This is a genomic window from Streptomyces sp. NPDC085524 (assembly GCF_044541755.1).
Taxonomy (GTDB): domain Bacteria; phylum Actinomycetota; class Actinomycetes; order Streptomycetales; family Streptomycetaceae; genus Streptomyces.
Window position 1 is genome coordinate 27326 of record NZ_JBITTH010000004.1, and the last position, 56472, is coordinate 83797.

49 protein-coding genes, 8 tRNA genes and 1 other RNA gene (1 of these 58 running past the window's edge) are annotated in these 56472 nt (G+C 71.8%); 28 read left to right on the forward strand and 30 right to left on the reverse strand.

What is annotated here, in order from left to right:
- The 4 genes from ACIGFK_RS06905 to ACIGFK_RS06920 all read right to left on the reverse strand — a co-directional run.
- The coding region (locus tag ACIGFK_RS06905) for a DEAD/DEAH box helicase (RefSeq protein WP_400050854.1) at positions 1 to 2063 on the reverse strand (2063 nt) is incomplete at its 3' end.
- Between the two features lie 922 nt (positions 2064 to 2985).
- Positions 2986 to 3360 carry a fluoride efflux transporter CrcB gene (gene crcB, locus ACIGFK_RS06910; RefSeq protein WP_376657958.1) on the reverse strand — a complete coding sequence of 125 codons (375 nt, stop codon included), beginning with the start codon at positions 3358 to 3360 and terminating at the stop codon, positions 2986 to 2988.
- Positions 3357 to 3845 carry a CrcB family protein gene (locus tag ACIGFK_RS06915; RefSeq protein WP_376657959.1) on the reverse strand — a complete coding sequence of 163 codons (489 nt, stop codon included), beginning with the start codon at positions 3843 to 3845 and terminating at the stop codon, positions 3357 to 3359. Before ACIGFK_RS06915 ends, crcB begins: the two co-directional genes overlap by 4 nt.
- Entirely contained in the window at positions 3842 to 4192 is a 351-nt protein-coding gene (locus ACIGFK_RS06920; RefSeq protein WP_376657960.1) for a metallopeptidase family protein, read from the reverse strand. Before ACIGFK_RS06920 ends, ACIGFK_RS06915 begins: the two co-directional genes overlap by 4 nt.
- A 103-nt stretch (positions 4193 to 4295) precedes the next feature.
- Between ACIGFK_RS06920 and ACIGFK_RS06925 the strand changes: the two genes are divergently transcribed.
- The 3 genes from ACIGFK_RS06925 to ACIGFK_RS06935 all read left to right on the forward strand — a co-directional run bounded on the left by ACIGFK_RS06925 (position 4296) and on the right by ACIGFK_RS06935 (position 4576).
- Positions 4296 to 4368 (forward strand) — tRNA-Glu (locus ACIGFK_RS06925).
- Positions 4369 to 4406: 38 nt separating this feature from the next.
- A tRNA-Asp gene (locus ACIGFK_RS06930) sits at positions 4407 to 4480 on the forward strand.
- Positions 4481 to 4502: 22 nt separating this feature from the next.
- Positions 4503 to 4576: transfer RNA gene (locus ACIGFK_RS06935), tRNA-Phe, on the forward strand.
- Positions 4577 to 4613: 37 nt separating this feature from the next.
- Here ACIGFK_RS06935 and ACIGFK_RS06940 read toward each other — a convergent pair.
- Both ACIGFK_RS06940 and ACIGFK_RS06945 read right to left on the reverse strand, forming a co-directional pair.
- Complete coding sequence (locus tag ACIGFK_RS06940; RefSeq protein WP_376657961.1) at positions 4614 to 5435, reverse strand: cytochrome c biogenesis CcdA family protein; 822 nt, start codon at positions 5433 to 5435, stop codon at positions 4614 to 4616.
- Positions 5432 to 6151: a DsbA family protein gene (locus ACIGFK_RS06945; protein WP_386472781.1), complete on the reverse strand. Its 720-nt coding sequence runs from the start codon at positions 6149 to 6151 to the stop codon at positions 5432 to 5434. The genes ACIGFK_RS06940 and ACIGFK_RS06945 overlap by 4 nt, the downstream gene beginning before the upstream one ends.
- A 653-nt stretch (positions 6152 to 6804) precedes the next feature.
- On the opposite strand from ACIGFK_RS06945, the gene hrpA reads away from it, so the two are divergent.
- Positions 6805 to 10728 (forward strand): ATP-dependent RNA helicase HrpA, encoded by a 3924-nt coding sequence (gene hrpA / locus ACIGFK_RS06950; RefSeq protein ID WP_386469775.1) that lies wholly within the window; start codon positions 6805 to 6807, stop codon positions 10726 to 10728.
- Between the two features lie 71 nt (positions 10729 to 10799).
- Positions 10800 to 10873 (forward strand) — tRNA-Asp (locus tag ACIGFK_RS06955).
- Between the two features lie 657 nt (positions 10874 to 11530).
- On the opposite strand, the gene bldC is transcribed toward ACIGFK_RS06955, so the two are convergent.
- On the reverse strand, positions 11531 to 11737 hold the full coding sequence (gene bldC / locus ACIGFK_RS06960) for a developmental transcriptional regulator BldC (protein ID WP_003949541.1): 207 nt from the start codon (positions 11735 to 11737) through the stop codon (positions 11531 to 11533).
- A 569-nt stretch (positions 11738 to 12306) separates the two neighbouring features.
- Positions 12307 to 13167 (reverse strand): hypothetical protein, encoded by an 861-nt coding sequence (locus ACIGFK_RS06965; RefSeq protein WP_376657964.1) that lies wholly within the window; start codon positions 13165 to 13167, stop codon positions 12307 to 12309.
- 185 nt (positions 13168 to 13352) lie between these two features.
- On the opposite strand from ACIGFK_RS06965, the gene ACIGFK_RS06970 reads away from it, so the two are divergent.
- Together ACIGFK_RS06970 and ACIGFK_RS06975 are read left to right on the forward strand one after the other, a co-directional pair.
- On the forward strand, positions 13353 to 14447 hold the full coding sequence (locus tag ACIGFK_RS06970; protein ID WP_400050857.1) for a Leu/Phe/Val dehydrogenase: 1095 nt from the start codon (positions 13353 to 13355) through the stop codon (positions 14445 to 14447).
- A gap of 289 nt (positions 14448 to 14736) precedes the next feature.
- The gene (locus ACIGFK_RS06975) at positions 14737 to 15000 is read left to right on the forward strand and encodes a DUF3073 domain-containing protein (RefSeq protein ID WP_376657966.1); all 264 of its coding nucleotides are present in this window, start codon (positions 14737 to 14739) and stop codon (positions 14998 to 15000) included.
- A gap of 81 nt (positions 15001 to 15081) precedes the next feature.
- Here ACIGFK_RS06975 and purM read toward each other — a convergent pair whose 3' ends face one another.
- On the reverse strand, positions 15082 to 16152 hold the full coding sequence (gene purM / locus ACIGFK_RS06980; RefSeq protein ID WP_384750241.1) for a phosphoribosylformylglycinamidine cyclo-ligase: 1071 nt from the start codon (positions 16150 to 16152) through the stop codon (positions 15082 to 15084).
- A gap of 117 nt (positions 16153 to 16269) precedes the next feature.
- Complete coding sequence (gene purF / locus ACIGFK_RS06985; RefSeq protein WP_376657968.1) at positions 16270 to 17787, reverse strand: amidophosphoribosyltransferase; 1518 nt, start codon at positions 17785 to 17787, stop codon at positions 16270 to 16272.
- A 147-nt stretch (positions 17788 to 17934) separates the two neighbouring features.
- On the opposite strand from purF, the gene ACIGFK_RS06990 reads away from it, so the two are divergent.
- The gene (locus ACIGFK_RS06990) at positions 17935 to 18024 is read left to right on the forward strand and encodes a putative leader peptide (protein WP_376657969.1); all 90 of its coding nucleotides are present in this window, start codon (positions 17935 to 17937) and stop codon (positions 18022 to 18024) included.
- A gap of 161 nt (positions 18025 to 18185) precedes the next feature.
- Complete coding sequence (locus ACIGFK_RS06995; protein ID WP_376657970.1) at positions 18186 to 19667, forward strand: sulfatase-like hydrolase/transferase; 1482 nt, start codon at positions 18186 to 18188, stop codon at positions 19665 to 19667.
- 202 nt (positions 19668 to 19869) lie between these two features.
- Here the strand turns inward: ACIGFK_RS06995 and ACIGFK_RS07000 are convergent, their stop codons facing one another.
- From ACIGFK_RS07000 to purS, 6 genes are all read right to left on the reverse strand, one after another.
- Positions 19870 to 20670: an META domain-containing protein gene (locus ACIGFK_RS07000; RefSeq protein WP_386469768.1), complete on the reverse strand. Its 801-nt coding sequence runs from the start codon at positions 20668 to 20670 to the stop codon at positions 19870 to 19872.
- Positions 20671 to 20729: 59 nt separating this feature from the next.
- Positions 20730 to 21521, reverse strand: a complete 792-nt coding sequence (locus ACIGFK_RS07005) for a sterol carrier family protein (protein ID WP_400050860.1) — start codon at positions 21519 to 21521, stop codon at positions 20730 to 20732.
- A gap of 9 nt (positions 21522 to 21530) precedes the next feature.
- Positions 21531 to 22787, reverse strand: a complete 1257-nt coding sequence (locus ACIGFK_RS07010) for a hypothetical protein (protein ID WP_400050862.1) — start codon at positions 22785 to 22787, stop codon at positions 21531 to 21533.
- A 106-nt stretch (positions 22788 to 22893) separates the two neighbouring features.
- Positions 22894 to 25143 (reverse strand): phosphoribosylformylglycinamidine synthase subunit PurL, encoded by a 2250-nt coding sequence (gene purL / locus ACIGFK_RS07015; protein ID WP_400050864.1) that lies wholly within the window; start codon positions 25141 to 25143, stop codon positions 22894 to 22896.
- Entirely contained in the window at positions 25140 to 25820 is a 681-nt protein-coding gene (gene purQ, locus ACIGFK_RS07020) for a phosphoribosylformylglycinamidine synthase subunit PurQ (RefSeq protein ID WP_361753490.1), read from the reverse strand. Before purQ ends, purL begins: the two co-directional genes overlap by 4 nt.
- Before the next feature lie 2 nt (positions 25821 to 25822).
- Entirely contained in the window at positions 25823 to 26068 is a 246-nt protein-coding gene (gene purS / locus ACIGFK_RS07025) for a phosphoribosylformylglycinamidine synthase subunit PurS (RefSeq protein WP_365172338.1), read from the reverse strand.
- 326 nt (positions 26069 to 26394) lie between these two features.
- Between purS and ACIGFK_RS07030 the strand changes: the two genes are divergently transcribed.
- The 6 genes from ACIGFK_RS07030 (at position 26395) to ACIGFK_RS07055 (ending at position 29184) form a co-directional block, all read left to right on the forward strand.
- Positions 26395 to 26712: an Lsr2 family protein gene (locus ACIGFK_RS07030; RefSeq protein WP_376657975.1), complete on the forward strand. Its 318-nt coding sequence runs from the start codon at positions 26395 to 26397 to the stop codon at positions 26710 to 26712.
- 88 nt (positions 26713 to 26800) lie between these two features.
- Positions 26801 to 26872 (forward strand) — tRNA-Gly (locus ACIGFK_RS07035).
- A 72-nt stretch (positions 26873 to 26944) separates the two neighbouring features.
- Positions 26945 to 27017, forward strand: a tRNA-Gly gene (locus tag ACIGFK_RS07040).
- A 227-nt stretch (positions 27018 to 27244) separates the two neighbouring features.
- A complete protein-coding gene (locus ACIGFK_RS07045) occupies positions 27245 to 28480 on the forward strand; it encodes a sensor histidine kinase (RefSeq protein ID WP_386469759.1) in 1236 nt (411 codons plus the stop codon).
- Positions 28477 to 29088 carry a response regulator gene (locus tag ACIGFK_RS07050; protein ID WP_376657977.1) on the forward strand — a complete coding sequence of 204 codons (612 nt, stop codon included), beginning with the start codon at positions 28477 to 28479 and terminating at the stop codon, positions 29086 to 29088. The genes ACIGFK_RS07045 and ACIGFK_RS07050 overlap by 4 nt, the downstream gene beginning before the upstream one ends.
- Before the next feature lie 23 nt (positions 29089 to 29111).
- Positions 29112 to 29184: transfer RNA gene (locus ACIGFK_RS07055), tRNA-Gly, on the forward strand.
- A gap of 45 nt (positions 29185 to 29229) precedes the next feature.
- Here ACIGFK_RS07055 and ACIGFK_RS07060 read toward each other — a convergent pair.
- The 6 genes from ACIGFK_RS07060 to ffs all read right to left on the reverse strand — a co-directional run bounded on the left by ACIGFK_RS07060 (position 29230) and on the right by ffs (position 37630).
- Complete coding sequence (locus ACIGFK_RS07060) at positions 29230 to 30135, reverse strand: phosphoribosylaminoimidazolesuccinocarboxamide synthase (protein WP_376657978.1); 906 nt, start codon at positions 30133 to 30135, stop codon at positions 29230 to 29232.
- A gap of 87 nt (positions 30136 to 30222) precedes the next feature.
- A complete protein-coding gene (locus ACIGFK_RS07065; protein WP_386469756.1) occupies positions 30223 to 31722 on the reverse strand; it encodes a N,N-dimethylformamidase beta subunit family domain-containing protein in 1500 nt (499 codons plus the stop codon).
- Positions 31723 to 31907: 185 nt separating this feature from the next.
- On the reverse strand, positions 31908 to 33608 hold the full coding sequence (locus tag ACIGFK_RS07070; RefSeq protein ID WP_386469753.1) for a hypothetical protein: 1701 nt from the start codon (positions 33606 to 33608) through the stop codon (positions 31908 to 31910).
- Between the two features lie 298 nt (positions 33609 to 33906).
- Positions 33907 to 35160, reverse strand: a complete 1254-nt coding sequence (purD, locus tag ACIGFK_RS07075; RefSeq protein WP_386469750.1) for a phosphoribosylamine--glycine ligase — start codon at positions 35158 to 35160, stop codon at positions 33907 to 33909.
- 60 nt (positions 35161 to 35220) lie between these two features.
- Positions 35221 to 37467, reverse strand: a complete 2247-nt coding sequence (locus ACIGFK_RS07080; RefSeq protein WP_400050866.1) for a DNA polymerase III subunit gamma and tau — start codon at positions 37465 to 37467, stop codon at positions 35221 to 35223.
- 64 nt (positions 37468 to 37531) lie between these two features.
- An RNA gene (gene ffs / locus ACIGFK_RS07085) (signal recognition particle sRNA small type) lies at positions 37532 to 37630 on the reverse strand.
- A gap of 130 nt (positions 37631 to 37760) precedes the next feature.
- Here ffs and ACIGFK_RS07090 point away from each other — a divergent pair.
- From ACIGFK_RS07090 to ACIGFK_RS07100, 3 genes are all read left to right on the forward strand, one after another.
- A tRNA-Ser gene (locus ACIGFK_RS07090) sits at positions 37761 to 37845 on the forward strand.
- Positions 37846 to 38202: 357 nt separating this feature from the next.
- Positions 38203 to 40638, forward strand: a complete 2436-nt coding sequence (locus tag ACIGFK_RS07095) for a helicase C-terminal domain-containing protein (protein ID WP_400050868.1) — start codon at positions 38203 to 38205, stop codon at positions 40636 to 40638.
- A gap of 60 nt (positions 40639 to 40698) precedes the next feature.
- Positions 40699 to 42120 carry an ATP-binding protein gene (locus ACIGFK_RS07100; RefSeq protein ID WP_400050870.1) on the forward strand — a complete coding sequence of 474 codons (1422 nt, stop codon included), beginning with the start codon at positions 40699 to 40701 and terminating at the stop codon, positions 42118 to 42120.
- 387 nt (positions 42121 to 42507) lie between these two features.
- Here ACIGFK_RS07100 and ACIGFK_RS07105 read toward each other — a convergent pair whose 3' ends face one another.
- Positions 42508 to 42996, reverse strand: a complete 489-nt coding sequence (locus ACIGFK_RS07105) for a MarR family winged helix-turn-helix transcriptional regulator (protein ID WP_376660022.1) — start codon at positions 42994 to 42996, stop codon at positions 42508 to 42510.
- A gap of 105 nt (positions 42997 to 43101) precedes the next feature.
- Here ACIGFK_RS07105 and ACIGFK_RS07110 point away from each other — a divergent pair, with 105 nt between their 5' ends.
- The 3 genes from ACIGFK_RS07110 (at position 43102) to ACIGFK_RS07120 (ending at position 45411) form a co-directional block, all read left to right on the forward strand.
- A complete protein-coding gene (locus ACIGFK_RS07110; protein WP_376660021.1) occupies positions 43102 to 43953 on the forward strand; it encodes an NAD(P)H-binding protein in 852 nt (283 codons plus the stop codon).
- 216 nt (positions 43954 to 44169) lie between these two features.
- Positions 44170 to 44574 carry a MarR family winged helix-turn-helix transcriptional regulator gene (locus ACIGFK_RS07115; protein ID WP_386469738.1) on the forward strand — a complete coding sequence of 135 codons (405 nt, stop codon included), beginning with the start codon at positions 44170 to 44172 and terminating at the stop codon, positions 44572 to 44574.
- A gap of 138 nt (positions 44575 to 44712) precedes the next feature.
- A complete protein-coding gene (locus ACIGFK_RS07120) occupies positions 44713 to 45411 on the forward strand; it encodes a hypothetical protein (RefSeq protein ID WP_376660019.1) in 699 nt (232 codons plus the stop codon).
- Here the strand turns inward: ACIGFK_RS07120 and ACIGFK_RS07125 are convergent.
- From ACIGFK_RS07125 to ACIGFK_RS07135, 3 genes are all read right to left on the reverse strand, one after another.
- A complete protein-coding gene (locus ACIGFK_RS07125) occupies positions 45401 to 45748 on the reverse strand; it encodes a DoxX family protein (RefSeq protein WP_376660018.1) in 348 nt (115 codons plus the stop codon). The two genes, ACIGFK_RS07120 and ACIGFK_RS07125, sit on opposite strands and share 11 nt — an antisense overlap.
- Positions 45749 to 45948: 200 nt before the next feature.
- Positions 45949 to 46683, reverse strand: coding sequence for a hypothetical protein (locus ACIGFK_RS07130; protein WP_400050873.1), 735 nt, complete (start codon positions 46681 to 46683; stop codon positions 45949 to 45951).
- Between the two features lie 110 nt (positions 46684 to 46793).
- Complete coding sequence (locus ACIGFK_RS07135; RefSeq protein ID WP_376660016.1) at positions 46794 to 47267, reverse strand: carboxymuconolactone decarboxylase family protein; 474 nt, start codon at positions 47265 to 47267, stop codon at positions 46794 to 46796.
- Positions 47268 to 47639: 372 nt separating this feature from the next.
- Between ACIGFK_RS07135 and ACIGFK_RS07140 the strand changes: the two genes are divergently transcribed.
- Both ACIGFK_RS07140 and ACIGFK_RS07145 read left to right on the forward strand, forming a co-directional pair.
- Entirely contained in the window at positions 47640 to 48584 is a 945-nt protein-coding gene (locus ACIGFK_RS07140) for a helix-turn-helix domain-containing protein (RefSeq protein ID WP_376660015.1), read from the forward strand.
- A 27-nt stretch (positions 48585 to 48611) separates the two neighbouring features.
- Positions 48612 to 49412: an inositol monophosphatase family protein gene (locus ACIGFK_RS07145; RefSeq protein ID WP_400050875.1), complete on the forward strand. Its 801-nt coding sequence runs from the start codon at positions 48612 to 48614 to the stop codon at positions 49410 to 49412.
- A gap of 182 nt (positions 49413 to 49594) precedes the next feature.
- On the opposite strand, the gene ACIGFK_RS07150 is transcribed toward ACIGFK_RS07145, so the two are convergent.
- Positions 49595 to 50395: a VOC family protein gene (locus ACIGFK_RS07150; RefSeq protein ID WP_376660013.1), complete on the reverse strand. Its 801-nt coding sequence runs from the start codon at positions 50393 to 50395 to the stop codon at positions 49595 to 49597.
- A 117-nt stretch (positions 50396 to 50512) separates the two neighbouring features.
- Here ACIGFK_RS07150 and ACIGFK_RS07155 point away from each other — a divergent pair, with 117 nt between their 5' ends.
- Both ACIGFK_RS07155 and ACIGFK_RS07160 read left to right on the forward strand, forming a co-directional pair.
- Positions 50513 to 51109 carry an HhH-GPD-type base excision DNA repair protein gene (locus ACIGFK_RS07155; RefSeq protein WP_376660012.1) on the forward strand — a complete coding sequence of 199 codons (597 nt, stop codon included), beginning with the start codon at positions 50513 to 50515 and terminating at the stop codon, positions 51107 to 51109.
- Positions 51110 to 51296: 187 nt separating this feature from the next.
- Entirely contained in the window at positions 51297 to 51770 is a 474-nt protein-coding gene (locus tag ACIGFK_RS07160; protein ID WP_376660011.1) for a cupin domain-containing protein, read from the forward strand.
- On the opposite strand, the gene opcA is transcribed toward ACIGFK_RS07160, so the two are convergent.
- Both opcA and ACIGFK_RS07170 read right to left on the reverse strand, forming a co-directional pair.
- Positions 51719 to 52651 carry a glucose-6-phosphate dehydrogenase assembly protein OpcA gene (gene opcA / locus ACIGFK_RS07165; RefSeq protein ID WP_376660010.1) on the reverse strand — a complete coding sequence of 311 codons (933 nt, stop codon included), beginning with the start codon at positions 52649 to 52651 and terminating at the stop codon, positions 51719 to 51721. The genes ACIGFK_RS07160 and opcA overlap by 52 nt on opposite strands.
- Before the next feature lie 75 nt (positions 52652 to 52726).
- The gene (locus tag ACIGFK_RS07170; protein ID WP_386469721.1) at positions 52727 to 54346 is read right to left on the reverse strand and encodes a helicase HerA-like domain-containing protein; all 1620 of its coding nucleotides are present in this window, start codon (positions 54344 to 54346) and stop codon (positions 52727 to 52729) included.
- An 88-nt stretch (positions 54347 to 54434) separates the two neighbouring features.
- Between ACIGFK_RS07170 and ACIGFK_RS07175 the strand changes: the two genes are divergently transcribed.
- Together ACIGFK_RS07175 and ACIGFK_RS07180 are read left to right on the forward strand one after the other, a co-directional pair.
- The gene (locus ACIGFK_RS07175) at positions 54435 to 54731 is read left to right on the forward strand and encodes a type II toxin-antitoxin system VapB family antitoxin (RefSeq protein WP_030010424.1); all 297 of its coding nucleotides are present in this window, start codon (positions 54435 to 54437) and stop codon (positions 54729 to 54731) included.
- 95 nt (positions 54732 to 54826) lie between these two features.
- A complete protein-coding gene (locus ACIGFK_RS07180; protein WP_376660008.1) occupies positions 54827 to 55480 on the forward strand; it encodes a LytR C-terminal domain-containing protein in 654 nt (217 codons plus the stop codon).
- Between the two features lie 111 nt (positions 55481 to 55591).
- Here ACIGFK_RS07180 and upp read toward each other — a convergent pair whose 3' ends face one another.
- Entirely contained in the window at positions 55592 to 56227 is a 636-nt protein-coding gene (gene upp / locus ACIGFK_RS07185) for a uracil phosphoribosyltransferase (protein ID WP_376659269.1), read from the reverse strand.
- Positions 56228 to 56398: 171 nt separating this feature from the next.
- On the opposite strand from upp, the gene ACIGFK_RS07190 reads away from it, so the two are divergent.
- On the forward strand, positions 56399 to 56472 hold the 5' portion of the coding sequence (locus ACIGFK_RS07190; RefSeq protein ID WP_400050878.1) for a universal stress protein. 868 nt of this gene lie beyond the right edge of the window; only the first 74 of its 942 coding nucleotides appear in the window; the start codon lies at positions 56399 to 56401; its stop codon lies beyond the right edge, outside the window.

The window sequence follows — 56472 nt, forward strand, 5'->3', positions numbered from 1 at the left end:
CGGCGGAAACCACCCGAGGACGGACGGTCGTCGCGGCGGAAGCCGCCACGGTCGCCACCGCGGTCGTCACGGTTGAAACCACCCGACGGACGGTCATCGCGGCGGAAACCACCCGAGGAGGGGCGGTCGTCGCGGCGGAAACCACCCGAGGACGGACGGTCGTCGCGGCGGAAGCCGCCACGGTCGCCACCGCGGTCGTCACGGTTGAAACCACCCGACGGACGGTCGTCACGACGGAAACCACCGGAGGACGGACGGTCGTCACGGCGGAAGCCGCCACGGTCGCCACCGCGGTCACCACGGTCGCCGCGGTCGTCACGGCGGAAGCCGCCACGGTCACCGCCGCGGTCACCACGGTCGCCGCGGTCGTCACGGCGGAAGCCGCCACGGTCGCCACCGCGGTTGTCACGGCGCTCGAAGTTGCCGCGGTCGTCGCGCTGGGCGCGGTTCTCCTCGCGGCGCTCCTGCGCGGCCAGTTCGGCGGCAGCGGCAGCGGCGGCAGCCGCGACCTCGGCCTCGGCGGCCTCGGCCACCTCGGCGACGGCGGCCTCCGGGTCCTCGCCGCGCTCACGGGCGGAGCGGGCGACCAGGCGGTCGGCCTCCTCGCGCAGCTCGGCGGCGCGGCGCGTCAGACGCTCCAGCTGCTTGGTGAGCTCGGCGACCTCGCGCTCGGCCTGCTTGGCGGCGTTGTTCGCGGAGTCGGCCTGGACCTCGGTCAGCGAACGGGCACCGGTGATCTCGGCGACCTCCGGCTCGAACGCGCCGGCGCCCTGGACGATGTGGCGCGAGGCGTCGACGCCCGCGTCCTCCATCAGCCGGAAGATCTGGCGGCGCTGGTGCGGCAGGGCCAGGGAGACCACGACACCCGACTTGCCGGCGCGGGCGGTACGGCCCGAGCGGTGCAGGTAGTCCTTGTGGTCGCCGGCCGGGTCCACGTTCAGGACCAGGTCGATGCCGTCGACGTGGATGCCTCGGGCGGCGACGTCGGTGGCGACGAGCGCGTTGACGTAGCCGTCCTTGAAGTCCGCGAGGACGCGGGTACGGGCGCCCTGCGTCATGCCGCCGTGCAGCGCGTCGGCCTTCACGCCGGCCTCGACGAGCTGCTCGGCGATGCGGTCGGCGCCCAGCTGGGTGCGGACGAAGATGATGGTGCGGCCCTTGCGGGCGGCGATGGCGGCCGTGACCGGCGCCTTGTCCTTCGGCTTCACGACGAGGACGTGGTGCGTCATGGTCGTGACGTTGCCCTGCGCGCTGTCGACCTCGTGCGTGACGGGGTTGGACAGGTAGCGCTTGACCAGGGTGCCGATCTCGTTCTCCATGGTGGCGGAGAAGAGCATGCGCTGGCCGCCGCCGGGGATCTGGTCGAGCAGCTCGGTGACCTCGGGCAGGAAGCCCAGGTCGGCCATCTGGTCGGCCTCGTCGAGGACCGCGACCGAGACGTTCTCCAGGGAGCAGGCGCCGCGGTTGATGATGTCGCGCAGACGGCCCGGGGTGGCGACGAGGATGTCGACGCCGCGCTCGAGGGCGTAGATCTGGTTGCTCATCGAGGTGCCGCCGCAGACGACCTTCATCTTGAGGCCGAGCACGTCGCCGTAGGGCTGGAGGGCGTCCGCGACCTGCATCGCGAGCTCACGCGTCGGCGTCAGGATGATCGCGCGGGGCTTCTTCTTGTCGGTGAAGCCGCCGGCCAGCTGGGCCAGGGTCGGCAGACCGAAGGAGAGGGTCTTGCCGGAGCCGGTGCGGCCACGGCCGAGGATGTCCTTGCCGGCCAGGGCGTCCGGGATGGTCGCGGCCTGGATCGGGAAGGGGGTGGTGACACCGTTCTGCGCGAGCTTGCGCACGACGCCCTCCGGCAGACCGAGGTCGGCGAAGGTGATCGTGGGCTCGGCGTCGGCGTCGTCGGACTCGTCGTCGAAGGAGTCGGCGGACTCGATCGAGTCGGCGGAGTCGATGGACTGGTCGGTCGTCACGTCGGCCTCGAGCGCCTCGATGATCTCGTCGGTGACGAGCTCGTTCGAGTCGTTCTCGGGCATGACGGCGCGGTCAGAACTGGAAATGGACATGCGAAATGCGAAACCTTCCGGAGTCTCGGCACGCGCCCAAACTCCGTGAATCGCAAATCGACCGCCTCAATGCGGTCAGCCACGGCTAGGGAGAGTACGCGCCACACGGCGCTCTTCGGATTCGGCGCCGGGCAATGGGATCAAACGATCTATAACCATACGCACCCTCCCCGGGGTCTGGCAAGTCACTCCGGGAGAAACCCACCTGACCTGCACCGATGCCGTGGATCGGGGTGAAGGGGCGGCCGGCGCCACCCGCGCCCTAGGCCGCCGGGCCCGGGCCGGGCGGGTTGCTGGGCTCCGGCTGCGGGGTCGAGGGATTCGGAGTGGGTTCCGTCACAGGCGGAGTGGTGGCCGGCGGCGGGGTGGGGCTGGCCGACTGCTGTCCGCCACCCGGGCCGCCCGAGCCACCCGGCCCCCCGGAACCGCCCGGCCCCGACCCGCCGGACCCACCGGATCCGCCCGTCGGCGGCTGCTGGGCCCCCTGGCCGCCCGCGCCGCCGCCCGGACCCGCCGACGGGGCGGGCACCCCCGGCTGCCCGCTCGGCGCGCCCGGGCTCGGCGAGGCGCCGGTCGCACCCGAGGCCTTGCCGTCGCCTTCGGTTCTGCCGCCCTGGCTCCCCGTACCGTCCTTGCCGCCGCGCACGCCGCTGTGCGCCCCGGCGCCCTTCCCGGAAGCGGAACCTCCGCCGGCCGACGCTCCCCGGCGGTCCGAAGAGGAGGAGGGCCCGGGCTTCGCCTCGTCCTGGCCGACGCTCATGCAGCCCGCCGCGGCCGCGACCGCGAGCGCGGTGACGGCCAGGCGGAGGGGAGCGGTCAACTGGCGCACAGGGCACCTCCGGAGCCTGGGGATGGGTCGGCTAGCGGCGTCCACTAGCGGGTCGATGTGCCCAACTCCCTTTGCCCCGTAAGGGACACGCCCTCAGGCGAACAGCTGCCGGGCCAGCTCCGACCCCAGGTGCACGGCGCCGAGCCCGACCAGCACCGACGCCAGCACGTTCGCCGTGGCCAGGAACTTCCAGCCGCGTTCGACGAGTCGCAGGGTCTCGTACGAGAACGTCGAGTACGTGCTCAGCGCCCCGCACAGCCCGGGCCCCAGCAGCAGCACCAGCTGCGACGAGGCCGCCCCGGCCAGCGCCGCCCCGGTCAGCACCCCCAGTACCAGGCACGCCGACGCGTTCACCACGAAGGTGCCCCACGGGAACACCGAGTCGTGCCGGGCCTGCACCGCCCGGTCCGTCAGATAGCGCAGCGGCGCGCCGACGACCGCGCCCGCCACCACGAGCAGCCAGTTCACCGGGCCGGCACCCGGCCCGCCCGCCTCCGGACCGCCAGCCGCGTCACCGAGGCCGCCGCCCACACCGCGCCCAGCGCGGCCACGACCGTCAGCCCCGCGTACGCCAGCGCGCGGTCGGCCTCGCCCTCGTCCAGGAGCCGCGAGAAGTCCACGGCGTAGGTGGAGAAGGTGGTGAAGCCGCCGAGCACGCCGACACCGGCGAAGGGCCGCACCAGCGGGTGGGCCGACCGGCCGCCCTCACTGATCAACACCATCAGCACCCCGATGAGCGCGCACCCGGCCGCGTTGACCCACAGGGTCGCCCAGGGGAAGTCCCCCGTCCCGGCCGGCCAGATCAGCGAGACCCCGTACCGCGCCGAGGCCCCCAGGGCCCCTCCCGCCGCCACCGCCGCGAGCACCCGGCCCTGCGGTTCGGCGCGCTGCGCGGGCACATGGAGGTCGACGTCCGGATCGATCGCCTCGGCACCGGGGACCGGCCGGGTCACCCGTACCCCAGGGCGTGCAGCCGGTCGTCGTCGATGCCGAAGTGGTGGGCGATCTCGTGGACCACGGTGACCTCCGTCTCCGCGACCACGCTCTCCCGGTCCTCGCACATCCGCAACGTGGGGTTCCGGTAGATGGTGATCCGGTCCGGCAGCACCCCGGCGTACCACTCGCCGCGGTCCGTCAGCGGGGTCCCCTCGTACAGTCCGAGCAGCTCGGGGTCGTGGGCGGGCGGCTCGTCCTCGACGAACACCGCCACGTTGTCCATCAGCCGCGTCAGCTCGGGCGGAATCCGGTCCAGCGCCTCTGCGACGAGCTCTTCGAACTCCTCGCGCGTCATCTCCAGCACCGGGCCATTGTCCCCCCGGGGGAAACCGTTTTGGCGATAGCTCCCCGGATCCCATATGCTTCTCACGTCCCCGACGCGCTGGAAAGTGCCCGGTGGGTCTTTAGCCCTCATCGTCTAGTGGCCCAGGACGCCGCCCTTTCAAGGCGGTAGCACGGGTTCGAATCCCGTTGGGGGTACGCATTACCGTGTGCGAGACTTGTCTCGCACATTGCAAGGTCCTGTGGAGCAGTTGGTTAGCTCGCCACCCTGTCAAGGTGGAGGTCGCGGGTTCAAGTCCCGTCAGGATCGCCGAGACCGGAAACGGTCTCTTGGTCGGGTAGCTCAGTTGGTACGAGCGATCGCCTGAAAAGCGATAGGTCGCCGGTTCGACCCCGGCCCCGACCACGTGGAGAAGCCCCGTCCTCGGACGGGGCTTCTTGCGTTACTCCCCGGCACCCGCCCGCCGCCGCTGGACCAGCGCGAAGGCCGCCGCCCCGGCCACGACCAGCCCGAGCACCACCCAGTCCGGAACCGCGTCCGCCACCGACCGCACCCACTCCTCCACCGCGTACGAGTCGTCCACGTCCAGCAGGCCCGGCAGCGCGCTCGCGCCGTCGTAGACGAGGAACAGCGTGCCCAGGGCGATGAAGAACAGCCCGGACAGCAGCGAGGTGGTGTGCAGCCCGAAGCGGCCCACCTTCAGGGCCCGCCCGCGCAGCCAGCGCCGCCTGCCCAGCTCGAACCGCTCCCAGAGCAGGGCCAGCACGAACAGCGGTACGGCCATCCCGAGCGCGTACACCGCCAGCAGCAGGCCGCCGTAGACCGGGCTTCCGCTGACCGCCGCCACCGTCAGCACGCTGCCGAGGATCGGGCCGGCGCAGAAGCCGGCCAGGCCGTAGACCGCCCCCAGCGCGTACACCGACAGGGCGGTGGTCGGCCGGATCCGGCCGGACAGCTCCGAGAGCCGCTTCGGCGCGAAGCCGAGGCCGAGGATCTGCGCGAGGCCGAGCGCGATGATCAGCCAGCCGCCGGCCAGGACGAGCCCGTCGCGGTTGGCGTGGAAGAACCGCCCGGCGTACGAGCCCGCCGCCCCCAACGGGACGAGGGTGCCGGCGAGGCCCGCGTAGAAGATCCCGGTCCGCGCCAGCAGCCGCGAGGCGGAGTCGATCGAGTACGCGAAGAAGGCGGGCAGCAGCAGTGCGCTGCACGGGCTGAGCAGGGCGAGGAGGCCGCCGAGCAGGGCGGCCAGGTATCCGATGGTCACTGCTTCGCCGCCGCGGCGGCCTCGGCGATGGCGGACTCGAACGCCCGGAGCGGCTGGGCCCCGGCGATCGGCTTCCCTCCCACCAGGAAGGACGGGGTGGAGCTGACGCCGATCCGGTAGCCCTCCTCCTGGTCCTTCTTCAGGGCCGCGGCGGCCTCGTCCCCGGCCATGTCCGCCTTGAAGCGCTCCAGGTCGGGAACCCCGGCCGCGCGGGCCAGCTCCAGCAGCCGGTCCTCGCCGAAGCCCTTGTCCTTCGCGCCCTCGGCGTACGCGGCGGCGTGGAACTGCTGGAACCTGTCCTGCCGGCCCGCCGCCCAGGCGGCCTTGGCGGCGGCCTCGGATTCGGCACCGAAGATCGGGAAGTTGCGCCACTCGATGCGGAGGGTGCCGTCCGCCACGTACTTCTTCACCAGCTCGGGCTCGGTGTCGCGGGCGAACTTCGCGCAGTAGCCGCACTTGAAGTCGGAGTACTCGATCAGCACGACGGGCGCGTCGGCGCGGCCCACGGCGAGTTTGTCGCCGTCCTCCCTGCGGGCCAGCGCCTTCAGCTGCGCGGCGGCGGGGTCCTCACGGGGCGGCGCGGCGGCCACCGCCCCGCCGGACCCCTTCTCCGCCGGGGCGGTGGCCTGCCAGGACACGATCCCGAGGGTCACCGCGGCGAGGGCTACGCCGGCGGGGATCAGGAAGGGCCGGGGGGACTTGCGGGAGGAAGACATACGGGGTGCGGCTCCAGGACTGCGGATACGGATATGGGTGTGGGTGCGGTGCCCTCGCCTGGGGGCGTGGTGGGGGTTTGCCCCGCGGGCCGCACCGCCGCGCCGTCGGGGTCGGGTGTGCGGTGGGGCGCCCCCGCAGGGCGTCGAACGCAACCACCCCGTACTTCGGCCGACCCCGTGGAAACGTTCGACGGCCGAGGAGGTGCCCCGCCGCGCGCCCGGCCCCGACGGCCCTGCGCGTGCGGGCCGCTGCGCGGGGCCTTTCCCCCACCCCGCCCCTTCCCGAAACCGGGCTCCGCCCGGACCCGGTCCTCAAACGCCGGACGGGCTGGAGGGTGCGGCCGGGCCGGACAGTGCGGGCCGGCCTGAGGGGGCGGGCCGGCCTGAGGGTGCGGCGCGCCGCAGGGGGACGGGCAGCTGCGGCGAACGGGGACGGAGTCCCGAACCAGCGCGCCCAAAGCGGCCCGCGCCGGAGGCGACGGGCAGGGGCGGAGTCCCGGACGCCTGCGGATCAAGCGGTCCGCGCCGGAGGCGACGGGCATGCGTGGGGCCTCTCACGGACGGGGGGCGGGGGACTCGTCCCGAAATGGTACGGGTCCGCCCGACAAATGCGTTCGCCACCCGGAGGGGCCAGGTGAGATCCTCGATCAGGTATGTCTACTTCCTTCGCCGCCCTGCAGACGCTTCTCGGTGAGATCTCCCTCCGCGACGCGCACCGCCTCGGCCGCCGCCTCGAAGGCGCCCGCCGTATCCGCAAGCCCGAGGCCAAGCAGGCCGTGCTCGACGAGATCGCCGCGGAGGCCGCGAAGGCCGCCGCGCGACTGGCCGGCCGTGCCTCGCGCATGCCCGAGGTCACGTATCCCGAGAACCTGCCCGTCAGCCAGAAGAAGGACGAGATCGCCGAGGCGATACGCGACCACCAGGTCGTGATCGTCGCGGGCGAGACCGGCTCCGGCAAGACCACGCAGATCCCCAAGATCTGCATGGAGCTGGGCCGCGGCGTCCGGGGCATGATCGGGCACACCCAGCCCCGCCGGATCGCGGCCCGCACCGTCGCGGAGCGCATCGCGGAGGAGCTGAAGTCCGAGATCGGCCAGACGGTCGGCTGGAAGGTCCGGTTCACCGACCAGGTGGACCAGGACGCGACCTTCGTGAAGCTGATGACCGACGGCATCCTGCTCGCCGAGATCCAGACGGACCGCGAGCTGCGCGCGTACGACACGATCATCATCGACGAGGCGCACGAGCGGTCGCTGAACATCGACTTCCTGCTCGGCTACCTGGCCACGCTGCTGCCGAAGCGCCCCGACCTCAAGGTCGTCATCACCTCGGCGACCATCGACCCCGAGCGCTTCTCCCGGCACTTCGGGGACGCCCCGATCGTCGAGGTCAGCGGGCGGACCTATCCGGTGGAGGTCCGGTACCGGCCGCTCCTCGAGGAGGACAGCGAGGAGAGCGACCGGGACCAGATCACCGCCATCTGCGACGCGGTCGACGAGCTCCAGGCGGAGGGGCCCGGCGACATCCTGGTCTTCCTCTCCGGAGAGCGCGAGATCCGCGACACCGCGGACGCGCTGATCAAGAAGAAACTGCGGTTCACCGAGGTGCTGCCGCTCTACGCCCGCCTCTCGCACGCGGAGCAGCACCGGGTCTTCCAGCCCCACACCGGCCGCCGGATCGTCCTCGCGACCAACGTCGCCGAGACCTCCCTGACCGTCCCGGGCATCAAGTACGTGATCGACCCGGGCAACGCCCGGATCTCCCGCTACAGCCATCGCACGAAGGTGCAGCGGCTGCCCATCGAGCGGATCTCGCAGGCCAGCGCCAACCAGCGCAAGGGCCGCTGCGGGCGTACCAGCGACGGCATCTGCATCCGGCTGTACTCCGAGGACGACTTCAACGCCCGTCCCGAGTTCACCGACGCCGAGATCCTGCGCACGAACCTGGCGTCCGTCATCCTCCAGATGACCGCGGCCGGCCTCGGCGAGATCGAGAAGTTCCCCTTCATCGACCCGCCGGACCACCGCAACATCCGCGACGGCGTGCAGCTCCTCCAGGAGCTCGGGGCGCTGGACCCGGCCGAGAAGGACCCCAAGAAGCGGCTGACGCAGATGGGCCGCCAGCTGTCCCAGCTGCCCGTCGACCCGCGCCTGGCCCGCATGGTCGTCGAGGCCGACAAGAACAACTGCGTCCGCGAGGTCATGGTCATCGCGGCGGCCCTGTCCATCCAGGACCCGCGCGAGCGGCCCTCGGACAAGCAGACCCAGGCCGACCAGAACCACGCCCGCTTCAAGGACGAGACGAGCGACTTCCTGTCGTTCCTCAACATGTGGCGCTACGTCCGCGAGCAGCAGAAGGAGCGCGGCTCGTCCTCGTTCCGCCGGATGTGCAAGCAGGAGTACCTGAACTTCCTGCGGATCCGCGAGTGGCAGGACATCTACTCGCAGCTGCGCACGGTCGCCAAGACCATGGGCATCCACGTCAACGAGGCCGACGCCCCCGAGACGAGCGTCCACATCTCGCTGCTGGCCGGCCTGCTGTCGCACATCGGGCTCAAGGACACCGACAAGAACGAGTACCTGGGCGCCCGGTCGGCGAAGTTCGCGATCTTCCCGGGCTCGTCGCTGTTCAAGAAGCAGCCGAAGTTCCTGATGTCGGCGGAGCTGGTGGAGACCTCGCGGCTGTGGGCCCGGGTGAACGCCAAGGTGGAGCCCGAGTGGGTGGAGCCGCTGGCCCAGCACCTGATCAAGCGCACCTACAGCGAGCCGCACTGGGAGAAGGACCAGGCCGCGGTGATGGCGTACGAGAAGGTCACGCTGTACGGAGTACCGATCGTCGCCCAGCGGAAGATCAACTACGGCCGGATCGACCCCGAGGTCTCGCGCGAGCTGTTCATCCGCAACGCACTGGTCGAGGGCGACTGGCGGACGCACCACAAGTTCTACGCCGACAACCGCAAGCTCCTCACCGAGGTGGAGGAGCTGGAGAACCGGGCCCGCCGCCGCGACATCGTGGTGGACGACGAGACGCTCTTCGACTTCTACGACCAGAAGATCCCCGAGCACGTGGTGTCGGGGGCGCACTTCGACTCCTGGTGGAAGCACAAGAAGCGGGACGAGCCCGAACTGCTCGACTTCGAGCGGGAGATGCTGCTGACGGAGAAGGCGGCCGGGGTCACCAAGGCCGACTATCCGGACACCTGGCGCCAGGGGCAGCTGAAGTTCCGGGTGACCTACCAGTTCGAGCCCGGCGCGGACGCGGACGGCGTGACCGTCCACATCCCGCTCCAGGTGCTGAACCAGGTCACCGACCAGGGCTTCGACTGGCAGATCCCCGGCCTGCGCGAGGAGGTAGTCACCGAGCTGATCCGCTCGCTGCCCAAGCCGATCCGCCGCCACTACGTGCCCGCGCCGAACTACGCGGGCCGCTTCCTGGACACCGCCGTGCCCCTGCAGGAGCCGCTGCCGGTGACGCTGGCGCGCGAGCTCCAGCGGATGGTCGGGGTGCCGGTCTCGGCCGAGGACTTCGACCTGACCCGGATCCCGGACCACCTGAAGATCACCTTCCGGATCGTCGACGAGCGTCGCAAGAAGCTCGCCGAGGACAAGGACCTGGAGACGCTGCGGCTGAAGCTGAAGCCGAAGGCCCGCCAGGCCCTCTCCAAGGCCGCCGCGGCCACGGCCGAGCGGGCCGGCGGGGAGTCGGTGGAGCGGACCGGGCTGACCGACTGGACGATCGGCACGCTGGCCAAGGTCTTCGAGACCCGGCGGGCGGGACAGCCGGTGAAGGCGTATCCGGCGCTGGTGGACGAGGGCTCGAGCGTCTCCGTACGGCTCTTCGACACGGAGGCCGAGCAGCAGCAGGCGATGTGGCTGGGCACCCGGCGCCTCATCCTGCTGAACATCCCGGTGAACCCGGCGAAGTTCGCCTCGGACCATCTGACGAACCAGCAGAAGCTGGCCCTGTCCAGGAACCCGCACGGCTCCATCCAGGCGCTGTTCGACGACTGCGCCACCGCCGCGACCGACAAGCTGATCGCCGACCACGGCGGCCCCGCGTGGGACGAGGCGGGCTTCCGCAAGCTCTACGAGGCGGTCCGCGCCGACCTGGTGGACACCACCGTGCGGACGGTGGGCCAGGTCCAGCAGGTGCTGGCCGCCTGGCAGGCCTGCGAGCGGCGGCTCAAGTCCACGAGCAGCCTGGCCCTGGTCGCCAACATCCAGGACGTGAAGACCCAGCTGGCCGCCCTCATGCCGGCCGGCTTCGTGACCCTCACGGGACTGCGCAGGCTGGCGGACCTGATGCGCTACCTGGTGGCGGCCGACCGGCGGCTCCAGCAGATGCCCACGGGCGTCCAGCGCGACACCACGCGCATGGAGAAGGTCCACGAGATGCAGGACGAGTACGCCTGGCTGCTGGAGCAGTTGCCGAAGGGCCGGCCCGTCCCGTCGGCCGTCACGGACATCCGCTGGATGATCGAGGAACTGCGGGTGAGTTACTTCGCGCACGCGCTCGGCACGGCGTATCCGATCTCCGACAAGCGCATCGTGAAGGCCGTCGACGCGGCGGCCCCGTGATCGGGTTCGACCGCACCCCCTGAGCTGCTGTACAGTCTGTTTCGCAGCCACGCCGATCGGCTGCGAAACAAGGTCCTGTGGAGCAGTTGGTTAGCTCGCCACCCTGTCAAGGTGGAGGTCGCGGGTTCAAGTCCCGTCAGGATCGCAACAACGTCAGGGCCCGTATCCCCCCAGGGATACGGGCCCTGACGCGTTGACAGGCCCGTTCGCCCCGGGTGGCCCTGGGGACGCCCTGGAGGCGCCGTCTTCACCACGGCGGGCCCCGTGACCACGGAGACCCCCGGAGGGCCTCAGGGGGCCGCATAGGCCCTCGGTGGGGTGCATAGATCCTCACGGAGGGGTCCGGTTACCGACCGGTCGGCCTGCGAGGTCCCTCCGGCCCTTCCTGCACCTTCCGCCCCGGCCCGCCGTCCCGGGAATCCCCCGTTCGCATGATGCGCTGCGCCGTGCACGTCCCCTTACGGGGTGCATTGCCGGAAATACAAGAGTGATCATCTGTGACGGGAGTCACCACATGAGTTTTTGAGACTCGCACGTTTATCGCACCCCTACGCGGCCTCGATTTAATATGTGCAATGGCACCTCATCGCCGACGCTGCCCGCGCCACCCCGCACCGCCCTGACCAGCGCATAAAAAAGATCGCGCTGGACCCGGCGGAGTCCAGCGCGATCGGACGACAGGAACTGTTGGGGCAGGTCCCGTCGCATGAAGCTGTGTGGGTTTCGTCGGATTGGGGGACCCGATTCAGACCCTCCCCCGGCTGATGCCGGGAGATGTCCCCTAAAAGGGGTGCTGCGAACCTCAGGCCTCGCTGCGCTGCTGCGGAATTCCCGCAAGCAGTGCGCGGACCTCGGCCTCGCGGTAACGGCGGTGTCCACCCAGGGTGCGGATGGACGTGAGCTTGCCAGCCTTGGCCCAGCGGGTGACCGTCTTCGGGTCCACGCGGAACATCGTGGCAACCTCAGCCGGGGTCAGCAGCGGCTCGGCATCAGGGGTGCGAGCGGTCATGAGCGGCCTCCTCGGGAGAACCGAACCATCTCGGTTCTTTCCTCTAAATTCTGCACCTTGGCCCGCGTTGCCCGAAATGGACATACGCGGGCCGAGTCGGTTATAGGACGAACGGCTTGTCCTCGGCACTACAACTACACCATCCGTCCAGCCCCAAGGGCCAAACCGACGGAATTGCCCTCCGAGGTGTTCATCAGCGGCGGAAGCCCGATGGACCGCCCCATAACGGACAGTCACCCCACTGTGACGATCAGTCACAGAACAATCAGGAGTCGTCAGACCCCCCGTAGAGCGCAATGCCGAGCATTCCGCCCTTAGTTGGGCGGAAGGAACCCTCCCCGGACTCCTTGTCCTATTTTGGCACGAGGGTAGGGGAAGGGCGCAAGGGTGTAGTTAGTGCGGTCCGTCACGCTTGGGCCAATGGCCCGTATCGGGACGTAGGTCCTGGCACTACGTCCCGAATGCCATGATCAGGCCGCTGATCAGCGACTTATGGCCGATCGACCGATACGCACCGGTACGGAACGGTGTCCGTGGGCCCCGCGGAGCCCGGGGACCCCCCCCGCCGACTAATTCGCGAACAGTCTCTCCCGGACTGCCCTCCACCGGTCCGCCAGCTCCCCGTACGCCTCGGCAGCCCCTCCGGTGTCACCGGCCCGCAGCGCCGCGACGCCCGCCGCCAGTTCCCCCGCGGACCGGTCGTCCGCCAGCCGGTCGGCCGGCAGCGCGTGCAGCAGTCCGCCGTAGTCCAGCTCGACCATCGACTTCGGATGGAACTCCTCCAGCCAGCTCCCGACCTCCACCAGCCCCTCGGCGAGCGGCTCGTAGCCGTGGCCCTCCGCCTCCCGGAGCGTCCGCAGGGTCCGCGCGAGCCGGCGGCGGGCCTGCACCATGGGCGTCCGGTAGCGCAGCCGTTCGCCGGGCACGTACTCCCGCTCCTCGTCCGCCACCAGCACGAACCAGCGCAGCGGGACCTGCCACACCCCCGTGCGGATCCACGGCCGGGCGTCCGGGTTCCGCTCGCGCCAGCGCTCGTACTCCTCAGCGGCCCGCCTGCGGGCCGTCGGCGGGAGCGCCGCGTCGAGCACCGGGAGCGGGAACCACTCGACCAGCTCCTGGAGCGCCAGCCAGCCGCGCAGCCTGGTCCGCCACGGGCAGACCAGCAGCACCCCGTCGACCTCCGCCGTGAACGCGTCCGCGCTCTCGTGGGCCGGCACCCCCACCACGGGGACCCGCACCAAGTCGGTGAGCGACCGGCGAAGTTCGTCCTGGGCGGTCGGGGCCGTCCCGCGCCGGGCGTAGTCGGCCCAGTGCGCACGCTCCGGCTCGGGGAACGCCGCGAGGGGCTCGTAGACGCGCAGGTAGGAGGCGTACGGAACGGTCGGCGCCGGGCGCACGGAGGGCCGCGGGGGATCGGGGGTTTCGCTCACGCTGTCGTACTCCCCCCGGCGGCGCCGCGGTACTCCGCACGCCCCCTCGTACTCCGGGAGAGTTCCGATCTCTGGACAGGTCGCCTCCGCACGCCCGGGAGGTCTTACTCTGCTCCCAGCACGCTCGCCCCCACCCGCAGGGCGCGCGTGGAATCCGCCGCATCTCTTCCATGGGAGTCACCACCGTGACCGAAATGACCGACGGCGTCCTGCACACCCTGTTCCGCACGGAGCAGGGCGGACACGAGCAAGTCGTGCTGTGCCAGGACCGCGCCACCGGCCTCAAGGCCGTCATCGCCATCCACTCCACCGCCCTGGGCCCCGCCCTCGGCGGCACGCGCTTCCACGCGTACGCCTCCGACGAGGAGGCCGTCCGTGACGCGCTCAACCTCTCGCGCGGCATGTCGTACAAGAACGCCCTCGCCGGTCTCGACCTGGGCGGCGGCAAGGCCGTGATCATCGGCGACCCCGACGTCCTGAAGTCCGAGGAACTGCTGCTGGCCTACGGCCGGTTCGTGGAGTCCCTCGGCGGCCGCTACGTGACGGCCTGCGACGTCGGCACCTTCGTGGCGGACATGGACGTCGTGGCCCGCGCGACCCGCTGGGCGACCGGCCGCTCCCCCGAGAACGGCGGCGCCGGCGACTCCTCGGTGCTCACCGCCTTCGGTGTCTTCCAGGGGATGCGCGCCAGCGCCCAGCACGTGTGGGGCGACCCGACGCTGCGCGGCCGCAAGGTCGGCGTCGCCGGTGTCGGCAAGGTCGGCCACTACCTGGTCGAGCACCTCCTCGAGGACGGCGCCGAGGTCGTGATCACCGACGTGCGCGAGGAGTCCGTGCAGCGGATCCTCGACAAGCACCGGGGCAAGGTCACCGCGGTCGCCGACACCGACGCGCTGATCCGCGTCGAGGGCCTGGACATCTACGCCCCCTGCGCGCTGGGCGGCGCCCTGAACGACGACACCGTGCCGGCCCTCACCGCGCGGATCGTCTGCGGCGCGGCCAACAACCAGCTCGCCCACGCCGGCATCGAGAAGGACCTCGAAGACCGCGGGATCCTCTACGCCCCGGACTACGTCGTCAACGCGGGCGGCGTGATCCAGGTCGCCGACGAGCTGGTCGGCTTCGACTTCGACCGGTGCAAGGCCAAGGCCACGAAGATCTTCGACACCACCCTGGAGATCTTTGCTCGCGCGAAGTCGGACGGCATTCCGCCGGCCGCCGCGGCCGACCGGATCGCCGAGCAGCGGATGGCGGACGCCCGCGCCGCCCGCGCGGTCTGACCCTTCCGGGGACACTTCGGCGCGCCCGCCGGGGTGCGGGGAGACAGAACTCACTGCACTTCGGCGGGTCGCGGGCCAGGAACGCGTTAAAATCACGGTTGACCAGCGAGGACGGGGCGCCTTGTTGGTTCTGCACCGGGGCGCGTCATGCGGGCGGCGTACCGTATGGCCGCGGAAGCAGGTACCGTTAAACCCCTACGGACGGTCTCTCCACGGAGAGCCCGCTCCGAACCATGAACGCGTGTCAGACTCTGGGGCCGTCGAGCCCCGTCACCGAGGGGGTCGAGCCATGGGGCGCGGCCGGGCCAAGGCCAAGCAGACAAAGGTCGCCCGCCAGCTGAAGTACAACAGCGGCGGGACTGACCTCTCGCGTCTGGCCAATGAGCTGGGCGCATCGCCGACAGAGCCGCTGCCTATCAGCGAGCCGGTCGAAGTCGATGACGATCAGGACGACGACGACCCGTACGCCAAGTACGCGGATCTGTACAACAGCGATGACGACGAGGACGAGGACGAAGAGTCCGGTCCGTCGGCACAGCGTCGCGGCGCTTGACGCTCTCGGGCGTCTGCACCAATAGAAGCAAATACCGAAACCCGGTCCCGGGCATTGCCCAGGGCCGGGTTTCAGTGCTGCTCAGCTCGCGTAGGAACCGGTGAGGGTCGCGCCCTCGGTACGGTCGCCGCGGTCCAGGATCTCGCCCGCGACCCAGGCGTCGACGCCCCGGTCGGCCAGCGCGGTCAGCGCCACCTCGACGGACTCCTGCGGAACGACGGCCATCATGCCGACCCCCATGTTCAGGGTCTTCTCCAGCTCCAGCTGCTCCACCTGACCGGCCTTGCCGACCAGGTCGAAGATCGCGCCGGGGGCCCAGGTCGTGCGGTCGACCGTGGCGTGCAGGTGGTCCGGGATCACCCGGGCCAGGTTCGCCGCGAGGCCGCCGCCCGTGATGTGCGAGAAGGCGTGGACCTCGGCCGTGCGGGTGAGGGCCAGGCAGTCCAGCGAGTAGATCTTGGTGGGCTCCAGGAGTTCCTCGCCGAGGGTGCGGCCGAGCTCCGCGATCTCCTGCTCCAGGGACATCCCGGCCCGGTCGAAGAGCACGTGCCGGACCAGCGAGTACCCGTTCGAGTGAAGGCCGGACGATGCCATCGCGATGACGGCGTCCCCCGTACGGATGCGATCGGCGCCCAGCAGCCGGTCGTACTCGACGACACCGGTGCCGGCGCCCGCCACGTCGAAGTCGTCCGGACCCAGCAGGCCCGGGTGTTCGGCGGTCTCGCCGCCGACCAGGGCGGTTCCGGCGAGGACGCAGCCCTCGGCGATGCCCTTGACGATGGCCGCGACACGCTCGGGGTGGACCTTGCCTACGCAGATGTAGTCGGTCATGAAGAGGGGCTCGGCGCCGCAGACCACGATGTCGTCCATGACCATCGCGACCAGGTCGTGGCCGATCGTGTCGTACACGCCCATCTGGCGGGCGATGTCGACCTTCGTGCCGACCCCGTCGGTGGCGGAGGCGAGCAGCGGGCGCTCGTAGCGCTTGAGGGCGGAGGCGTCGAAGAGGCCGGCGAAGCCGCCGAGGCCGCCGAGGACCTCGGGGCGCTGCGTCTTCTTCACCCACTCCTTCATCAGCTCGACGGCGCGGTCGCCCGCTTCGATGTCGACGCCGGCGGCTGCGTAGCTGGCACCGGTGGTCTTCTCTGTCATGACAGGCGAGAGCTTTCGTGTCGTTGCTGCGTGTGGTGCCGGCTCCCGGGAGAAGCCTCAAAGGCGGGTCCGGCGCAGGTGGAGCCGGGCCGGCCCGGTGAGGGCCGGCCCACGGACCTACGGGCGACGGAGCGCGTCGGCGGCGTCCGTGCCGCCGGCCAGCTCGTTCTCCAGCAGCTGCTTGCCGAGGAGCTGCGGGTCGGGCAGTTCCATCGGGTACTCGCCGTCGAAGCAGGCACGGCAGAGGTTGGGCTTCTGGATGGTCGTCGCCTCGATCATCGAATCGAGCGAGATGTACGAGAGCGAGTCCGCGCCGAGCGACGTGGCGATCTCGTCGACCGTCATGCCGTTGGCGATCAGCTCGGCCCGGGTGGCGAAGTCGATGCCGAAGAAGCACGGCCACTTCACCGGCGGCGAGGAGATCCGGATGTGGACCTCGGCCGCGCCGGCCTCGCGGAGCATCTTCACGAGGGCGCGCTGGGTGTTGCCGCGGACGATCGAGTCGTCGACGACCACCAGGCGCTTGCCCCGGATGACTTCCTTGAGGGGGTTGAGCTTGAGGCGGATGCCGAGCTGGCGGATCGTCTGCGAGGGCTGGATGAAGGTCCGGCCCACGTAGGCGTTCTTGACCAGGCCGGAGCCGTACGGGATCCCGCTGGCCTCGGCGTATCCGACGGCGGCGGGGGTACCCGACTCCGGCGTCGCTATCACCAGGTCGGCGTCGACCGGGGCTTCCTTGGCCAGGCGGCGGCCCATCTCGACGCGCGAGAGGTAGACGTTCCGGCCGGCGATGTCGGTGTCCGGGCGCGCCAGGTAGACGTACTCGAACACACAGCCCTTGGGCTTCGCTTCCGCGAATCGGGAGGTGCGCAGACCGTTCTCGTCGATCGCGATGAGCTCGCCCGGCTCGACCTCGCGGACGAAGCTGGCGCCGCAGATGTCGAGGGCGGCGGTCTCGCTCGCGACCACCCAGCCGCGCTCGAGGCGGCCGAGGACCAGCGGGCGGATGCCCTGCGGGTCACGGGCGGTGTAGAGGGTCCCCTCGTCCATGAAGACGAGCGAGAAGGCGCCCTTGACCTGAGGCAGGACCTTGGCGGCCGACTCCTCGATGGTCAGGGGCTTGCCGTCGTCGTCGGTCTGGCCGGCGAGGAGGGCGGTCACGAGGTCGGTGTCATTGGTGGCGGCCACCTGGGTGGCACGGCCGTCCTGACGCGGGAGGTCGGCGACCATCTCGGCGAGCTCGGCGGTGTTCACCAAGTTGCCGTTGTGACCCAGGGCAATGGAGCCGTGGGCGGTCGCCCGGAAAGTGGGCTGAGCGTTCTCCCAGACGGATGCCCCGGTGGTCGAGTAGCGGGCGTGACCGACCGCGATATGACCTTGGAGCGAACCGAGGGAGGTTTCGTCGAAGACCTGGGAAACAAGTCCCATGTCCTTGAAGACGAGGATCTGGGAACCGTTGCTCACAGCGATTCCCGCGGACTCTTGTCCGCGGTGCTGCAATGCATACAGTCCGAAGTAGGTGAGCTTGGCGACCTCTTCACCCGGAGCCCAGACACCGAAGACGCCACAAGCGTCCTGGGGGCCCTTTTCGCCGGGGAGCAGGTCGTGGTTGAGTCGTCCATCACCACGAGGCACACCCCGAGTGTAGGCGAGATCGACCACTGGTCCGAATTCGCGACGGCCGGGAAATGTCACAGCACAGAGGGTGACGGATCACCCCCGTCTCGGTATTCGGATGCCCTTGTTGACATCTACGAGCGCACTCGTACAGGCTCTCGACCCATGCAGCCTCTCGGTGACCGTTCCGTCACCCTCGTCGAGCGCCGCCACGTAGACCTGGTCCGTGTCGCGAGCGCCATCTGTCGCCCGTAGCCATGCGGCGCGGTGCAGTGACCCCTGGCTGATCATTTCCCCCTTCCGGCCCGTCCGGGTCCAAGCGGGCCTTGGCCGTTCGGCCGCTCCGCGTCCTTTTCCGCTGCCTTCCCCCTCCGCCTCACCGGCTTGTTTTCGCCGTTCGCCGGCGGCTGCCGCCGATGCCGCGCGCCGTCCCGCGCCGCCGTCGGCCGGCCGCGCCGCCATGCCCTGGAGTACTTGTGTCTTCGTATGAATCCAAGCTGTCCCGCCGTGCCTTCGGCGGCGCCGTCGGAGCGACCGCGGCCACCGCCGCCGTGGGGCTGGGAGCGGCCCCGGCGGCGGCCGCGGCCCAGGATGCCGGCCCCCAGGAGCGGGAGTTCCGGGCCGCCCGGGAGCGGCAGTCGCGGCGGCCGAACATCCTGTTCATCCTCGGGGACGACCTCGGTTGGGCCGACCTGTCCTCGTACGGGTCCCCGCACATCAAGACCCCGAACCTGGACCGCCTCGCCCGCCAGGGCGTCCGCTTCACCGACGCCTACTCCGGCTCCGCGACCTGCTCGCCGACCCGCTTCAGCCTGTACACCGGCCGCTACCCGGGCCGAACCAAGGGCGGGCTCGCCGAGCCGATCGCCGACAAGTCGGCGGGCCTGGAGCCGACGCATCCGACGCTGGCCTCGCTGCTGAAGGAGTCCGGCTACGCCACCGCGCTGATCGGCAAGTGGCACGCGGGCCACCTCCCCGACTACAGCCCGACCAGGTCCGGCTGGGACGAGTTCTTCGGGAACTTCGGCGGGGCCCTGGAGTACTACTCCAAGCTGGGCCTGGGCGGCGAGTACGACCTCTACGAGGGCGACGCCGAGTACAAGGACCTGCGCTACTACACGCGGATCATCACCGAGCGGGCGAGCGAGTACGTCTCCCGCGACCACGGCGGCAAGCCGTGGCTGCTGAACCTCAACTTCACCACCCCGCACTGGCCGTGGATCGCCGACGGGGACACCGAGCAGAGCGCCGAGATCGTCCGGCGGATCAAGGCGGGCGACGGGCGCGCGCTGTGGCACCAGGACGGCGGCTCGGTCGAGAAGTACAAGGAGATGGTCGAGGACCTGGACCGCTCCATCGGCGAGGTGCTGCGCGCCCTCGACCGCTCGGGGCAGGCCCGCGACACCGTCGTCGTCTTCTCCAGCGACAACGGCGGCGAGCGCTTCTCCTACAACTGGCCGCTCTCCGGCAACAAGGCCTCGCTGCAGGAGGGCGGGATCCGGGTGCCGAACATCGTGCGCTGGCCCGCGCGCCTGGACGGCGGCCAGGTCAGCCACGTCCCCGTCTTCAGCCCGGACTGGACGGCGACCCTGCTGGAGCTGGCCGGGACCCGGCCGAACCGGGCCTACCCGCTGGACGGGGTGAGCCTGGCCGGATACCTGCTGCGCGGCGAGCGCGTCGCCGAGCGGAACCTGTTCTGGCGGGTCCGCGGGGAGCGGGCGCTGCGGCGCGGCGACTGGAAGTACTACCGCGGCAAGTCCGGCCGGGACCAGCTCTTCAACCTGGCCGGGGACATCCGGGAGCAGGCCGACAAGGCGGCCGTGGAGCCGGCCCGGCTGGCGGAGTTGCGGGCGGCCTGGGAGAAGACGGACGCGGGCCTGCTGCCCTACCCGAGCTGATCCGGCGCGGACCGGACGGGGCGGACCGGACGGGGCGGGCGGGGCGGGGCGGGCGGGACGGGCCGGCGGGACCTCACAGGGCCGGGCCGGAGCGGACCGGGCAGGGCGCAGACCGGGCCGGCGGGGCCGGGCCGGGCGGAGGCCCGGGCCGCCGCCGGCTCGGTGCCGGGGCCTCGTACGCGGGGGTGCGGCCCGCGCCCGGTCATTCCGCGGCGGAGGCTGCCTCCGCCGTCAGGCCGTTGCCGTCGGGGGCGGTGAGGGTGAGGGTGCGGTCCTGGATCTTCCAGGTGAGCGGCCCGCTGCCGAACAGGTCGGTCAGCGCCCGCTCCACCGCTCCCACCTGGCCCTCGCAGGCCATCCGGGTGGAGGTGAGCGGCCCGAAGGTGAGCATGGATCCCTCGACGGTGGCCTTGGCGCTGAACCGGTTGCAGCCGAGGCTGCCGGCCGCGGTGCCGTCGGTGATCACGAAGTGGGCCTTGCCGCCCGCCTCCAGGGGCAGGGAGGTCACCGTGTCGCCGTTCACCGTGGCGTCGACGGTCCACTCGGTGGCCGTGAGGGGGGCGTCCACCGCCGGGGGCCTCGGGGTCATGGCGATGGTGCTCCCGTCCGCGGTCTTCAGGGTGAGCCGGCCGGGTCCCCGGTCGATGGTCAGCCGGCCCTTGAAGAGCTTGGTGAGCTCCTTCTCGAAGTCGAGGTTCTTGCAGCCCACGAGGGTCGCGGGGCCCGGGGTGACGGTCAGCGCGGAGGTTCCCTCGAACACGATCTCCGCGCCGAAGCCGTTGCAGCCGTAGTTCCCCCCGGCCTTTTCGTGCCGGATCTCCAAGACGGCGGTCTCGGGGGCGTGCATGGTCCGGCCCCCGGTGGTCAGGGACTCGACCTGCCAGGACCCCTCGACGTCGGGGAGCGGGCCGGCGCCGCCCTCCTCGGACCGGCCGCAGCCGGTGAGGGCGAGTACGAGGGCCGCGAGGGCCGCGGACGCGTGGACGTACCGGTATCTACGCATGCCCGTGGGACGGGACCCGTGCCGGAGCGGTTCCGTCCGCCCGCCGGCCCGTCGGCTCATCAGCTCATCAGCGGCAGCAGCGCGGAGAGGTCGGCCCGCTCGCCGCTCGCGCGGACCTGCGCCGCGTCCAGGGCCTCGGCCCATCCCGTACGGCCCGTCGCGAGCCGGAGCCAGGTCAGCGGGTCGGTCTCCACGACGTTCGGCGGGGTGCCGCGGGTGTGCCGGGGCCCCTCGATGCACTGGACCACCGCGAAGGGCGGCACCCGTACCTCGACCGAGCCGCCCGGCGCCTTGAACGCGAGGGCGTCGGCGAGCAGCCGGGTGCAGGCGGCGAGGGCCTGCCGGTCGATCGGGATGTCCAGTCCGGTGGCCCGGTTCAGGTCGTCGGTGTGGACCACCAGCTCGACGGTCCGGGTGACCAGGAAGTCGGCGAGGGTCATGTCGCCGATCCACAGCTCCAGCACCCGGCTGCCCGGGTTGGCCGCCAGCTGCTCCGCCATCCGGGCGGCCGCCCGCTCGTAGAGCTCGGGGAGCGGGGCGCCGGTCAGGGTCTCCCGGGCCGCCTCGGAGATCTTCCCGGCGAGGGAGGCGGTGGCGAAGGGCCACTCGGTGACGGTCAGCTCGGGGACGGCGGCGGGCGGCCGGGACAGCCCGGCGGCGAGCGAGTCGGCGATCCAGGCGACGTGCGCGCAGAGTTCGGCGACGGACCACTCCCCGAGCCCGCTGGGCCGTGCCAGCTGCTCGGGGCCCAACTCGCCCACGGCGGCGGCGACGTGCCCGAACTGGGCGGTCACGGCAGCGCGGATCTTCGCGGGGTCGTAGGTGCGCGGCTTCTTCCTGGCGGGCGGCATCCTCCGACCCTACTCGGGCGCGGGAAGCACGAGGTCCGTGCAGCCGCGCCGCGCGGCGACGTCCTCGGCGTAGGCCTTGAACAGGGCGTCCAGGCGGGGGCCGAGCACGGACTTGTACCGGAACGGGGCGGCCAGGGTGACGGTCGCCGTACGCCCCTGACAGGTCATCGAGCCGTAGAGCGCGTCCCCCACGCGTCCGGCCTTGCCGGGGAACACCGGATCGGGGCTGCGCAGGCCGGGGACGGCGACGGCTGCCGCGTCGTCCCCGAAGTACGCGCGGGTCCGCAGCCACCAGGGGAAGTACTTCAGGCTGCCGATGAGCTCCTCCCGTTCCGCCGTGGTGAGCAGGGTGAGCACCCGCTCGGTGCCCTCCCGGCTCATCGCCAGCAGGCAGCCCTCCTCGCGGGCGGATCCGCCGAGGGGGACTCCGGCGGCCCGGTCGGGCAGCCGGTCGCGCTCGGCGGTCCGCAGGTGCGCGGAGTACCAGCCGCAGCTGTCCGTCCGCTCGCCCACCGGCCCGAGGGCGGTGACCGGCGGGGGCAGTTCGACCGGGAGGGCGGGCAGCCGCGTCCGGCAGCCGTACTTCTCGGCGGCCCCCTCGGCGGCCCGGCGGGCGATGCGGGCCAGGACCTGGCGGTCCGCGGCCTCGTGCGCGGTGCTCGGGGACCTCGCCGTCACGATCAGCGTGGTCGTACCGGACTTCGCGGGCTGCTCGCAGCGGGCCACGACGGTGACGTCGTCGGGGCCGTAGTCCCCGAGGGCGCCGTCCCCCAGCGGCATCCGGTCCGGCTGGTCGGTCCGCGTGGTGGCGTCGTCCTGCGAGCGCCGGGTCCGGAACGGGCCGGTCCGCCACGCGTCGTCGGTGAGGTGCAGGTCGCGTGCCTGCGGCAGCCCCTTCAGGGACAGCGTGAACTGGCTGTACGTACGGTCCTTGCCGTCCCGCTCCTCCACCCGGCTCAGCACGCAGCCGTCCGGGAGGGTCTCGAAGTCGACGGTGCCGGCGTCCTTGCCGCCGAGCACGACCCGGTCGGCGCCGCCGTCCAGCTCCATGACCGCACGCGGGTCCGCGAGCCCGGCGCACGCCTCGGTGATCAGCGCGCGGGAGGCCTCGCGGTCCTGGTGGGTCCCGTACGCGTCGTACAGCGCCCAGCCGCCGAAGGCGAGGCCGCCGATGCCGGCGAGCAGCACCACGGCGTTGACCGCATTGCGCACTCGGCCCCGGTCGGGGAGCGGGCCCCCGCGTGACGGCTCCAGTGGTGCGAACATCCCCGACCCCCCGTTGGTACGGCTCCGACCGCACCGAGGCTAACAACGCGACGAGCCCCCGGCCGGAGGAAATCCGGCCGGGGGCTCGTGGGCCGGGCGTCGGGGATCAGGCCAGCAGGGCCGGGATCGTCGCCTCGTGGGCCTCGCGGAGCTCGGCCAGGGGGAGGGTGAACTCGCCCTGGACCTCGATCTCCTCGCCGTCCACCACGCCGATGCGCGCGGCCGGCAGGCCCCGCGCACCGCACATGTCGGTGAAGCGGAGCTCCTCGCTGCGCGGGACCGACACGATGGCGCGGCCCGCTGACTCGGAGAACAGGAAGGTGAAGGCGTCCAGGCCCTCCGGGACCACCACGCGCGCACCGTTGCCGCCCTTGAGGCAGGACTCGGTGAGCGCCTGGATCACGCCGCCGTCCGACAGGTCGTGCGCGGCGTCGATCATGCCGTCGCGCGAGGCGGAGATGAGGATCTCGCCGAGCAGCTTCTCGCGGCCCAGGTCCACCTTCGGCGGCATGCCGCCCAGGTGGTTGTGGACGACCTGGGACCAGGCCGAGCCGCCGAACTCCTCGGCCGTGTCGCCCAGCAGGTACAGCAGCTGGCCGGCCTCCGAGAACGCCATCGGCGTACGGCGGTTGACGTCGTCGATCACGCCGAGGACCGCCACGACCGGGGTCGGGTGGATCGCGACGTCACCGGTCTGGTTGTAGAGCGAGACGTTGCCGCCGGTCACCGGGGTGCCCAGCTCCAGGCAGCCGTCCGCCAGACCGCGGCAGGCCTCGGCGAACTGCCACATGACGTCCGGGTCCTCGGGGGAGCCGAAGTTCAGGCAGTCGGAGATGGCCAGCGGCTTGGCGCCGGTCGCGGCCACGTTGCGGTACGACTCGGCGAGCGCGAGCTGGGCACCCGTGTACGGGTCGAGCTTCGCGTAGCGGCCGTTGCCGTCGGTGGCCATGGCGACGCCGAGGTTGGACTCCTCGTCGATGCGGACCATGCCCGCGTCCTCGGGCTGCGACAGGACGGTGTTGCCCTGCACGAAGCGGTCGTACTGGTCGGTGACCCACGACTTCGAGGCCTGGTTCGGGGAGGCGACCAGGGCCAGGGCCTGCGCGCGCAGCTCCTCGGAGGTCTGCGGCCGCGGCAGCCGGCCCGCGTCGTCCGCCTGGAGCGCGTCCTGCCAGGAGGGGCGCGCGAAGGGGCGGTTGTAGACGGGACCCTCGTGGGCGACGGTGCCCGGGGGCACGTCCACGATCTGCTCGCCGTGCCAGAAGATCTCCAGGCGCTCGCCGTCGGTCACCTCACCGATGACGGTGGCGATGACGTCCCACTTCTCGCAGATCTCCATGAAGCGGTCGACGTGCTGGGGCTCGACGATCGCGCACATGCGCTCCTGCGACTCGCTCATGAGGATTTCCTCGGGCGAGAGCGTCGCGTCGCGCAGCGGGACGGTGTCCAGCTCGACCCGCATGCCGCCGGAACCGGCGGAGGCGAGCTCGGAGGTGGCGCAGGAGAGGCCGGCGCCGCCGAGGTCCTGGATGCCCGCGACCAGCTTCTCCTTGAAGATCTCCAGGGTGCACTCGATGAGGAGCTTCTCCTGGAAGGGGTCGCCGACCTGGACGGCGGGGCGCTTGGTGGGCTTGGAGTCGTCGAACGTCTCCGAGGCCAGCACGGAGACGCCGCCGATGCCGTCGCCGCCCGTGCGGGCGCCGTAGAGGATGACCTTGTTGCCGGGGCCGGAGGCCTTGGCGAGGTGGATGTCCTCGTGCTTCATCACGCCGATGCAGCCGGCATTGACCAGCGGGTTGCCCTGGTAGCACTCGTCGAAGACGACCTCGCCGCCGATGTTCGGCAGGCCCAGGCAGTTGCCGTAGCCGCCGATGCCCGCGACGACGCCCGGCAGGACGCGCTTGGTGTCGGGGTGGTCGGCCGCACCGAAGCGCAGCGGGTCCACGACCGCGACCGGCCGGGCGCCCATCGCGAGGATGTCGCGGACGATGCCGCCGATGCCGGTGGCCGCGCCCTGGTAGGGCTCGATGTACGAGGGGTGGTTGTGCGACTCGACCTTGAAGGTGACCGCGTACCCCTGGCCGACGTCGACGACGCCGGCGTTCTCGCCGATGCCGACGAGCATGGCGTCGTTCTTGGGGGCCTTCTTGCCGAACTGGGCGAGGTGGACCTTGCTGCTCTTGTACGAGCAGTGCTCCGACCACATCACCGAGTACATGGCGAGCTCGGCGCCGGTGGGCCGGCGGCCGAGGATCTCCCTGATCCGGGCGTACTCGTCCTCCTTGAGGCCGAGCTCCTTCCAGGGCTGGGAGGCGTCGGGGGTCTCGGTGGCGTTCTTGACGGTGTCGAGGCTCATGCGCTGACCAGCTTCTTCAGGACCGAGGTGAAGAACGGGAGGCCGTCGGTGCGGCCCGTCCCGATCAGCGGCTCGACCGCGTGCTCGGGGTGGGGCATGAGGCCGACGACGTTGCCCGCGGCGTTGGTGATGCCGGCGATGTCGCGCAGCGAACCGTTCGGGTTGACGTCGAGGTAGCGGAAGGCCACTCGGCCTTCGGCCTCCAGTTCGTCGAGCACGCGCTCGTCGGCGACGTACCGGCCGTCCATGTTCTTGAGAGGTACGGAGATCTCCTGGCCGGCGGTGTAGTCGCCGGTCCACGCGGTCTCCGCGTTCTCCACCCGCAGCTTCTGGTCGCGGCAGATGAAGTGCAGGTGGTTGTTGCGGAGCATCGCCCCCGGCAGCAGGTGGGCCTCGGTGAGGACCTGGAAGCCGTTGCAGATGCCGAGGACGGGCATGCCGCCCTTGGCCTGCTCGATGATGGTCTCCATCACCGGCGAGAAGCGGGAGATGGCCCCGGCGCGCAGGTAGTCCCCGTAGGAGAAGCCGCCCGCGAGGACGACCGCGTCGACCTGGTGGAGGTCTTTGTCGCGGTGCCAGAGCGAGACCGGCTCGGCCCCCGCGAGGCGGACGGCGCGCAGCGAGTCACGGTCGTCGAGCGTTCCGGGGAACGTGACGACACCGATGCGAGTGGTCACCGTCAGGCCTCGACCTTCACGGTGAAGTCTTCGATGACGGTGTTGGCGAGGAACGTTTCGGCCATCTTGTGGATGCGGTCGAGGGCGGCCTGGTCGACCGGTCCCTCCACTTCCAGTTCGAATCGCTTCCCCTGGCGGACGTCGGCGATCCCCGCGAAGCCCAGGCGCGGCAGTGCACGCTGCACCGCCTGGCCCTGGGGGTCGAGGATCTCCGGCTTGAGCATGACGTCGACTACGACGCGTGCCACTGGCACTCCCGATGAGGTGGTTGGTGCAAGGCGGTTCCCTCAGCGTACCCGGCCAAAATTTCTACGCGGGTAGATATCCGGAGGCCATGATCACCGGCCCGTTTCGGCTTCACCAACGCTTCGCAAAATCCCCCGGAAAAACACGCGCCCGGCATTGCGGCGGGACACGCGGAGAGAATTAACTGGGCTTCGCAATGCAATGGGAATCGCGGTACAAAGGAATCACCCGGGATTCCTGTTCAAAGATGCATTGCCCCGAAACATCCACACAGGCGACATCGCCGCACGTCAGCGCGCGGCATGTCGCACCGAAGGGACCGATATCCGTGGCGCAGCGCGTAGTGGTCACGCTCTCCGACGACATCGATGGCGGAGAAGCGGCGGAGACGGTCGTGTTCGCTCTGGACGGAAAGTCCTACGAGATCGACCTCAATGTGGCGAACGCAAAGAAACTGCGGAAGAGCCTGGCCCCCTTCGTGGCCGCCGGCCGCCGCCAGTCCCGCTCGGGGAAGGTGTTCAAGCACACGTCCATCGCCCCCGACCCGGCGGTCGTCCGGGCCTGGGCCCGGGCCAACCAGTTCGAGGTCCCCCCGCGCGGCCGCATCCCGAAGAAGATCTACGAGGCCTACAACGCCGCGCACTGAGGGCCGATTTGCCATCCACCCCCATGGGTCGGCTAGAGTCTGGATCACGCCGAGGGGCCAGGCCGAAAGGTCGGACCCCGAAGGTCGTGCGGGTGTAGTTCAGTAGCAGAACATCCCTCTTCCAGAGGGAAGGCGCAGTGTGCGATCCCTGTCACCCGCTCTGTATCGCTTTCCGACCACCTCGGTGGATCGGGTAGAGTGATGCTCGTACTGCTCCTGCAGTGCACTGCTTGCGGACGTAGCTCAGTTGGTAGAGCACCACCTTGCCAAGGTGGATGTCGCGCGTTCGAGTCGCGTCGTCCGCTCTGTAAGTCGAAGGCCCCGATCATTGCGATCGGGGCCTTCTTCGTATTTCCGCTCCTCGTGGCAGTGGCCCGCCCTGACAAATGTCATCCCCGGCCGTGACAGCTCGCACTGACGGTGCGCCGCGGGCGCCGCGAGGCTTGTGCCAGGACCACCGACACAGTGATTTGCTGTCCAGCGGTGGTTCCGCTGGGAACCGCGGCGCTGAGGCGGATCGGGGGACGGGGACGTGTCGAAGCTGACGGGGTGGTGGAAGAACCGCAGCAGTGCGGGGAAGGTCGAGTTGTACACGCGCTGGTCGTTCCACCTCTTCGCGCTGATCGAGACCTTCGGGGTACTGGTCGGGCTGGCCCCGCTGGCCCCCGCCGGCGGCGGAACGGTCATCGCCGCGCTGCTGCTGCCCCTGGGCGTGCAGATCGGGCTGTGCGGGCTGCTGTCGTCAAGGGCCCTGGACTGGGTGCTGGGGCGGCGCGAACGCCCGGTGCGGCTCTCCGTGGTCCTGATGGCGGTGACCGCGGCGGTGTCCGTCGCCCTCTTCGTCCTGGAGTCGGCCGGATCGATCGCCGATGAGAACGTCGCCCCGACGGTCGTGGGCAACATGGTGGGTTTCGCGGCCGGTTCGCTGGCGCTGAGCATGGACAAGGTCCGGCAGACCGCCGCCGTGCCGCCGCTCGCGGGGATCGCCACGACGGTGGTGGCGCTGGCGGCGGGACGGCCCGTACCGGAGTCCGTCGGGCTCGGACTGGGCCTTCTGATCGTCGCGTTCTTCCTGGTGGCGACCTGCGGGTTCTCGGCATGGCTGCTGAGGACCGTGCACGAGCTCGACCACGCCCGCGAGGCGCAGGCCCAGCTCGCCGTGGCCGAGGAGCGGCTGCGCTTCGGGCGGGACCTGCACGACGTGATGGGCCGGAACCTGGCGGTGATCGCGCTCAAGAGCGAGCTGGCGGTGCAGCTGGCCCGGCGCGAACGGCCCGAGGCGGTGGAGCAGATGATCGAGGTCCAGCGGATCGCCCGGGAATCGCAGCGTGAGGTCCGGGACGTCGTACGCGGCTACCGGGAGGCGGACCTCGCGGTGGAGCTGGAGGGCGCCCGCGGGGTGCTGACCGCCGCCGGAATGGACTGCCGGGTCGACTTCGACGCCGGCCGCCCGCTGCCCGCCGAGGTGCAGTCCGCGCTCGGCTGGGTGGTGCGGGAGGCGACGACGAACGTACTGCGGCACGGGGACGCGCAGAGCTGCGTGATCCGGCTCACCGCGCCCGAGGAGGGCTCCGTGACGCTGGTGGTGGAGAACGACGGGGCTCCGGAGGTGCCCGCGGGTCCGCCCGGATCGGGGCTGGCGGGGCTGCGCGAGCGGCTCGCCGTCCTGGACGGGACCCTGCGGGCGGGGCCCGTGGACGGCGGCCGGTTCCGGCTGCGCGCCGAGATACCCGGACCGCGAACCGAACGACTGGAGGCGTGGGCATGAGCCCCGTACGCGTACTGCTCGCCGACGACGAGCACCTGATCAGGGGCGCGCTGGCGGCGCTGCTCTCGCTGGAGGACGACCTGCTGGTGGTCGCCGAGGCGGCCTCGGGGCCCGAGGCGCTCGCCATGGCGCGGGCCCACCGGCCGGACGTGGCGGTGCTCGACCTGCAGATGCCGGGGGCGGACGGTGTGAGCGTCGCCACAACCCTGCGGGCCGAACTGCCCGACTGCAAGGTCATGATCGTGACCAGTCACGGCCGGCCGGGGCACCTGAAGCGGGCCCTCGCCGCGGGGGTGCGGGCCTTCACCCCGAAGACCGTTTCGGCGCAGCGGCTGGCCGAGCTGATCCGGACCGTGCACACCGGAGGGCGGTACGTGGACCCTGAGTTGGCCGCTGACGCGATCAGCGCGGGCGACTCCCCGCTGACCGCCCGGGAGGCGGAGGTGCTGGAGTTCGCGGCGGACGGCGCGCCGATCGCGGAGATCGCGGAGCGGGCCTCGCTGTCCCAGGGGACGGTGCGGAACTACCTGTCCTCGGCGGCCACGAAACTGGGCGCGGAGAACCGGCACACGGCAGTGCGTCTCGCACGGCGCCGAGGTTGGGTATAGTTGCTCTCGCGCCACGGCGCAGTGCGGACATAGCTCAGTTGGTAGAGCACCACCTTGCCAAGGTGGATGTCGCGCGTTCGAGTCGCGTTGTCCGCTCAGAACGAAGAAGGCCCCGATCACCGATCGGGGCCTTCTTCGTCGTCAGGACCAGTTCTGGCCGGTCAGGCGCTCGTACGCCTCGATGTACTTGGCGCGGGTCTGCGCGACGACCTGCGTCGGGAGGGCCGGCGGCGGCAGTTCGCCCTTCGGGTCCCAGCCGGAGGCCGGGGAGGTCAGCCAGTCGCGGACGTACTGCTTGTCGAACGAGGGCTGCGAGCGGCCCGGCTCCCACTGGTCCGCGGGCCAGAAGCGGGAGGAGTCCGGGGTGAGCACCTCGTCGGCGGCGACGAGGGTGCCGTCCGCGGGGTCGAAACCGAACTCGAACTTGGTGTCGGCCAGGATGATCCCGCGCTCACGGGCGATGTCGCGGGCGCGGCCGTATACGGCCAGGGTGGTCTGGCGCAGCAGCGCGGCGGTCTCGGCGCCGGTGGTGCGCGCGACCTCCTCGTAGGAGACGTTCTCGTCGTGCTCGCCGACCTCGGCCTTGGCGGCCGGGGTGAAGATCGGGCCGGGCAGCTCGGAGCCGTCCACGAGGCCCTCGGGGAGGGCGAGGCCGCAGACCGTGCGGGTCTGCACGTACTCGGCGAGGCCGGAGCCGGTGAGGTAGCCGCGGGCCACGCACTCGACCGGGACCATGTCGAGGTTCTTGCAGATCAGTGTGCGGCCAGCCCAGTCGGCGGGGGCGCCGGCGGGCAGGTCGGTGGAGATGACGTGGTTCGGGACGAGGTCCGCGAGCTGGTCGAACCACCACAGGGACAGCTGGGTGAGCACGCGTCCCTTGTCCGGGATCTCGGTCGGCAGGACCCAGTCGAAGGCGGAAATGCGGTCACTGGCGACCATGACGAGGCGGCCGTCCTCGTCGCGGTAGAGGTCTCGCACCTTCCCGGTGTGGAGGTGGACGAGGCCGGGCACCTGCGCCGGCTCAGGTTTTTCGACGAATCCGGACACGGGGTCTCCCTGTGGTTCTGTACGAGCGCGGGTCCATTCTCGCGTACCGGGACCCGCGCCCCGGCCAGGGGGTGAGCGGCCCCGCCGTCAGTCCCTCTTGCAGATGCGGTCGAGGAGGTTGGCGGTGGCCCGCTGCACCCGCTCGTCGACGTGCCCGGGGCGGTCCAGGGCGGGCGACCAGGCGAAGGTGCCGGATGCGAAGACCAGCGCGCCGCTGGGGGCCCGGTAGAGGGAGGTCTCCTGGTGGCGGCGGTGCCCCTCGGTGTCGAGGTACGGGGAGTGCGCGAGCAGGATCCGGTCCTGGTGCTCGGGGAGCTGGGTGCGCGGGAAGTAGCGGTCGGCCTCGCCCGCGACCAGGCCGGGCAGCTCGTCGTTCTCCGCGGCTCCGGTGGAGTCCCAGAGCCAGTGCGAGGCGTTGCGCACGATCAGGGGTGCGGGCTCGGGGACCCGTCCCGCGTACTGGATGCCGAGCAGCTGCTGCTCCGGGCGGTCCACTTCGCGCCAGAGGCTGGGGCGGCCGGGGCCGCGGCGTTTTCGGCACGTGAGGAGCCGGTCGTCGATGCCGGAGGGGGAGGGGCCGAGCTCGACCTGCCAGTACATGGTGTTGGCGGAGAGGAAGACGAGCGAGGTGCCGTTGTCGCGGGCGCGCTCGACGGTGCGGCGCATGGGGCGCGACCAGTACTCGTCGTGGCCGGGGAAGACCAGGCCGCGGTAGCGGCTGGGGTCGACGCGGCCTGCGTGCAGGTCGCGGGTGTCGGCGTAGGCGAGGTCGTAGCCGTAGCGCTCGGCCCAGCGGATGAAGTCGTAGGCGTGTCCGACGTGGAGGGGCAGGCCCGCGCCCGCGTAGGGGCGGTCGAAGGACACGGTGATGGCGGCGTCCTGCTCGCCGAGGAGGCGGCCCTCCTCGTCCCACGCGTGGTAGAGGCTTGCGCCGGTGCGGCCGTCCTCCGGGTAGAGGTTGTAGGCCTGCCAGGTGATGTCGGGGAGGAGCAGGAGCAGGTCCGCGGGATGGTCGTCGCGAACCGTGAAGGGGATGTGGGAGCGGTAGCCGTCGGCGGTGGTGAGGACGGCCACGTAGGCGCCGATGCTCCAGTAGGAGGGCACCTGGAGGCGCCAGGACATCCACCAGTGGTGGCAGGAGACGGTCCGGTCGGCGGTCAGCGGGGCGGGCTGGACGATGCCGGAGAGCCGGGGGCTGGTGGTGATCTTGGAGGCGCCGTCGCCGCCGTAGTGGCCGATCCGGTAGACGTCGACCGAGAACTGCTGGGGCGGGTCGACGGTGATGTGGAAGTCGATGGCCTCGCCGGGGGCCACGGCGCCGGTGGAGGCGAAGCCCTTGATCTGGCGGTGCACGTCGTCGGCCGTGAGGGGGCCGCCGGTGCCGCGGGCGCGGGGGATCCGGCCGGTGCCTGCGGCCGCCCCGGCCGCCGCGGCCGCCGGGTCCACGTACCAGGGGACGACGTGACCGGTGTCGTCGAAGTAGAGCTCGCTCCCCCGGAACCAGGGCAGGGGGCCCTGTCCGAAGGGGTCGGTCACCGCGTGCGCGAGCGCACCTGACTCCCAGCGCCGGATCTGGTCCGCACCCATGTAGCGCTCCCCTCCCTCGGTCCCCCGGACGTGCGTGCAGCAAGCTGGTCCCAGCACATCACATAACGCACTCAGTCCGTCACCGTTCGTCGCGAATTGACGTGACAGGAACATTCGGATCCGCTTGTGCGTGCGATCCGTCATCCGATGGGGGAGCGGGCCGGGCGGGCTCACCGGAGGGCGCGTCAGACGAGCCGGACGGGCTTCTCGGACCGCACGCCGAACTCCGCGAGCCAGCCCCGCAGCGGCTCCGGGTCCCCGTCCTCGACGAGGCACAGCACGAGCGGCGCCAGGTCGGAGCAGCGGGCGCCGCCGACGAGCAGCACCGGGCCGTCCAGCCAGTCGAGGCCGGGAGCGGCCCCCGCCGAGTCCACGGCGGCGCAGCACACCATCGCCGTGACGTGGTCGGACAGCAGGTCCCGCCCGGTGCGCGGCGGCTGGAGCGGGAAGAGCGGTACGCAGTCCCCGCCGCGCTCCTTCGCGGTCCGGGGGCGCCCGGCGCCGGCGGCCCGCTCCTCGCGGGCCAGGTCCCCGCTGAGCCGGCCGGCCAGGGCCTCACCGGCCGCACCACTGCCCGAGGGGTCGGTGAGGTGGTCGAGCACCCGCTCGAGGGTGGGCCCGGCGAAGCCGTCCGCGGCGGCGGACGCCCGGGAGCCCGTGACGGCCGTGGAGACCTCCGCCCGGGGCGGCTCGGCCGCCAGGCCCGCGGGGACCGCCAGGGCGTCCAGCGCGGCGTGCAGGCGGGCCGCCTCGGTACGCCACTTGCGGTCCACGACCTCCTCCGGATACGCCGCCCAGTCCACCGGGGACCAGTCCGGCCCGGCCTCGGCCGGACCGCCGTGGAAGAGCCGGGCGGCCAGCAGCGAAGCGGCCTCGTCGACGGCCCCGGGGCGCTCCAGCAGATCGCAGGCGGGGCGCTCGCCCAGCCGCGAGGTGAACCCGTCGGCCAGCCGGTCCCGCCGGGACAGCTCGGTCAGCGCGGAGACCACCCCGGCGTCGAGGTGCGCGGGCCAGCGGCCCATCCGCCAGGCGGGCAGCGCGACCCGGGTCAGCAGCCGGTCCCAGCCCGCGTAGGCGAGGCCGACCTGCTCCTGGGCGACGATGCGCAGCCCGTAGTCCACACCCTGTGCACGGTCCGAGGCGGCCGCGGCCACCCCGCGCTCCATCTCGGCGGCATCGACCCGGCACAGCCGCAGCAGCAGCCGGGCGGGGGCCGCGATCCAGCCGAGGCCGCGCCGGTTGCCCACGTCCACCGCGGCGTCCAACCCGCGTACGAAGCCGCGGGCATCGGCTATGTCCGGGTGCGCGGAGGGTCCCGTGCCGGCCACGACCGGCGCGAGGACGGCCCGCAGCTCGGCGACCCGCATCCACCACAGGAACGGCGAGCCGATCACCAGCACGGGAGCGGCTCCCGGCTCCGTCTCCGGGCCGGCGGGCCCGGCGGACGCGCGCGCGGCGCCCTGGCGGTGGGCCGGGTGGGAGCGGTCCTCCAGCCAGCTGTCGCAGTCCGGGGTCAGGGCTATCGCGGAGGGCGCGGGAACGTCCATCCGGTCGGCCAGATCCCGCACGAGGCGGTAGAGGTCGGGTGCGGACGCCTCCGGGAGCGGCACGGTGGGCGTCACGGCGGGACTCGCCCGCAGCACCACCGCGGCGAAGATCCCGCCGACGAGCAGCACCAGAGCGGCGACGGCGCACACGACGAGGGTCACCACGGGCCAGGGTTCACCGGCCAGCCTGCCCGTCATCCGGGCGCTCACCAGCACCACCGCGAGGGCGGCGGGCAGCAGCCCGAGGGCCAGGGCCGTGCTGCGCACGCGCAGCACGGCCAGGGCTCGGGAACGCGCGGACGGCGCGCTCACTTCCACGATCGAACCGGTTCCGGACACGGCCGGACCTCACCCCCTCTGCCCTGCGGCGACGTTGCTCACTCCCCCACTGTGACACCCGCCACCGACATCGCAATGCCGGTGGGCCAAGTGCCGGAATGCTTGGCATCGCACCCTAGTTGGGGCTTCACCGGGCGTCAGGCAGACCGGATGAGATCACCCGATGGAATGGCTTTGGGTAAAGCTGGGTGCGTTCGAACGCGGCCGGATGCACTCGCACGCGGACACGCCTGCGGGCCCGGGCGCGGGGTGTGCGCACCGGGCCCGCAGGTCTGCGCAGCCGCTGGTCAGCCGGGGCTCAGCCGGCCTGGGCCACCTTGGCGGCGATGTCCGTGCGGTGCTGCGATCCGTCCAGCCGGATCCGCGCCACGGCCTTATACGCCTTCTCGCGGGCCTGTGCCAGGTCGGAACCGGTCGCCGTCACCGACAGCACGCGGCCGCCCGCGCTGACCACCGCGTCGCCCTCGCGGCGGGTGCCGGCGTGCAGCACGTACGCGTCGGGGCCGTCCTCGGCGGCCACCTCGGCGAGGCCCTCGATCGGGTCCCCGGTGCGGGGGGTGTCCGGGTAGTTGTGGGAGGCGATGACCACCGTGACGGCGGCGTCGTCGCTCCAGCGGAGCTCGGGCTGGGCGTCCAGGGTGCCGTTGGCCGCGTTCAGCAGCACGCCCGCGAGCGGGGTGCGCAGCCGGGCCAGGACCACCTGGGTCTCCGGGTCCCCGAAGCGGGCGTTGAACTCGATGACCCGTACTCCGCGGCCCGTGAGCGCGAGGCCCGCGTACAGCAGGCCGGAGAAGGGGGTGCCGCGGCGGCGGAGCTCGTCGACGGTCGGCTGGAGCACGCTCGCCATGACCTCGTCGACCAGCTTCGGGTCGGCCCAGGGCAGCGGGGAGTACGCGCCCATGCCGCCGGTGTTGGGGCCCTCGTCGCCGTCGAGCGCGCGCTTGAAGTCCTGCGCGGGCTGGAGCGGGAGCACGGTGACGCCGTCGGTGATGGCGAAGAGGGAGACCTCGGGGCCGTCGAGGTACTCCTCGATGACCACGCGGTCGCAGGCCAGCGCGTGGTCGCGGGCGGCGGCGAGGTCCTCGGTGACCACGACGCCCTTGCCGGCCGCGAGGCCGTCGTCCTTGACGACGTACGGGGCGCCGAAGGCGTCGAGGGCCGCGTCCACCTCTTCCGGGGTGGTGCACAGGTAGCTGCGCGCGGTCGGGACGCCGGCCGCGGCCATCACGTCCTTCGCGAAGGCCTTGGAGCCTTCGAGCTGCGCGGCCTCGCCGGACGGGCCGAAGACCGGGATGCCGGCCGCGCGGACGGCGTCGCCGACTCCGGCGACCAGGGGCGCCTCCGGGCCGACGACGACCAGGCCGGCGTCGAGCTCCGTGGCGAGGCGCGCCACGGCGTCGCCGTCGAGGGGGTCGACGTCCCGCAGCTCGGCCACATCCGCGATCCCCGCGTTACCGGGGGCGCAGTACAGCGCGGAGACGTCGGGGTCGAGGGACAGAGAGCGGCACAGGGCATGTTCGCGGGCGCCGCCGCCGATGACGAGGACCTTCACGCCATGAAGCGTAGCCCGCGCTCCGGATTCCCTTTCGTGCGGCCACCCAACGAGAGGGCCCTATTCGTTCGTGTATTCCTCCACAACGGTGGCTCCGAGCTCGCGCACGATGAGGTCGTGTCCGGTCAGCGCGCTCTCGACGAGGTCCGGGTCGTCGTCCTCCGCGAAGTCGTCCTCGGGGGCGACCGGCGGGGGCGCCTGCTGCACGGGGGGCTGCTGCGCGGGGGCCGACTGCTGGGGCGGCTGGTACGGCGGCTGCTGCGGGGCGGGGGCCTGCGCCGGAGCCTGCGGGGCCTGGTAGGGGGCCGGCGGGGCGGCGGGCGGCGGGCTGTAGGCGGGCGCGGGCGGGGCCGGGTAGCCGGCCTGCGGTGCGGGCTGGCCACCGCCGCCGCCTCCCACCACGGCGTCGATCTTCCAGTTGACCTGGAACTGCTCGGCCAGGACCGACTTGAGCACGTCCTCGCTGCCGCTGCTCGCGAAGTTGTCGCGGGCTCCCACGTTGGGGAAGCCGAGCTGGAGGGTGGTTCCGTCGAAGCCGGTCACCTGGGCGTTCTGGCTGAGCAGGATCCAGGTGAAGCGGCGGCGGTTCTTGACGGCCTCCAGGATGCCCGGCCACATCGCCTGGACCTGCCCGGCCCCGGCGGCCATCCCGGGGGACGGCGGGGCCGCCGCCGGGGCCGCCTGTACGGGAGCCGCCTGCGCGGGAGCGGGCGCCGCGGCCGGGATCCCCTGGCCGGGCGCGGCCGCACTCGGCCAGGCACCGGCGGCCGCGGGGGCACCCTGTCCGGCTCCGGGCCAGGCGCCCGGGGCGGGAGCCGCTGCCGGAGCCGCGGCCGGCGTCTGCGCCGCGGCGGGGACCCCCTGCCCGGGCGCGGCCGCGGTCGGCCAGGCACCGGCGGCGGGGGCGGCGGCGGGCGCGGCGGGCGGCGCCACCGGCTCGGGGACGGGGACGGGAGCGGGCTCGGGCACGCGCACCGGCTCGGGCACCGCGACCGGCGCCGCGGCCGGTGCCTGGCCCTGTACGGCGGCACGCGCGGCGGCGACGCCGCCACCGGGCCCGACGGGCGCCATGCCGTGCGCCTCGGGCGCGGGCACGTATCCCATGGCGGGCGGCACGGCGGGCGGCGGACCGGCGGCGAAGGCCGCGGCCCCGCTGCGCTCCAGGCGGTCGAGGCGGGCCTGGAAGGACCGCTCGTCGTCGAAGGCGGCCGGGAGCAGCACCCGGGCACAGATCAGCTCGAGCTGCAGCCGCGGCGAGGCCGCGCCGCGCATCTCGGTCAGGCCGGTGTTGACCAGATCGGCGGCGCGCGACAGCTCGGCGGCCCCGAAGACGGACGCCTGGGCCTGCATCCGCTCCACGACATCGGCGGGAGCGTCGATCAGCCCCTTCTCCCCGGCATCGGGCACGGCGGCCAGGATCACGAGGTCGCGCAGCCGCTCCAGCAGGTCGGAGACGAAGCGCCGCGGGTCGTTCCCGCCTTCCACCACGCGGTCGACGACCTCGAAGGCGGCCGCCCCGTCCCCCGCGGCGAACGCGTCGACGACGGAGTCGAGCAGCGCGCCCTCCGTGTAGCCGAGCAGGGAGGTGGCCATGGCATACGTCACACCCTCCTCACCGGCACCGGCCAGCAGCTGGTCCATGACGGACATCGAGTCACGCACGGATCCGGCGCCGGCGCGCACGACGAGCGGCAGTACGCCGTCCTCCACCTGGGCGCCCTCGCGCCCGCAGACCTCACCGAGGTAGTCCCGCAGCGTCCCGGGCGGCACGAGCCGGAAGGGGTAGTGGTGCGTCCTGGAGCGGATCGTCCCGATGACCTTCTCGGGCTCGGTGGTGGCGAAGATGAACTTGAGGTGCTCCGGCGGCTCCTCGACCACCTTCAGCAGGGCGTTGAAGCCCGCCGAGGTGACCATGTGGGCCTCGTCGATGATGTAGATCTTGTACCGGCTGGACGCGGGCCCGAAGAAGGCCTTTTCCCGCAGGTCACGGGCATCGTCCACACCACCGTGGGAGGCGGCGTCGATCTCGATGACGTCGATCGATCCCGGCCCGTTCCTGGCGAGGTCGCGGCAGGACTGGCACTCCCCGCACGGGTCGGGAGTGGGACCCTGCTCACAGTTCAGGCACCTGGCGAGGATGCGCGCGCTGGTCGTCTTTCCACACCCGCGCGGCCCGCTGAACAGGTACGCGTGATTGACCCGGTTGTTCCGCAGGGCCTGCATCAGCGGGACAGTGACATGCTCCTGCCCGATGACCTCGGCGAACGACTCGGGACGATAGCGGCGGTACAGCGCAAGGGACGACACGTCTACGAGGTTATCCGGGCCCGCCGACAACGGCGGCCCTCCGACGCCTCGGGGGCTCCCCGGAACGCAAAGCGCCCCCCACGCACCCGCCAGAGCCCACTTACCCTTGCTGCCTTCCGGCCCTGGGGGAGTTGGGTGAGATAGCGCCACGTGAGGGGCTGCGCCCACCCTAGCGGATGGAAGCCCCCGGAATCGAGCCGGACCCCGGCCCGACCCCCGCCCGACCCCGGCCGACCCCTCCGCCCGACGATCACGTTCGCGAGCACCCCTCAACGTCTTGTATCGTTTGCGGCGGAGGATTCGCCTAGTGGCCTAGGGCGCACGCTTGGAAAGCGTGTTGGGGGCAACCCCTCACGAGTTCGAATCTCGTATCCTCCGCACTCGCCCGCCAGGGCAAACGAAGGACCCGACCGCTCAGCGGCCGGGTCCTTCGTCGTTCCGTGGTCTCGCTTCCAGTCTCGTTTGTTTGCCTCATAACCGGATGTTTTCCCGCGTTCCGGCCTCGATGGCCCATCCCTCGTACTCCCAAGGGTTCAGCAGGAGTGCGCCTGATCGCGCCAGATGCTTGATGTTGCGGCTCACCAGCGTCCAGCCATTCGCCAGGGCGGATGCCGGCGCCCACCAACGGGGGAGTCCTGTCCCGTACGGCATCTGCGGATCACAGGGGTACGACATCCTTGGAACCCCGCGGCGAGTCCCCCGCTGCCGTGATCCCGACCGCGCGAGGTGCCCGGCATGAAGTCCCGATCGACGCTGGCGACTTGGCTGGGCGGCCTCGACGGCCGCCGTCTGGCACGCGTGCTCGAGACACGGAAGGACGCGGCGGCCGCTCCGGAGCCGCGCTCGGTGGGGGAACTGGCCGACCGCCTTCAGCGCCCGGGATCGGTGGCGCTTGCCCTGCCGCGGCTCGCGCAGCCACACCTCCAGGTGGCCGAAGCGCTGGCGGCGCTGCGTGCGCCCGCGTCGCGCGATGTCCTGGCAGAGCTGCTGGGAGTTGCGGACGACGACACCACCCGTGAACTGGCGGCCGTGCTGGAGGCGCTGGCCGATCACGCCCTGGTCTGGCCGGACGGTGCGGGGAAGCTCCGCATGGCCGGACCGCTGCGGCAGGCATGGGACGCCCCCCTGGGGCTGGATGCCCAGCTGGAGGAACTGCTCGCCGGCACGGCCTCCGACGAGCTGCGCGGAATGCTGGCGGCACTGGGCGTCAAGCCGCCGGGCAGCAAGGCGCAGCGGCTGGCCGCGCTGGTGGAACACCACAGCGACCCGGAGCGGATCCTCTCCGTGGTCGCCAAGGCCCCTGCGGTGACCCGGAAGCTGCTCGAAGGCCGAGCAGGGGCTGGGCCCGCGGGGCCGACGCGGTTCATCATGTTCGGGAGTCCGGGCCCCGATCCCGAACCGGGCGCTCGATGGGCGCTGGACCGGGGGCTCCTGATCCAGGACCGCCACCGCTACGGCGCGGCCCGTATGCCCGCCGAGGTGGCGCTCGCGCTGCGCGGGCCCGGCTGGCACGCTCCGTTCCAGCCCGTTCCGCCTCCCGTGGGATGGGCACCCGTCACCCCGAGGGAGGTCGACCGCGAGGCGTCGGCCGCCGCCGCGGCGTTCGCCGCCGGTGCCGCCTCGGTCCTGTCGGCCTGCTCGAAGACCGCGCCGGCCCGGCTGAAGTCCGGCGGGATCGGTGCGCGTGAACTGGCCCGGATCGGCAAGGCGGCCCAGGCCGACGACGCCGTCGTACGCCTCACCCTGGAGACCGCGCATGCCGCCGGGCTGCTGGCCCGGGACGGCGATCACGTGGCCCCCACCGAGGCGTACGACGCCTGGTCCGAACAGGAGCCCCCGGAGCAGTTCGCCGTACTGCTCCAGGCATGGCGGACACTGCCGCTCACCCCCACCCAGGCGCGCGACGAGGACAACAAGGCGCTCCCCGCACTCGCCGGCGCGCCGCCTTGCAGCGGCTGTCTGCAGGCCCGCCACGGGCTGCTGGATGCGGCCGCGCGGCTCCCGGCAGGGCAGGGCGTGCGGGTCGCGTCGGATCTGGGGCCGCTGATCGCCTGGTACCGCCCCCTCGCCGACTCGTCGCCGGACGGACCGCCGTTCGCCGGCGTGATCCGCGAGGCCGAACTCCTCGGCGTGCTCGCACGCGGTGCTCTGTCCGCCCTCGGCATCCACCTGCGGACCGGCGACGCAGAGGGGCTGGGCATCGAGTGCCGGCGGCTGCTGCCCTCGGCCACCGCGACGGCCCGGATGGGCGCCGACCTCACCGCCGTCGTCACCGGCACCCCGTCCGCGCGGCTGGCCTCGCTCCTGGATTCCGTCGCGGACCGGGAGACCAGCAGCACAGCGTCGGTGTGGCGGTTCAGTGCCGGCAGTGTCCGGCGGGCTCTGGACGCCGGACGTACTCCCGAGGACATCGCAGCGGACCTGGCTGCCGTCGCCGCCGGGCCACTGCCACAGCCGCTGTCGTACCTGATCGCCGACACCGCGCGAGGCCACGGTCGGGTACGCCTCGCCCCCGCCTCCTGCGTCCTCCATGGCGACGAGCCCGCACTTCTGGCCGAAATCGCCGCCCACCGCAAGCTGGCCAAGCTCGGACTGCGACAACTGGCGCCGACGGTGCTGATCAGCCGCAGCCCGCTCGACACGACCCTCGACGCCCTCCGGGCCGAGGGATACGCCCCCGTCGCCGAGACGACCGAGGGCACTGTACGCATCGCAAAAGCCCGGCCTCGGCGGGCCGCCGCTCCCGTTCCGGCTCCACGCAGCTCCCGAGTGAGGGGCGGCGGCCGGATCGCCGCCACGAGCACGGCGAAGGAATCCGCCACCCTCGACCCGAGCACGTTGGCGACCCGGCTGCTGGCCGCCCCGGTCACGGTTCCCGAACCAGCACCGTTCGACGGAGGAGCACCCTTCGCCACGGACACCGAGGAGATCGTCGCGGGATGGGCGAAGCGCCTGTCGTACAGCGACGTCCGCCAGCTCGCCCACGCCATCGACACCGGTCAGGCCATCACCGTCGAGTACGTCGCCACCTCTGGCAACCGGACCGTGCGCACCCTCAGCCGCCTGGACCTCGATCCGCCCTACCTCGAAGCCTGGTGCCACCTGCGGGACGCCGAGCGCGTCTTCACCCTCTCCCGCATCCACGGTGTCATGAGCGCCGCATCTGAATGACCGGAATACTATCGGCGGCGATAGTATCTCCAGCGATACCATCGTCCGCGGGAGGGTGGCATGCGGCGTTTCATCGGACGGGACCGCGAGCTGAACGTGCTCGACAGGGCCCTGCGGTCGGTCCACGATGCCGTCGGCTCGGCAAAACCGGGTCGGTGCATCCTCATGCGCGGGCGGAGGCGGGTCGGCAAGTCCAGCCTCGTCGAAGAATTCCTCCGACGCACCGAGGTTCCCTATCTGTTCTTCACCGCGGCCGGCGGAACAGCGGAGGACGAGCTGACGGAGCTGCTCGACGCCGTCGCCAGGTCCACGCTGCCGGAGCGGGAACTGTTCTCGGAGGAGACTCCGGAGCAGTGGAACGCGGCATTCAGGCTGCTCGCGGAGATCCTTCCCGACGACAGCCCGAGCGTGGTCGTCATGGACGAGGTTCCCTACCTCATGGACCGCATCGACGCCTTCGAGGGCATGCTCCAGCGGGCGTGGGACCGCCTGCTCAGCCGCAAGCCCGTCCTCCTCCTCCTGGTCGGGTCCGACCTGTCCATGATGGAGGCGTTGAACAGCTACGACCGTCCGTTCCACCAGCGGGGCCGGGAAATGGTCGTGGGGCCGCTGAACCCGGCCGACATCGGCGAGATGCTCGGCCTTGAGCCGGCCGCGGCCTTCGACGCCGCCCTGATCACGGGTGGACTTCCGCTGGTCTGCGCGGAGTGGCGGCCCGGAGCCGACGTCTGGGAGTTCCTCCGCGACTCACTGGACAACCCCATCTCCGCGCTGCTGGTCTCCGCCGAGCGGTCACTGGCCGCGGAGTTCCCACCGCAAGCGATGAGCAGGGAAGTCCTACGGGCCATCGGAAGCGGCGAGCGAACCTTCACCAACATCGCACGCGCCGCGGGCGGCATCGCCCACACCACCCTCACCCGAGCCACTGAGGTCCTGACCGAGAAACGGGTGGTCGCAGCCGAGCTGCCCCTCTCGCTGAGACCGTCGAAGGAACGCCGCTACCGCGTGGCCGATCCCTACCTACGGTTCTGGCTCGCGTTCCTGGATCCGCACATGGCGGAGATCGAGCGGATGCGGGGAGACCTCACGCTGAGCCGGGTCAAGGAGCAGTGGACGAGCTGGCGGGGGCGTGCGATCGAGCCCCTCGTCCGGGAATCCCTCGCCCGCCTCCTGCCGGACGGGCTCCTGCCCGCCGCCCCGGCGATCGGCGGGTACTGGACCCGCAGCAACGACGTCGAAATCGACCTGGTGGGCGCCGACCGGCAGCCGGTGGCCAAGGAATTGCTCTTCCTCGGTTCGGTGAAGTGGCTGGAGAACTCCGCGTTCGACGGCCACGACCTGGCCGCGCTGCAGAAGCACCGGGCCGCGATCACCGACGAGCCGGTACCGCTCGTAGCGGTCTCGCGCAACGGGACCACCTGTTCCGGGCTCCAGGCGGCGTACGGACCCGAAGAACTGCTCGGCGCCTGGCGCAGGGCGTGAGCAGGGCCCTCCGCCAGCTCAGAGGGCTGGATCGGGGGACGTGGCAGCCCCGGGACAGCGCCACCACCTTGGTGGCGGGCGACAGTTCCAGCGTCGCGTGCGGCACCGGTTCCAGCGGCCACCAGCCGGTGCCGGGCGCCCAGCGCGCGAGCACCGTGTGCCGGGTGAACCGGGCTCCGAACCCGAGGCGGGCGGCTGTCGGCGCGTAGGTCGGGGCGGACGCCGGCGCCTCGGTGAGCGACGCGGTCACGCCGTCACCGGAGCCATCTCGTACGAGGGCAGCAGCGCGGCCTCGAGCTCGGGGGCCCGCTCGCGGAACTGCTCCTCGCTGTCCGCGCCCAGCACAGCAGCAGGCACCACAGCGAGGGGTGCAGCTCGCCGATCGGCTCAGCGGCGCCGGAGCGCCTCCTGCGAGGCGACGTACTTCAGCATGAGGCGGGCGAGGTCGAGGCGGTCCTGTTCCGGCCAGTCCGCGGTGATGTAGTCGTAGGCCGCGCGCTGGTGGCGGCGGAAGCGGGCCATCAGGTCCCTGCCCTCGGGGCTGAGGTGGAGGACCGTGCGGCGGCCGTCCTGCTGGGAGGCGGCGCGGATCAGATAGCCGGCCGAGATGCAGTCGGACACCATGCGGCTGGCCACCGAGGGGTCGGCGCCCAGGTGCTCGGCCACCCCTCCGACGGTGACCTCGCGGGCTTCGTCGCTCCCGTCACCCCCGTCGCCCCCGGCCTCCAGGACCACGTTGAGGACCAGGGTGCGGCTGAGGTCCTTCTGGGAGATCGGGTTCTCGACCTCCAGGAGCGAGGAGCGCCGCAGCTTCCCGAAGGCCGGGCCGACGGCGTTCAGCAGTTCCTCCGCCGTTTCCGGCTCGTGCTTCGTCATGGCCCCAGCCTACCTACGTGACCCCATGAAGACATGTGTTGACATGAAAACGTGTGCATGTGAGCATGCATATGCACTCAGACAACAAAATGTTCGGAGATCCCCATGACCGTCCTCATCACCGGCGCCCGCGGCAAGGTCGGCCAGGCCGTCATCGCCCGCCTCCGCGCCACCGGCCTCACCGTCCGCGCCGCCAGCGCCGCCCCCGCCCGGCTGACCGTCCCGGACGGCGTCGAGACCGCCGAGCTCGCCCTCGACCGCCCGGGACCCCCCGAGGAGTACGAAGCGGCGCTCCGCGATGTCCGCCAGGTCTTCCTGTACCCGCAGCCCGCCGGCATCCACGAGCTGGTCAAGGCCGCCGAAGCCGCCGGCGTCGAGCACGTCGTCCTGCTCTCCTCGTCCTCCGTGGGCAGCCCGGACGCCGAGACCGACCCGCTCGCGAGCCACAGCCTCGAGGTCGAGCGCGCCCTCGCCGACTCCGACCTGACCTGCACCTTCCTGCGCCCGGACGCCTTCGCCAGCAACGCCCTCGGCTGGGCCTGGTCCATCGGCCGGTCCGAGCCGGTCCGGCTCGCCTACCCCGATGCGCACATCGCGCCCATCCACCCCGAGGACATCGCCGACATCGCCGTCGAGGCGCTGACCGGCGACTCCCTCACCGGCCGCACCGTCACCCTCACGGGCGCCGAGTCGCTCACCTTCCGCGAGCAGATCGCCGTCCTCGCCGACGCCATCGGCCGCCCGGTCCCCGTGGAGCACATCACCCGGGCCGAGGCCGAGCAGCAGATGGGCGCCCACATGCCCGCCCCCATGGTCGGCTCGCTCCTCGACCTGTGGGAGGCCGCCGACCACGGCCCCGCCGCCATCGCCGACACCACCGCCACCCTCCTCGGCCGCCCCGCGCGCACCTTCCGCCAGTGGGCCCGGGAGAACTCCGCCGCTTTCGCCGGGCACTGACCTCCAAGGGATCCCAAGGCCTCGAGCCCTCGCTGCTGCGCAGCCGCTCCTTCACCTCCGGTCTGCTCCTCGGCCTCGTCTTCTACGCGGCCGTCGCCGGACTCCTCTTCGCCCTCTGTCCCTCTTCCTCCAGGACGGGCTGCACCGCACCCCGACGGGCGTGTGCTGCGCCCTCGTCCGCCTGCTGTCCGCCACCACCCCGAACAGGAACACGGCATGAAGCCCATCGGCTACTGGCTCAACCGCACCGACAAGGCCCTCACCGGCCGGATGAACGCCGCCCTGGCCGGGTTCGGGCTCACCCGCCTCGCCTGGCAGGTCCTGAACGCCGTCGCCGACGACCCGGAGGCCACCGACGCCTCCGTACGGGACCACCTCGCCGCCAACGCCACCGCCGACGCCCTGACCGGCGCCGTCGGGACGGTCGTCCGCGACGGCTGGGCGCTCCGCCCCGGGCCGGGCCGCCTGGCCCTCACCGAGGCGGGCCGCACCCGCCTCGCGGAGGTCGCCGAGCGCGTCGACGCCTTCCGCGCCCTGTCGACGCACGGCATCTCCGACGAGGAGTACCGCACCGCAGTCAGCGTGCTGGAGCGCATGACGCACAACCTGGAGACCCCGTGACCGCGCTCCTGCGCCGGTGGCCGACCGGGGCGGCAGGGGCCACTCGTCCGAGTGACCACCCTCTGTCGGCCTCGATCCGGAGTGGGACATCTCGCTATAAAAGGGCCCGTCATGTTGATCAACTGATGGGCTCTCACCATGCTGAAGGCCGCTCTGCAGGTCCTCGCCGCCGCCTCGCTCGCCACCGCCGCCGCCATCGCGCCGGCCGCGGCCGCGCCCTCGCGGCCCGCACCCGCCCCCGACACCGGCCCCTGCGGCCCCGTCGCCGAGTTCGACGCGTGGGACTGGTTCGGCACGACCACCAACCCGTTCATCGCCTACGCCGTCGAGGCCGCGGCGAAGTCCGAGAACTGGCACTGGCGCGTCGACGACAACACCCTGTGGCGCGGCGACACCAGGGAGAACGTCGAGGAGCTCTTCCAGACCGGATTCACCCCGCGCGGCGACCAGTTGACCCCGCTCGCCGAATACATCGTCAAGGGCGGCGGCCAGACCAGCGCCCACCTCAGCACCAGCTGCGAGAAATGGGTGGCCGAGAAGTTCGCCACCTACGGAAGCGCCAGGACGGGCTGGGTGTACGAGATCGAGGCGCCCGGCGGCATCGACGTGAACTCCACCGCCTGGGCCAACCACTACGACTCCCCGTACCTGTGGAACAAGGAGATCGACTTCCCCGGCGGGGTCGAGGGCCGGTTCATCAAGCAGGCCTGCAAGATCCACCTGATCGGCACCGACCCGGTGACCAAGGTCAACACGTACGAAAACCTCGGCTGCAAGAGCAACCGAGGTTTCGCACCCTTCCGGACCGCGGACCAGCCGGCGGCGCTCAGCCGCTGAACCCGAGCACCAGCGCCACGACCGCGGGGGCCGCGTACATGACCGGGAAGACAGCGTGGGCGTACGCCTTGGCCCGGAACGTCGTGATCACGGCCCCCGCGAAGTACAGGGCGATCCCCACCGCCGCCGCGATGCCGATCAGCGGCACGAAGATCCCCACCACCAGACCCACCGCACCGGCCGCCTTCGCCACGCCCAGGAACGTCCAGATCGACTCCGGAACCCCGTACTGCGCCAGCGGACCGACCACGAACTCGGCCTTCGTGAACACCGAGTAGGCCGAGAAACCGACCATCAGCGCACCGACCAGAGCGAAAACGACTGCGGTGGTGGACATCCGAACTCCCCTCGGGCGGGCCCCGGAGCGATGCCCGCCCCGGTCGTGTTTCCCGCCTGCTTCACTCCACTGACCCGCCCCGCGGCGCGTGTGTGACAGGGCCGCCGAAGTCTTTTCCCGGGCCCCGCTCACCCGCAGCGCAGCGGTCACCCACGTGTGGTTCGGCGCACTCTCCCCGCCGACCCTGGGCCTGTAGCCCGTCAGCCCTGGGTGAAGTAGCCGAGCAGGTCGGTGATCACGTGGCTGCTGCCGCCCCAGCTGTTGAAGACGCTCACCTTGCCGTCGCCGACCGGGGTCATGACGTGGTTCGGGACGGTCAGGCCGGGAAGGGTGTTGCGGCTGCTCGCCTCCGGACGGGCCGAGCCGAATCCGTACGCGGTCAGGTAACCGGGGGCGGTGGTCTCGGTGGCCGTCAGGTTCAGCACCGCGCCGACCGCACCCGCCGGAACGCCCGGGACCGTGGTGGTCGCACCCGGGGCGGGCTTGCCGGTCGTACGGGTGTCCGCGAGGCGCTTCGGCACGACCGGCGTGAACAGCGCCTCGCCGTCCTTGCCGCAGTAGCCGACCGCATCGACGATCAGGTCGGTCTTCCCGGCGTTGTTGTACAGCGTGATCGTCCCGTCCGGACCGACCGGCACGATGACCTGGTTGGACTTGTCCTTGCCCGGCTCGGGGTTCAGGTTCGAGGCCACCGGCCGCTTCGCCGGGTCCGGGTAAGCCGTCACGTACGTGTCCGACGTCGTCCCCGTGCTGGTCAGGTTCAGCGCCACGGCCTTGGCGTCCGCCGGAATGCCCTTCACACCGGCGACCTTGACCGTACGCGTCGCCCCGCCGGCCACGGCACCGCCCGACGTGCGGGTGTCGGCCAGCCGGGTCGGCGCGACCGGGCTGAACTTCTGCCCGGCGTTCGGCTGGTAGTAGCCCACGAAGTCCACGACGAGCGCGGCGCGGCCATTCCGTTCCCAGGCACCCCTTCGCCATAACCGGCGCCGGAAATTCCGGCAGCCCGGGGACGCGGTGCGCGTCCCCGGAACGGTCGGCACGGTCAGTGGAACTGGCCCGGCTGGTAGTCGCCGGCGGGCATCTGGAGCATGACGTTCAGCCGGTTGTAGGTGTTCATCATGGCGATCAGGATCATCAGCGCGGCCAGCTGGTCCTCGTCGTAGTGCTTGGCCGCGTTCTCCCACACCTCGTCCGGCACGCCTCCGGCGCCGTCCGCGATGCGGGTGCCCTGTTCGGTCAGCTCCAGCGCGGCCCGCTCGGCCTCGGTGAACACCGTCGCCTCCCGCCAGGCCGCGACGAGGTGGAGGCGTACCGCGGTCTCGCCGGCGGCGGTCGCGTCCTTGGTGTGCATGTCGATGCAGAATCCGCACCCGTTGATCTGGCTCGCGCGCAGCGCCACCAGTTCCTGCGTGGCCGCCGGGAGCGTGGAGCCCTTGATCGCCGCGCCCGCCGCCATGAAGTGCTTCATGACCTTGCCCGCGGTCTCGTTGCCGAAGATGTTCAGTCGGGGACCCATGGTCTTCTCCTCTGCCGTTCCCGTTGGCTACGACCCTTAAGACACCGCCCTCCGGGAGGCTGTGACAGGCCGGAAATGTGACCTGGGTCTCAGGGTTGGGGGAGCGGGCTCACCGGTTCGCGGGCCGTCGCGATGCGGGGATCCACGATTTTTCTTTTGCTTCGCAATAACGAGAGAAAGAACCCCGCCAGACCCCTCCAGCCTCCCGGAACCGGCCGCTCACTCGCACGGGTGACATATGCCAACTCAGCTGGATTTGGCGCCGGTTGGCTGGCATATGCTCTGCCCGACCACCCCAGACATGAGACGGCCCCCGCCGGGACTGCGAATCCCGGACGAGGGCCTGACCAACGAGGAAGTAAACGGCTTCCCATGGCTTCTGAGCAGCTTAACGCGCGGACGGTCTTCCCGTCCGGCGTACGACACGCCCACGTCAAGCACACCTCGCACTTCACCGTGGTCGGCAACCACCTAGCCCAGCACCGTGAGTTGTCGCTCACCGCGATCGGGCTCGCCGTCCACATCCAGTCGGTGCCAGGTGGGACGCGGATCGGCATCAAGGACCTGGCCGCACGGTTCACCGAGGGTGAGATCCGGATCGCCTCCGCCCTGCGGGAGTTGGAGCGGGCGGGCTACCTGAGCCGCACGCAGGAACATCTGCCCGGTGGGCGAATCATCACCCGTACGGTGTCCTACAACCGCCCGGGATCCGTTCCCCCGGTGGAGTCTCCGAGGCCGAAGCCCACGCCGCCCACGCCGCCTTCGCCGCCTTCGCGGCCTCGCGCGGAGCCCGCGGCCGTGGCGCCCGAGGCGGAGACCGACCCGGATCCGGTGCCGGAACCCGGGCCGGAGCCCGGACCGGAACCCGAGTCCCGTCCCGAGGCCGTTGCCGCGGCCCCGGCGGCACCTGCGGCACCCGTTCCGGCGCCCAGTGACGTGTCCCCCGCCCGGCACCGGGCCGCGACGGAGCTGCTCGCGCGGCTGCGGCGCGTCGACCACCGGCTGCTGCTCGGCGAGCGGGACATCGGCCGGCTCGCTCCCGGCGTGGAGAGCTGGCTGGAGCGCGGGGCGTCGGCGGACGCGGTGGTGTGCGCGCTGACGGCCAACCTCCCCGACCGGCCCCGCAATCCGGCCGGGCTGATCGCGCACCGTCTCTCGGCCCAACTGCCGCCGCTGCTCGGGCCGGTGCACCACCCGCAGGCCTACGTACCGCCGGATCCGTTCCAGACCTGCGAGACGTGCGACCTCGCCTTCCGCAGCCCGGCCCCCGGCAAGTGCGGCGGCTGTGTGGAGGCCGGGACCGCCGAAGCCGCTTGACCGCGTGCCGCGGATAGCCTGCGCAGCATGATCGACTCATACGCGAAGCTCGACGACACCAAAGTCGCCATAGCCGCGGCGCAAGCCGGCGCGGACGTGGTCCGGGAGCTGTACGGCCGGCGGCTCGACCGCATCGACAAGGGCGCCGGGGACTTCGCCACCACCGCCGACGTCGAGGCCGAGGAGGCGATCCTCGGCATCATCCGTGCCGCGCGTCCCGACGATGCGGTGCTCGGCGAGGAGGGCGGGCAGCAGGGCGCCGACGGGGCCGTGCGGCAGTGGCTGGTGGACCCCCTGTGCGGCACGCTGAACTACGCCGTCGGCAACATGCTGGTGGCCGTGAACGTGGCGCTGCGCGACGGTGCGGCGGCCGTGGCCGACCCGTTCAGCGGCGAGGTCTTCGCGAGCGACGGCCGGACCGCCCGGGTGCGCCACCGCGACGGGTCCGAGACCCCGCTGGAGCCCTCGTCCGCCACCCGGCTGGTCGACGTCAACCTCGACCCGCCGTTCCCCGGCGCTCCCGGCTTCCGGGCCGTGGACCTGCTGGCCCACCCCGTGTTCGCCGAGCGCTTCCGGCCGCGCGTCGTGTCCACGACGCTGGCACTGGCCTGGGTCGCCGCGGGCAAGCGCGCCGCGTACGTCACCGACGGCGGGGACCTCTCCGGGAGCGTGCACTTCGCCGCGGGCATCGCCCTGTGCCAGGCCGCGGGCTGCGTGGTCACCGGGATCGACGGCGCCCCGCTCGGGGAGGCGGGCCGCGGGCTCGTCGCCGCCGCGGACGCCGAGACCCACGAGCTGCTCATGTCGCTGATCGGCAGCCGCGGCTGAAGCTTCGTTTCTGCGGTGAAACGGCTCCGGCATCCGGGTGAAGACGGCATCAGAAACCTGTTCGGCGGAGCCCCCGGCCGGTATCCCTCCCCCCGTGGACGGCTCCACACCCCCACACCCCCGTGCCCCTGGCGTGAGTCCCCGGCAGGGGCACGGGCATGTCGTGCGGGAGCCGGATGGAGCTACTCGAACTTCGGCATCTCACCGACCGTCGTCGCCGTGTCGATCACCGCGAAGGCCGCTCCCTGCGGGTCCGTCACCGCCGCGAACCGCCCGAACGGGCTGTCCATCGGGCCGAAGTGCAGCTTCCCGCCGAGCGCCTGGGTCTTCGCGACCGCTTCGTCGCAGTTCGGGACGGAGAAGTAGACCTGGATGTAGGACGGGATCTCGGGCGGGAACTCGTCGCCCATGGCCATCCGGCCCAGGACCGGGTTCTCCGGGCCACCGACGCTGAAGACCTTGTAGTCCATCCCGGAGTCGCCCGGATCCATCGTCTGGACGCCGTACGGGAAGACCTTCGGCAGGAACGCGTCCGGCTTGGCCACCTCCCGGGAGAAGACCTCCGCCCAGGCGAAGGACCCGTTCTCGCCCATCTTCTCGAAGCCCTTGTGGTCACCCGGCTGCCAGACGCCGAAGACCGCCCCGCTCGGCTCCTTCGCGATCAGCATCGTGCCGAACGTGCCGACCTGCATCGGGCCCATCAGCACCTCGCCGCCGGCCGACGCGACCTTCGCGGCGGTCGCGGCCGCGTCGGGCGAGGCGAGGTACAGACACCACTGCGAGGGCGCCTCGACCCCCGGCATCGGCGGGACGACGGCCGCCACGGCCTTGCCGCCGGAGTACGCCTGCGTGTAATTGCCGTACTCGCTGCTGGCATCCCCGAACGTCCAGCCCAGTACATCGCCGTAGAAGGACTTGGCGGCCTCCACATCGGCGAACATCGCGTCCACCCAGCACGGCGCGCCTTCGCTGAACTCAACCATGATCGATCGACTCCTCGGCTTGCTCTTCGACTGTTCGACTGCACCACTGCACGACCCACGCTAGGGGCGGGGTGCGACAACCGCGCGGGAAGCGCGTCCGCGGGGGACCCTGGAGCCATGGACAACGAGATCACCATGCGGCTCGCGCAGCAGCCTGAGGCCGACGCGCTGCTCGCGCGGAGCCCGCTCGCCGCGCTCGTCGGGATGCTGCTGGACCAGCAGGTGCCGATGGAGTGGGCGTTCTCCGGGCCGTGGACGATCGCCCAGCGGATGGGCGGCGACGATCTGGACGCGCACGAGATCGCCGCGTACGACCCCGAGGCCTTCGCCGCCCTGCTCTCGGAGAAACCGGCCGTGCACCGCTACCCGGGGTCGATGGCCAAGCGCGTGCAGCAACTGTGCGCGTACCTCGTCGAGCACTACGGAGGGGACGCGGCGGCCGTCTGGGCCGATGCGGGGACGGGCGCGGAGCTGCTGAAGCGGCTGAAGGCGCTGCCGGGCTTCGGGGAGCAGAAGGCGCAGATCTTCCTCGCGCTGCTGGGCAAGCGGCTGGGGGTGCGGCCGAAGGGCTGGCGGGAGGCCGCGGGCGGCTACGGGCAGGCGAACGTCTACCGGTCGGCGGCGGACATCACGGGACCGGAGTCGCTGGCCAAAGTACGGGCGCACAAGCAGGAGATGAAGGCCGCGGCCAAGGCCTCGCGGGGCGGCGCGTGAGCCCGGGCCTCGCGGAGCGGCGCTCCGGATGCGGCCGGGCCTCCCGGGGCTCCGCCCCGGACCCCGCGCCTCGAACGCCGACGGGGCTGGCTGTGGCCGATGCCGCCGGAGCAGCGGGAATTGACCGGTCCGAAAGGCTCCCGATTGACCCCTGATGCCGGTCTATCCGGCCCGTAGATTGGGGGACATGACAGAGATCGCGACCCGCGCCGCCACCGCCGAAGCCATCTACGACGCCCCCGGCAGCCTCATCACGCTGCTCACGGACACCGCCGAACTCACCTGCAACACCGCCACGTTCGACGAGGGCGCTGCCGGGGCCCCGGTGCACTTCCACACCAAGGCCACCGAGTTCTTCCACGTCACCGCGGGCAGGCTCGACGTACTCGTCGACGACGAGATCCAGACCCTCGAAGCCGGCGACTTCATCGCGATCCCGCCGGGCGTCAAGCACGCCTTCGCCCCGGCCGCCGGCCACACCGCGAGCGTCTTCGTCGGCTTCACCCCCGGCATGGGCCGCTTCGACTACTACCGGCTCCTCGGCCGGGTCAACGCGGGCGAGGCCACCGTGCAGGACATCAAGGACAGCTCGGCGACCTACGACAACCACTACGCGGAGAGCGCCGCCTGGAGCGGCCGCCGCCGCAGCGCGGAGCCGTAGACCACGTCGGCGTCGAGGCGGCGCAGCTCCTCCGAGATCAGTTCGGCGTTGCTGCGGATCTTCAGCGCCACCTTGCGGTCGACGCTCCCCGGCAGGACCAGGGTGGCCAGCGCGCCCGCGGGGCGCTCCACGCGGATCTCGCCCTCCGCGGTGCGCAGGGTCACCCGGGTGATCACCGGGCCGGGGCTCTCGACCCGCTCCACCGGCACCCCCAGCCGGTCCTCCAGCCAGCGGGCCAGCAGTTCGGCGCTCACGTTGTCGGCCTCGCTCTCCACCGTCGCACCCGTCACCGGCAGCGGCTTCTGGTCGAGGGCGGCGGCCAGCAGCGCCCGCCACTGGGTCAGCCTGGTCCAGGCGAGGTCGGTGTCGCCGGGGTGGTAGCCGGCGGCCCGCTCGTCGAGCACGGCCACCGGGTCCGCGGCGGCCGCCGCGTCGGTGATCCGGCGCTGCGCGAGCGCGCCCAGCGGGTCCCCCGCCAGGTCGGCGGGGGCGTCGGCCGGCCACCACGCCACCACGGGCGCGTCCGGCACGAGCAGCGGCAGCACGACCGAGGCGGTGTGCTCGGTCAGCGCCCCGTGCAGGCGGAGCATCACGATCTCCCCGGTCCCGGCGTCGGTGCCGACCCGCAGCTCGGCGTCCATCCGGGTCGCCCGGAGCGTGAGCGGGCCGCGCGAGACCCGCTTGATCACCGTGATGATGCGGCACGGGTGCTCCCGCGAGGCCTCCGAGGCCGCGCGCACGGCGTCGTACGCGTTCTCCTCGTCGGTGACGACGACGAGGGTCAGCACCAGCCCCATGGTGGGGCTGCCTATGGCCCGGCGGGCTTCGAGCAGGGCCCGGTTGACCTTGCTGGAGGTGGTGTCGGTGAGTTCGGTCCGCATGCGGAGAGTCTGTCAGCGAGCACCCGCGCAGCGGCAATCGGTTCGCTCGACTCCGCCTCGAACCGCGGTCCGGGCTCACCGCCGCCGGCGGGCCGTCCCGAAGAGGGAGCGGGAGATCTCCCGGCCGAGCTGGGTGCCGACCGACCGGGCCAGCGAGCGGAACAGCCCGCTACCCACGACCTGTTCGGCCAGTGACGGCTCCGGCTTCGGTGCGCCCCGCGCACCCCGCGCCGCCTCCTTCTCGGCCGCCTTCGCCTGCTTCTCAGCCTCCGCGGCGGCTGCTGCCGCCTCCGCCTCGGCTTCGGCGGCGGCCTGTTCGGCGCTGATCTTCTCGTACGCCGATTCACGGTCGACCGGTTCCGCGTAACGCGACCACAGCAGCGAGGACTTCACCGCCCGGTCCAGCTCGGCCGCCTCGACCGGCCCCATCAGCGACTGCGGGGCGCGCAGCCTGGTTGCGGCCACCGGGGTGGGGGCGCCCTTCTCGCTGAGCACGGTGACGACGGCCTCGCCGGTGCCCAGTTGCGTGAGCAGCTCCTCCAGGTCGTACGGGGAGTTGGGGAAGGTCTTCACCGTCGCCTTCAGCGCCTTCGCGTCGTCGGGGGTGAAGGCGCGCAGCGCGTGCTGCACCCGGTTGCCGAGCTGGGCGAGCACGTCGGCCGGTACGTCCTTGGGGGTCTGGGTCACGAAGAACACGCCGACGCCCTTGGAGCGGATGAGGCGGACGGTCTGGGTGACGGCCTCCAGGAAGGCCTTCGAGGCGCCGTTGAAGAGCAGGTGGGCCTCGTCGAAGAAGAAGACGAGCTTGGGCTTCTCCAGGTCGCCGACCTCGGGCAGGTCGGTGTAGAGGTCGGCCAGCAGCCACATCAGGAAGGTGGAGAAGAGCTGGGGCTTGTCCTGGACCGCCGGGAGCTCCAGCAGGGAGACCGTTCCGCGGCCGTCGGCGGCCGTGCGCAGGAACTCGCTGGTGTCGAACTCGGGCTCGCCGAAGAACTCCGATGCGCCCTGCTGCTCGAAGGCGGTCAGTGCCCGCAGGATCACCCCGGCGGTCGCGGTGGACAGTCCGCCGATCCCCTTGAGTTCGGGCTTGCCCTTGTCGGAGACGAGGAAGGCGACGACCGCGCGCAGGTCCTTGAGGTCGATCAGCTCCAGGCCCTTGGAGTCGGCGTAGTGGAAGATCAGGCCGAGCGACTGCTCCTGCGTCTGGTTGAGCCGGAGCACCTTCGAGAGCAGGACCGGGCCGAAGCCGGTGACGGTGGAGCGGACCGGGATCCCGGGGCCGATGCCGCCGAGCGAATAGAACTCGCTCGGGTATCCGGTGGGCTCCCACTCCTGGGCCACCTCGCGGGCCCGTTCGGCGACCTTGCCGCCCGCCGCACCCGGCGCGGAGATCCCCGAGACGTCTCCCTTGATGTCCGCGAGGAAGACGGGTACGCCTTGGGCGGACAACTGCTCGGCGATCAGCTGGAGCGTCTTGGTCTTGCCGGTGCCGGTGGCGCCCGCGACCAGACCGTGCCGGCCCAGCATGGCCAGGGGGATGCGGATCTGCCGTTCCGGCAGGCAGGAGCCGTCCCAGAGCAGGGCCCCCAGGTCGAGCGCCGGTCCCGTGAAGGCGTACCCGGCGGCGATCTCCGCGGCCGGTCCCGCCTGCCCGGCATGGTCCGCCGGGGCGGCGGCGTCGGTGCTCTCGCTCATGTATCACTCCCGGAATAGCCCTGTTTGACACTTTTGCACCAACGTCGCCAGGCTGCGCCCGCAGGCACGGGCCCGGTAGGCTTTCCGTGTGATCTTCAAGCGCATCGGAAGCGGACGGCCGTACCCCGACCACGGCAGGGAAACCACCCGGCAGTGGGCGGACGTCGCGCCGCGCCCGGTCCGGCTCGACCAGCTGGTGACGACCAAGGGCCAGCTGGACCTGGAAACGCTGCTCGCCGAGGACTCCACCTTCTACGGCGACCTCTTCGCCCACGTGGTCAAGTGGCGGGGCGACCTCTACCTGGAGGACGGGCTGCACCGCGCGGTGCGCGCGGCCCTCCAGCAGCGCCAGGTGCTGCACGCGCGCGTCCTCGAAATGGACTGACCCGCTTCGGGGCGGATTGCGCCTTTCGGGTCTCCATTGACCTATCAGCAGATCATTTAGTAGGCATCACTCCCGGGCGGCACTACGCTGCGCCCATGAGCATGCTCACTCCCCCCGGCATGGGCGGAAAGTACCGCGTCACGGGAGCCGCCTACCCTCGCATGAGCCGTAAGCGGAGCCGTCGACGGATCGTCCTCTCCGTGCTCGGCTCGGTCCTTGCGCTCGCCCTGCTCGGCTACGGGGCGCTGCAGCTCATCGACGTGTTCCGCGGCGACACCGCCAAACGGAATGCGGCTGCGGCCGCCGAGGACTGCGAGAAGAAGGCGGCCGACGCCGCCACCAAGGGCGCCCCCGCGGCCTCCGCAGGGCCGGCGGTCGTCCTCCCGCAGCCCGGCCAGATCACGGTCAACGTCTACAACGCGACCCCGCGGGCCGGCCTCGCCAAGGCCGTCGGCGACGAGCTGCAAAAACGCGGCTTCGTCATCGGCAAGGTCGGCAACGCCCCCGCCGACTTCGACAAGAAGGTCCCCGGCGCCGGGATACTGCTGGGTTCCCCCACGACCGACAAGGCCGCCTACTCCGTGCTCGGTGCCCAGCTCGCCGGTACCACCCAGCAGACCGACGCCCGCGAGAGCGCGGACATCGACCTGATCCTGGGCGACGCCTTCAAGGAGCTGAGCACGAAGGAGGACGCGGACAAGGCGCTGGCCCTCCTGGCCAACCCCTCGCCCGCGCCCGCCAAGTGCTGAACCGCCGCCCGGCCCTGCCCGGCCGGGCGGCGGTTCCCCTGCAGCCCCGTCCGGGACTGCTCGGGGCCGCTCGGGGCCGCCCGGGCCCGCTGCGCCCCTGCCCGCCGGAGGCTACTCGGCCGAGCCGTACATGCGGTCGCCCGCGTCGCCCAGCCCCGGCACGATGTAGCCGTGCTCGTTGAGCCGCTCGTCCACCGCGGCCGTCACCACCGTCACCGGCGTGCCCGCCAGCTCGCGCTCCATGATCTCCACGCCCTCCGGCGCAGCCAGCAGCACCACGGCCGTCACGTCGTCGGCGCCGCGCTTGATCAGCTCCTGGATCGCCGCGACCAGCGTGCCGCCGGTGGCGAGCATCGGGTCGACCACGTAGACCTGGCGGCCCGAGAGGTCCTCCGGCATGCGCGTCGCGTACGTGGAGGCCTCCAGGGTCTCCTCGTTGCGGACCATGCCCAGGAAGCCCACCTCGGCCGTCGGCAGCAGCCGCACCATGCCGTCGAGCATGCCGAGGCCGGCGCGCAGGATCGGCACGACCAGCGGACGCGGGTACGAGAGCTTCACGCCGGTCGTGGGACCCACCGGGGTCTCGATGTCGGCCTGTTCGGTCCGCACGTCGCGCGTGGCCTCGTAGGCGAGCAGGGTCACCAGCTCGTCGGCGAGCCGACGGAACGTGGGCGAGTCGGTGCGCTTGTCGCGCAGGGTCGTGAGCTTGTGCGCCACCAAGGGGTGATCGACTACCTGCAAACGCACAACATCCTCCAAAATTCGGCCTGCGACCTGCAAAAACGGCCGCGAGACGCGACCCACACCCAAAAGGCTACGCGCTGACCGGGCCGCTTCGCGCCCTCGCGCGCCGCCTCCGGCCCCGCCCCCCGGGACGCCCCGGATGCGGACCACCCGTACGCCCCGCACGCTGGACTGATGACGCACGCACCGGTGATCGCAGCCGTCGACGGATCCGAACACAGCCTCAAGGCCCTGGAGTGGGCACGGGC

Coding starts and splice junctions, on each gene's coding strand:
- ACIGFK_RS06945 (WP_386472781.1), bottom strand. CDS start 6,151: ATGTCTTCCTCCCGCAAGTCCCCCCGGCCCTTCCTGATCCCCGCCGGC.
- hrpA (WP_386469775.1), top strand. CDS start 6,805: ATGTCTACTTCCTTCGCCGCCCTGCAGACGCTTCTCGGTGAGATCTCC.
- bldC (WP_003949541.1), bottom strand. CDS start 11,737: ATGACCGCTCGCACCCCTGATGCCGAGCCGCTGCTGACCCCGGCTGAG.
- ACIGFK_RS06975 (WP_376657966.1), top strand. CDS start 14,737: ATGGGGCGCGGCCGGGCCAAGGCCAAGCAGACAAAGGTCGCCCGCCAG.
- purM (WP_384750241.1), bottom strand. CDS start 16,152: ATGACAGAGAAGACCACCGGTGCCAGCTACGCAGCCGCCGGCGTCGAC.
- ACIGFK_RS06990 (WP_376657969.1), top strand. CDS start 17,935: ATGCAGCCTCTCGGTGACCGTTCCGTCACCCTCGTCGAGCGCCGCCAC.
- ACIGFK_RS06995 (WP_376657970.1), top strand. CDS start 18,186: ATGCCGCGCGCCGTCCCGCGCCGCCGTCGGCCGGCCGCGCCGCCATGC.
- ACIGFK_RS07000 (WP_386469768.1), bottom strand. CDS start 20,670: ATGCGTAGATACCGGTACGTCCACGCGTCCGCGGCCCTCGCGGCCCTC.
- ACIGFK_RS07005 (WP_400050860.1), bottom strand. CDS start 21,521: ATGCCGCCCGCCAGGAAGAAGCCGCGCACCTACGACCCCGCGAAGATC.
- ACIGFK_RS07010 (WP_400050862.1), bottom strand. CDS start 22,787: ATGTTCGCACCACTGGAGCCGTCACGCGGGGGCCCGCTCCCCGACCGG.
- purL (WP_400050864.1), bottom strand. CDS start 25,143: ATGAGCCTCGACACCGTCAAGAACGCCACCGAGACCCCCGACGCCTCC.
- ACIGFK_RS07050 (WP_376657977.1), top strand. CDS start 28,477: ATGAGCCCCGTACGCGTACTGCTCGCCGACGACGAGCACCTGATCAGG.
- ACIGFK_RS07065 (WP_386469756.1), bottom strand. CDS start 31,722: ATGGGTGCGGACCAGATCCGGCGCTGGGAGTCAGGTGCGCTCGCGCAC.
- ACIGFK_RS07095 (WP_400050868.1), top strand. CDS start 38,203: ATGAAGTCCCGATCGACGCTGGCGACTTGGCTGGGCGGCCTCGACGGC.
- ACIGFK_RS07100 (WP_400050870.1), top strand. CDS start 40,699: ATGCGGCGTTTCATCGGACGGGACCGCGAGCTGAACGTGCTCGACAGG.
- ACIGFK_RS07105 (WP_376660022.1), bottom strand. CDS start 42,996: ATGACGAAGCACGAGCCGGAAACGGCGGAGGAACTGCTGAACGCCGTC.
- ACIGFK_RS07110 (WP_376660021.1), top strand. CDS start 43,102: ATGACCGTCCTCATCACCGGCGCCCGCGGCAAGGTCGGCCAGGCCGTC.
- ACIGFK_RS07115 (WP_386469738.1), top strand. CDS start 44,170: ATGAAGCCCATCGGCTACTGGCTCAACCGCACCGACAAGGCCCTCACC.
- ACIGFK_RS07120 (WP_376660019.1), top strand. CDS start 44,713: ATGCTGAAGGCCGCTCTGCAGGTCCTCGCCGCCGCCTCGCTCGCCACC.
- ACIGFK_RS07125 (WP_376660018.1), bottom strand. CDS start 45,748: ATGTCCACCACCGCAGTCGTTTTCGCTCTGGTCGGTGCGCTGATGGTC.
- ACIGFK_RS07135 (WP_376660016.1), bottom strand. CDS start 47,267: ATGGGTCCCCGACTGAACATCTTCGGCAACGAGACCGCGGGCAAGGTC.
- ACIGFK_RS07140 (WP_376660015.1), top strand. CDS start 47,640: ATGGCTTCTGAGCAGCTTAACGCGCGGACGGTCTTCCCGTCCGGCGTA.
- ACIGFK_RS07145 (WP_400050875.1), top strand. CDS start 48,612: ATGATCGACTCATACGCGAAGCTCGACGACACCAAAGTCGCCATAGCC.
- ACIGFK_RS07150 (WP_376660013.1), bottom strand. CDS start 50,395: ATGGTTGAGTTCAGCGAAGGCGCGCCGTGCTGGGTGGACGCGATGTTC.
- ACIGFK_RS07155 (WP_376660012.1), top strand. CDS start 50,513: ATGGACAACGAGATCACCATGCGGCTCGCGCAGCAGCCTGAGGCCGAC.
- ACIGFK_RS07160 (WP_376660011.1), top strand. CDS start 51,297: ATGACAGAGATCGCGACCCGCGCCGCCACCGCCGAAGCCATCTACGAC.
- opcA (WP_376660010.1), bottom strand. CDS start 52,651: ATGCGGACCGAACTCACCGACACCACCTCCAGCAAGGTCAACCGGGCC.
- ACIGFK_RS07170 (WP_386469721.1), bottom strand. CDS start 54,346: ATGAGCGAGAGCACCGACGCCGCCGCCCCGGCGGACCATGCCGGGCAG.
- ACIGFK_RS07180 (WP_376660008.1), top strand. CDS start 54,827: ATGAGCATGCTCACTCCCCCCGGCATGGGCGGAAAGTACCGCGTCACG.